A 57,671-nucleotide genomic window follows, 5' to 3' on the forward strand; every position below is an offset into this window, starting at 1 on the left:
TAGGGCAACAGTTCCTCAAGAACTATATTACGCAGATAATTAGGATTCTTCTTAATTTTTAGCTGCTCGTTCTTCAGGCGTGTGAAGGTTTTTAATGCTGCTTCATTCATCAATTGATAAGGATTGCTTTGATCTACTTCTTTTGCCGTAACCAGCGGCATTATCATTAACATAACAACTATCAGTAAGTATTTAAACATCTTTTTTTACCTCTCGGGGTGAGGCAGGAACTATAGAGATATTGTCGACTATCTAAGTATCTTTTTTTGATGTGTTTAATTATCGCCACTACCGTTCTTATATAGAAATTGGCTAACTAGATCCTCAAGAACAATGGCTGATTTTGTATCATGGAGCGTGTCACCGTCTTTTAACATTGTCGAGTCGAACTCTGGATCTTCAAACCCTAAATTCAATGCTAAAAACTGCTCGCCGAGTAAACCTTGTGTACGGATCGCTAGCGAGCTAGTATTAGAAATTTTTTCAGCATATTCATCACTGATTGCTATAGTGACATGTGGCAGGAGCATTTTCGGATCCAGAGAGATATTGGTTACACGGCCGACCACTACACCTCCGATTTTAACTGGCGAGTTAACTTTAAGACCACCGATGTTATCAAAGGTCGCATAGAGTTGCCATGTCCGCTGGGTACTGAGTGATTTAAGATCCGCTATGCGCAGGCATAGAAAAAGCATCGACGCCAGCGCTAGAAGCATAAAAAATCCCACCCAAATTTCGCTTTTTCTACTTTGCATTATATTAATTCCCAAACATCAGTGCTGTCAGCACAAAATCTAGAGCAAGCACTGCCAGTGAGGTATGTACTACGGTGCGCGTCGTTGCGCGGCTAATTCCTTCAGAGGTCGGGATTGCGTCATAACCATTAAATAACGCAATCCAAGTGACTGTCACCGCAAAAACGGCACTTTTGATCATGCAGTTGATCACATCTCTACGAAAATCTACCATGTTATGCATTACTGACCAAAAAAAGCCCGGATCAATCCCTTTCCAGCTGACTCCAACCAGAGCGCTTCCTACCATCCCTACCACAGTAAAAATTAACGCGAGCAGAGGCATACTAATGAAGCCTGCCCAGAAACGCGGCGACACTACGTAGCGCAACGGATCCACAGCCATCATTTCCATACTAGAGAGTTGATCTGTAGCCTTCATCAGACTAATTTCGGCTGTTAACGCCGATCCGGCACGTCCTGCAAACAACAGTGCAGTCACCACCGGTCCTAGCTCGCGTAAAAGAGATAATGCAACCAACATACCAAGACTAGTTTCTGCTCTATACATTGTTAGCACTAAATATCCCTGCAGGCCCAACACGATACCGATAAATAGCCCAGAGACCACGATGATCATCAATGATAGAACACCAACGTTGTAAAGCTGCTTTACCAGCAGTGGTGCATGTTTACGAAAAGCAGGTTTACCTACCAGCGCGTGAAACAACATAAGACCTGCTCGACCAAAGGTAGAACAAATATTGATCCCGCGGTGTCCCAATGACGCCAGCACTTTTAACAACATTGAATTACATTCTCCCTACGCTAGTTAAATCAGTAAGATAATCTCTAGCGGCAAATCTAAAGGGGACAGGTCCGTCCGCAATTCCGTCCAGAAACTGACGAACACTCGGATCGGGGTTTTCTCGTAGTTCCTGCGTACTACCTTGAGCAATAATCTTCTGTCCGACTACAACATATGCGCGATCCGCAATGCTGAACACCTCAGGCACGTCGTGCGACACTACAATACAGGTGACGCCGAGCGAATGGTTTAGCTCGTCGATTAGTTTTACCAATACGCCCATGGCGATAGGATCCTGACCAACGAAAGGCTCATCTAACATAATGAGATCAGGTTCTAAAGCAATAGCTCGAGCTAGAGCCGCTCGACGTGCCATGCCACCAGAAAGCTCGCCTGGTTTTAATTGCGCTACACCGCGTAATCCCACTGCTTCCAGCTTCATCATCACTATACTGTGTAGTAGAGGTGCTGGAAGCTGAGTATGTTCGCGTAGTGGCCAGGCTACGTTTTCATAAACGGTCAGTTCGGTGAATAGTGCACCTGACTGAAATAACATGCTCATCTTTTTACGCATCTCATAAAGTTTTGTGCGAGACAACTTAGGTATGTTTTCACCATGGAACCAGATTTCCCCGCACTTAGGCCGAAGCTGGCCGCCAATCAGATGTAGCAGCGTAGTTTTTCCAATACCCGACGGGCCTACAATAGCAGTTACTGTACCTTTCTGTACCGTCAGCGAAATTTTGTCAAAAATTGGACGATCACCGTAAGAAAAACTGACTCCATGAACCTCAACCAAGTTCATTTCCTGTTGATCCATTATTACCTCTACTGTTGTGGTTCTGGCATTATAAATGCCTACTCATGGTAGCCTGTAACACGCTATTGCACGACAACTTTACAGAAAGTTACCACCTTGATTTTGTGAAATCCGGAATTTAATTTACTTTTAACACTTAGCTTAGACATTCAAAATCAACGTATATTTGTGATTATAAATCCTAGCTCTATTGTACGAGAGTATTCAGAAGAATTTTTAATGTTCTCAGCTTGTTCTATATTAATAATTTATTTGATTTTAATTTTTTAATGTTCCATCAGTACCGTGTTTTACGAATGATGGTTATCCCACTTTAAGCAGTGCAATATTCCAATATCATTAATATTTTGCTTATCCTTAGCACTTAGCTTAAATATAGTTTTCACTGAAAATGCAATCCCTGTAAGCTGTGAATTAACACTGATACTGCTCTATAAATACTTAATAGTCTGCTGTTATTTAATAACTATCTGATCATAAAAGACAATCTCAGCTAAATCCCCATTATGGTAAATCTATTTACTGGGGGAAACCGTATTGCATATCGCGCTGAATAGGATAATAGCAATACTTTAAAACATGAGCATCTCACTGAAAATATTACGCGAAGAAAATAGCGGCCGCGCTTATTGTTCTGCAATCTCGAACGCATGGTGATCGACAACGCTACCTCTCTCTAATTATTGATCGTAGTATGTACGAACCCGCTCGAGTTGGTGGCAGGTATCGTAGGCACATTAACAAAACAAGAAAATATCGCTAACTTTAAACTAATTGGTATTAAATATTTCCTGCCTTCTGCAATCTGTCGTCTGATGAGTTATGGCGGTATTATGGATGAATGACATTTCTTTACGTACGCTCGATAACTGGGGAGGTATGTAAATATCAGTGTTTTTTACATTGCGCTCTTCCTATAACCTATAACGGATCTACCAGATCGCCGTTTAGTGCAGATGCTACTACCGTGGTGTTCTCGTCTGGGCAATAATTTTGTGGATTCAGCACATTTTATATCTATTGATAAAAAAGGACCGATTTGTCATGTCAACTCAACTTTCAATAGCAAATTTCAATTTTCAGACGGCGGGAAAAGAAGTACTACGTATTGAACGTGAAAGTCTAGAACAGCTAGACCAGTATATTAACGACGATTTCGCACGTGCCTGTGAGATGATTTATCTCTGTCAAGGAAAAGTGGTAGTGATGGGCATGGGCAAATCGGGCTATATAGGGAAAAAAATAGCTGCTACTTTCGCTAGTACCGGTACCCCTGCTTTTTTCGTGCATGCAAGCGAAGCTAACCACGGAGATATTGGGATGGTTGACAACAGCGACATAGTGCTTGCTATCTCAAACAGTGGCGAATCAAATGATATTTTAGCACTGATCCCAGTATTAAAACGGCAGCATATCAAACTCATCTGTATCACGAGTCGTGTTAATAGCGCCATGGGTCGCCTCGCTGATGTGAATCTATGTATAAAAGTACTGCAGGAAGCCTGTCCTCTCGGTCTCACACCGACTAGCAGTACTACTGCAACGTTGGTGATGGGTGATGCGCTTGCGGTAGCGCTGCTTGAGGCACGTGGCTTTACTACTGAAGATTTCGCGTTATCACATCCGGGAGGTGCGCTAGGGCGTAAATTACTGTTGCATGTTAGTGACATTATGCACAGCGGAAACGAGATCCCACACGTCACGCGTGATGCCTCACTACGCGACGCGCTGTTGGAGGTTACGCGTAAAAATTTAGGCATGACTGTAATCGTCGATGATCTCATGAAAATTGAAGGCATTTTTACCGACGGAGACCTACGCCGTGTCTTTGATATGGGGATTGATTTCCGAAATGCCACTATTTCAGAAGTAATGACTCATGGAGGTATTCGGATACGCCCTAATGTGCTAGCGGTAGATGCATTAAATCTGATGCAAAAGAAAAATATTACTACACTACTAGTAGCCGATGATTATCGGCTACTAGGTGTGGTACATATGCATGACCTGTTGCGTGCAGGGGTAATATGAACATGAAAGATAATTTCTTTAAATATTCTTCTAATTCTAATTTAGAAACCTGATGCTAATCTAGCAATCTAATAATGTTAGACGCATGCTAGCTGATTCATCTAATCTCACATGAATGGCTCTTCATAATCGGACATGAGTAATTTATGATGGTCAATAATGACTAAGCGCTAAAGATCTGTAGAGTGTCCCCTAGTGACAACATTTTTCATTTGCCAATTTCTAGCAAAATTGGGGGGGGCTATATGTTACCAAACTTAATTTGCGCCTAATGGATGTGTTTGGTCTATTGAGAACTCTTGGATGCTATCGCTTGCCGATGAGCAAACCCCTGTCACCTGTATCGGCGGCGATCTAGCTTAATCAAATGATGGTCTAAATTGACTCTGAGCATAACAGTCGCCGACAAACATCCGATATTGTTCTGCTTTCCATGAATTATGTAACTTTGCTTTAATGATTTATAAAAAGTTTTGATAATATCGAAAGGCAGTGAGCATGAGTAAAAGCAGACGTTGGATAACGCTCATTCTAGCCTTGATTGCACTGTTACTACTCGGCCGGAACCTAACTAGCAAAGATGAAAGCAGTGCGCTGAGCGCTACTAAAAACCAGACATCTACCTATATTAGCATGAATTCGAACACCATCATTTATAACACTGAAGGTGCGCTGATATACAGGATAACATCAGATAAAATAACCTATTTTACAGTGAATAAAGTCAGCTGGTTTCACAATCCAGCCATCACTACTTATGACGAACATCAAGTACCGAACTGGTCCGCACGTGCTGATACAGCTAGACTGAGTAATGATCATATGTTGTATCTATATGGACATGTTGAAGTGAATACCTTAATGCATAATTCTCAGCTTCAATTTATTAAAACGGATAGTGCGCGGGTTAGCCTAATCTCACAAAATGTGACTTCTAACGATAAGGTTATATTTTTTGGGCGAGGCTTTAGATCTGCTGGTATGAAGATGTGTGGAAATTTAAAGAAAAAAACCGCTCAGTTGATTGGGAAGGTTAAAACTTATTATGAAATTAAAAATATACACCAACAGCATTAAGTTTTTCCTAATCATGGTGATACTAGTAATAACCAGCTTACCCGTGCTAGCAGTGACTAGCGATTTGGATAAACCCATTAATGTTGAATCCGAGAAGCAAGCGTTAGATCTGCAAGGTAATGTAGCAACTTTTACTGGAAACGTTATCGTAACCCAGGGCACCATCAAAATCACTGCTGATAAAGTCTTGGTGACACGTCCCAACGGCAATAGTAATAAAACTATAGTTGATGCTTATGGTAATCCTGCAACCTTTTATCAAATGCAGGATAATGGCAAACCTCTACATAGTCACGCCGCTAAGTTGCACTATGAACTCGCAAAAGATTTTATTGAGTTAATTGGTAATGCTTATATCGAGCAGCTAGATAGTAATATCACAGGAGACCACATAACCTATTTAGTGAAGGAGCAAAGAATGCAGGCATATGGCCAGGGACGGAATAAGCGTGTAACAACCGTGCTTATGCCGTCACAGATACATGAAAAAAACACTAACATCCAGAAAAAAAACTGATAGGCGGCTATGGCTATACTCATCGCAAAAAACCTAGCAAAGTCCTATAAAGGACGTCCCGTAGTAAAAAATGTCAGCCTACAGGTAAAATCTGGTGAGATCGTAGGTCTGCTCGGCCCCAACGGGGCAGGTAAAACTACTACTTTTTATATGGTTGTTGGCATTATTCCATGCGACAGCGGTCGAATTTTTATCGACAAGGATGATATCAGCATTCTCCCACTCCATGCGCGAGCGCGTCGTGGCATCGGCTACTTACCGCAGGAAGCATCTATTTTTCGTCGTCTGAGTGTCTATGATAACTTGATGGCGGTACTACAGATCCGTAACGACCTTACTGAAGGACAACGTCGAGATCGTGCCAATGAGCTAATGGAAGAATTCCATATCTATCATCTGCACAGAAACATGGGTCAGGCACTCTCAGGCGGTGAACGTCGCCGCGTGGAGATCGCTCGTGCTCTGGCGGCGAATCCCAAATTTATACTCCTGGATGAGCCATTTGCCGGAGTGGATCCTATATCAATTATCGATATCAAAAATATCATCAAGCACTTACGTACTAGAGGTCTCGGCGTATTAATTACCGATCACAATGTACGAGAAACCCTAGCAGTGTGCGAACGCTCCTATATAGTTAGCCAAGGCCATTTAATCGCCCATGGCACACCTAATGAAATTCTTTTAGATGAGCAAGTTAAACAAGTTTATTTGGGCAAAGATTTCAGACTTTGATAAGGTGTCGTTAATACGACATTAGCTTAGGAAATGCTGTCCTGAATATGAAGCAAGGTTTACAACTTAGGCTTAGCCAACAGCTAGCGATGACTCCTCAGTTGCAGCAGGCAATTCGTTTACTACAGCTCTCTACACTTGAGCTTCGACAGGAGCTACAACTAGCGCTAGAAAGTAATCCGCTCCTGGAACAAGCCGAAGTACACGAAGAAGTCGACAACCTCGAGTATCTTGAGTATAAGGAAAATGAAGTACAAGACACTCTCGATGCTCTTGAACAGAAAGAAATACCAGACGATCTACCGCTTGATGCTACTTGGGATGCGCTCTATACCGCGGGCACACCTTCAGGTACTGATACTGACTACCAGTATGACGATTTACCAGTCTATCAAGGCGAAACAACCCAATCACTACAAGATTATTTGATGTGGCAAGTTGATTTGACACCTTTCACTGAAACCGATCGAGCTATTGCCACTTCGATTATAGATGCTATTGACGATACAGGGTATCTTACTATTTCGCTTGATGAGATCCTTGATAGTCTAGGCAATGAAGAGCTAATGCTGGCCGAAATCGAGACAGTACTAAAACGTATTCAACTCTTTGATCCTGTCGGCGTCGGCGCTCGCGATCTGCGCGACTGCCTGCTGGTACAACTCTCACAGTTCTCCAATGCTCATCAGGCTACGCCGATTCTATCCTCAGCCCTTCTGATCGTCAGAGAGCATCTTAATATGCTAGCTAACCATGATTTTCGTAGCTTGATGCGCGTTACTCGTTTTAAAGAAGATGTTCTGAAAGAGGCAATGTTACTTATCCAGTCACTAGATCCACTTCCGGGACAAGCAGTGTGTACCAGCATACCAGAATATGTGATTCCCGATGTGTTAGTACGCAAAATTGGCAATTGCTGGATGGTTGACCTTAATAATGATAGCCTGCCGCGCCTGAGGATTAATGAGCACTACGCGGCTATGGACGGTTCCGCGCGTAACAATAGTGATAATCAGTTTATACGTAGCAATTTGCAGGAAGCTCGATGGCTAATCAAAAGCCTGGAAAGCCGTAATGAGACACTGCTGAAAGTGACACACTGCATTGTCGACCAGCAGCGAGCTTTTTTTGAACAGGGCGATGAGTTTATGCGTCCGATGGTGTTGGCAGATATTGCCCAAGCCGTAAATATGCATGAATCCACTATTTCTCGTGTGACGGCGCAGAAGTACCTGCACAGCCCGCGTGGTATCTTTGAACTCAAATATTTTTTTTCCAGCCACGTAAATACCGAAGGTGGAGGTGTAGCCTCATCAACGGCCATTCGAGCAATAATAAAAAAATTAATCTTAGTAGAAAATTCTGCTAAACCATTGAGTGATAGCAAGCTTACCTCCATATTATCCGAGTACGGTATTATAGTAGCACGTCGAACCGTTGCTAAATATCGCGAATCTTTATCTATCCCTCCATCGAACCAGCGCAAGCAGCTAGTTTGACAGAAAAAAGCAGGAAACCCCTATGCGTCTGAACATTACTAGACAACATATTGAAATAAATGAACTATTATGTGCATTTATCAACAATAAATTTTCTAAAATGGAATACTATTTTTATAAAAACAATCCAATCAATATTGGCATTTTGATCTAAAAGTAGAGACGATCTGTCTTATTGGAGAATGAACGTTACACATCAAGAGTATTGATGTTGTACGTTACATAAGAAGCGGAAGATATGTACACAGCGATTGGCGGACTGCTTGATACTCCTGATTGTCAATTCATCCGACATAAATACACATTGAAAAATATTAATCTACACGCTTTCAGAGTGTGTGCGGCTTGCTGTTTACGGCGGTCTAAGTGGAGGAACCCCCCCCTAATTATGCCATCTTTTGCAAGCGCTACAAGATATCACGCAGTCTTTAAATTCGTCAGGCATGTGATGATGCTATGAACTTGCAAGTGAAACAATGATGAACAAAGAACTGACATTAGAAATGAGCACCGTGTTAAAACCTAACTGTACGCGTAGAGGCATACATTGCAAGAGTAAAAAGCGTGCAATAGAAATTATTAGCGAAATAGCGGCTCAACAGCTCAATATGTCACCTCAAAAGCTTTTTGAAGCAATTCAAACACGTGAACGTATGGGTAGCACTGGTATAGGCAATGGTATTGCAATCCCGCATGGTAAGCTGGAAGAAGATGCACTGCATGCTATAGGAGTCTTTATCAGTCTTTATCAACCTATCGCTTTTAATGCGGTAGATAATCAGCCGGTTGATCTATTATTCGCGCTGCTAGTTCCAGCGGATCAGTGCAAAACTCATCTGCACACCCTGTCTCTAGTCGCGAAACGCCTAGCGGATAAAACTATTTGCCGCCGCTTGCGGGCGGCAAAAAGTGATGAAGATCTGTATGCCATCATTACAGCAGTTCCAAAGGAGTAGTAACGCGTGTTGCAATTTTATCGGTGCGCATTCCGTGTTTAAAATAGGGGGGGAGCATAAAGTCATGGTGCTGATGATCGTTAGCGGTCGTTCAGGTTCAGGAAAATCGGGGGCGCTACGTGCTCTGGAAGATATGGGATTTTACTGCGTAGATAACTTGCCCGTGGCTCTGTTACCAGAGCTAGCGCACTCCCTTGTAGCGCGTAATATTTCGGCGGCCATCAGTATCGATGTACGTAATATGCCAGAATCACCAGAAATTTTTGATACCGCATTTAATAATCTGCCAGACGCTTTTTCACCACAGTGGCTGTTTTTAGATGCCGACCGTCACACACTCATTCGTCGTTACAGCGATACACGTCGTCTACATCCACTCTCTAGTAAAAACTTGTCACTAGAAAATGCGATTGATGAAGAAAATACTTTACTGGAACCTCTGCGCTCGCGCGCTGATTTAATAATCGATACATCAGAGATGTCAGTTCACGAGCTCGCAGAAATATTACGTACAAAGTTGCTGAACAAGCGTGAGCTGACGATGGTCTTCGAATCCTTTGGTTTCAAACATGGAATTCCCATTGATGCTGATTACGTCTTTGATGTGCGTTTTCTTCCCAACCCACATTGGGATCCTAAACTTCAAACAATGACTGGTCTCGATCGGCCTGTCATAACATTCCTTGAACAGCACATAGAAGTAAATCAATTTATTTACCAAACGCGCAACTATCTAGAATTATGGCTACCTATGTTAGAAACTAACAACCGTAGCTATCTTACCATCGCTATCGGCTGTACCGGAGGTAAACACCGTTCAGTCTATATTGCGGAACAGCTGGCTGACTATTTTCGTTCATGTGGCAAAAATGTACAGTCTCGGCATCGCACTTTGGAAAAACACAAACCATGACTGTTAAAAAAACCGTTAAAATCAAAAATAAGTATGGCATACATGCGCGTCCTGCTATGAAATTATTTGAATTGGTTAAAAGTTTTGATGCCGAAGTTTTACTGAGAAATGAATCAGGCACCGAGGCAGAAGCGCGAAGTGTAATCGCATTACTGATGCTTGATTCAGAAAAAGGGGGGTACATTGAGATTGAATCCAGTGGCGCAGAAGAAAACCAAGCACTAGCGGTCGTAATAGAGTTTTTTGAGGCAGGCTTCGACGAAGAATAATCCTAGTGCAAGTAATCTCCCTGTAGAAATTCCTTCTTAACCCATCTTACGCAGAATCAACAGCTAACATTACTTTAATAACTACTCTTTGGCATGAAAAAGCTGCGCATAATTCATTGAGTTAGTTTTAAAAAAATGCTGAGAGCCTGATCAGATTAAATTACCTTTCTTACGGAAAGATTAATTACGCCAATATAACGAAGAAAAATATCTCAAAAAAGTATCAGCATACAATTAGAAAATAATTTTTTTAATTTGCTAAATTACCCATTTAATTTTTTTATGTTCAAATACTTCTCAATGTCATATCTTATGGCGAATTTTCACGCAAGAGCTAACTAACTTGCTAAGTAAGTGCTAGAATCTACAAAGCATCGCCCAATACTACTTGTAATACCTCCCTTAATTATAGCAATAGCATCTTCCCCCCCTAGTGTTAACACCACAGCATCTTAACACCATAATTGAACATATTGACCATTACCGCCTACAGCTCTTTAAAATTGTTCCAAACAGTCAGTTTACACACTGCTGTGCTAGTTTATGGTTCTGTAGCGGAGTAAGCTGAATTAGAGGAGAGCACTTCGTAGATTTTTAACAGGATCGAGTAAATTAAATGTAAGGCGCTTAGTTACAGCGTAACCCGCTAGATCAGTTTCGCATCTTAAAATATATGCACCGTGGAAGAATACCATTCTCACGAACTCAGAGATAGTATGCACTTTATAACACTCTCTTCAGAACGGGGAATACAGTACTTGTCAAGAATATTTAAAGGTGGATACTGTCCTAAAAACAGTCCACGGTTTTATTAAAACAGCGTTCCTTAGTTCCGAAAGTTCGGCTTCAGCCCTAGTTCTAAGATCCTCTAGTCTACAAATACTTGCAAATCTAGTACATTAACAACTTTATGACCGGAGACTATAATGACTATTTTGGTAAGGGTATGTCAAGTAGCACACTGTCGATTCGTCCATTAAGCGGTTCCACTTCTTTTAGCTACAAGCCACCATTACATGTAATACCTATCTTTACGGCAAGGCAAGCTATTTACCTACGGAAGAGATTACAAGTAATTCGAGGGACGTCACTTAACTTGGGCATAATTATTGTAATGAAAGGGACTGAAAATAACTATTATGAATACATGGTTGGTGGTATCTCATCTGAACACTAGGTCATAACATCGTAAGATTCGGTGCAGAAATGAGAGACGGCTTCTCCTAGTACTGAATCAAGGCAGTGCATTCCATAAAGGAGATCCTTGCTAACTAGCTACACTAGTTATCGTATTTCTTACAGGTAAAACTTAAGTATAGTGATCTAAAGGGGGGGTGTTGTTAGGTCACCGTGTTCATTCCATAGCCGAGCTAAAAACAATTAAAAATAGAGAAAATGACTTTTGTATAAATTTACGAAATCTTTTCTGAAATCTATGCAAAATTAAGCTCATTGTTATTTTTCCTGTAAAAATAGACTCCTACTGCAAGTAAAGGTACCCAGTTCATAAATATATTGCTAACTGATTAACATTAGTAAACGAAGCTCGAATAATTGAAACGGCATATCTGTTGCACCAGGAATGGATGTGTTTGTGCGCAAAATTGCTTCCGTGTAGGCTGTTATACGTTGAACAATGAGTTTGGCGCAGTGACCATATCTAATATGAAGCATTATATTAATAATAAAGTAAGAGAGATTAGCTGTAACTCAGATATGTTGGTATAAAAGTGATTGGTAAGCACATAGCGATGATCTAACAGATCTAGCTGGTCTCACGCCGATATACTAATACGAAACCTCGTAAAAATAGTATTTACGATTGCTATCTAGAAATAGGAAGCTTGCTGCACTTCGGGATTTTGTTGTTCAACATTGAAAAAAAGATAATAATCAAACAATGAAAGATCTTCACTGTGATCTGTATTGAATATCACTTTAATACGGAAGTAGAACATGATGTATAGATAAGAGCTCTGATAAACGCCTATAACGCAATTTTCCCTGGAGTAGAGACCCTTATATTGAGTTCGATGTACAGCAGGATAGAGAAGAGAATTAGCTGGCGTGTATGAAGCCTTAGCTGTTCCTAATCGCCCACAACAAACACACTATGGGATTTGCTAAGTAAAACTGAGCAGTTTCATATCCACATGGAAAGTAATCTTGTCTTAGTTCTAGGTTCTAGCGGGCAGATGGCTTTCGTCCGTACAGAATGGAGTGGCTTGCTAACTTTAAAGTTGAAGTGGCCATCTAAGAATACATTATCTCTCCAGAACATATAGAGAGTGTTCTATCAAGCTAGAACCCTAAATTTTTGCTAATGACGACGAGGTGCATGGCTTGGATTTAGTATTAACGGCAATTACCGCATGCAGTTTAATGAGTCAGATTTTTACTCTACCTTACTACCTATTTTACTATTCGTAGATATGGGCGGGTGCCGCGCGGTGGTGGATCGTCATCTGGTGCATTATTTTCCTCATCGCTAGCTTTATCTAGACGATCACCGTCAATTACTGATTTTATTATTCGCAGATATGGGCGAGTGCCACGCGGTGGCGGATCATCATCTGGTGAATTATTCTGCTCACCGGTAGCGTTATCTAGACGATCACCGTCAATTACTGACATTATAGTACGTGGCCTATCTTTTGTATCCTGTACACCTAATCCATAGATTGGCTCTGATTCAAATATTGTACCTGCACCATTTTCGCGTGCGTAAATTGCTAAGATAGCAGCCATTGGCACAGAAACCTGAAGCGGTATGCCACCGAAACGCGCACTAAAACGTACTTTTTCATTGCCAAGCTCAAGATTACCAACCGCGCGTGGTGCGATATTCAGTACAATCTGGCCGTCACGCACATATTCCAGAGGAACCTGGACGTCGGGTACGTTAACATCGACCACCAGATGTGGCGTTAGCTGGTTATCAATTAGCCAATCGTAAAAAGCACGTAACATATAAGGACGACGAGCCGATATTTTTGATATTTTCATAGCTCTTAGCTCCAGGGTTGTAAGCGCATTTCACGTTCCTCATCCGTTAATGAAGTAAGGAAAGAGTCGCGTTCAAATACGCGAGTCATATAGCTTTTCAGTTCTTTTGAACCAGTACTTGTAATATCTATACCTATAGATGGTAGACGCCATAGCATCGATGAAAGATAGCAATCTACCATGCTGAACTCCTCTCCCATAAAGAAAGGGGTGCGAGAAAAAAGCGGCGAAATTGACAGCAACTCTTCATGCAACTGTTTGCGCATTGTTTCTGCTTCTTGACCGTTGCTCTTTTCAATGGTGTACATCAGACTATACCAGTCCTGTTCAATACGGTACATCATCAAACGGTTTTCGCCGCGTGCAACCGGATAGACCGGCATTAATGGCGGGTGCGGAAAACGCTCGTCCAAATATTCCATTATGATGCGTGATTCATAGAGCGTCAATTCACGATCTACCAATGTCGGTAAGGTTCGATAAGGATTGAGTTCAATAAGATCCCGCGGCAAGTTATCCATTGTAACCTGCTCAATCTCCACGCTGACGCCTTTTTCAGCTAGCACGATACGGACGTGATGGCTGAAAATATCAGTAGGACTAGAAAATAGCGTCATTACCGAACGTTTGTTGGCAGCGACAGCCATGAAAACCTCCAAGTTTGTTCACAAAATACGGCTAATAGCGCAGTTCTTACAGCGCCTCACCTACTCAATCGTTCGCTCATAGACACCTTGTTAGCCTGATCCTCTTTAGACTGTTGAATAGACGTCAGGCACCGCCTATGTGTTTCTATATAGGCGCAAAGTATCGTAGAGTTTACCAGATTTTAAGCAAATTGTAGGTGAGGATTTAAAATTTACGGGAGCATTTGTAATGTCATACAGATATTGTAAGCATAGCTCTAGATAAAGGCACTCCAAAGAAAATAAAAAAACCCGCCGAAGAGGGTTTTTTGTACGTGTTGCTATTACCTAAGCTGTAATACTTAACGCTTGGAAAACTGCGGACTACGGCGTGCTTTACGTAAACCGACTTTCTTACGTTCAACCCGACGTGCATCACGAGTAACGAAACCTGCTTTACGCAATTCAGAAAGCAGAGATCCATCGTATTCTACTAGAGCGCGGGTGATACCGTGACGTATAGCGCCTGCTTGACCAGAGATGCCACCACCTTTTACGGTGATATACAAGTTAAGTTTACCAACCAGATTCACGAGTTCCAGTGGTTGACGCACCACCATACGTGCAGTCTCACGACCGAAATACTGATCTAAAGAGCGCTGATTAACTATAATGTCACCTCTACCCTTCTTGAGAAAGACACGTGCGGAAGAGCTTTTACGGCGACCAGTTCCGTAACATTGAGTTTCAGACATTGCCTATAATCCTGTTAAATGTCAAGATACTGTGGTTGCTGTGCTGCATGGTTATGCTTATTGCTCGAGTAAACTTTTAGCTTACGGAACATTGTGCGACCTAAAGGTCCCTTTGGTAGCATGCCCTTTACCGCTATTTCAATCACACGCTCAGGGCTGTGAGCAATCATCTCTTCAAAGGTCGCCTGTTTGATACCACCGATATAACCAGTATGACGATAGTAAATTTTATCACGACGCTTGTTGCCGGTGACGATAACTTTTTTAGCGTTAAGAACAATGATGTAATCACCATTATCAACGTGCGGAGTGTATTCTGCTTTATGCTTACCACGCAAACGACGTGCCAGTTCAGTCGCCAAGCGACCTAATTTTTTACCAGTTGCGTCAACAATATACCAGCCATGCTGTACGGTCTCTAGTTTAGCTATGAAAGTTTTCATCGAAAAGCTTACCCAAATTAAGTTTCATGTTAGTGAAAACCTAAACGCTTGAGGCTCACACGAACATTTTGACTAGCAAGCCTACTACCCCTTTGTTTAGGATATAGTTACCGGAGCACAACAAATTAGGGAAATAAATCCAGTTGCTGTTGTAAAGTAGGATTGCGGTATTATAAAGAAGTCAATTCTAAAAATCGAACTCTATTTGACTTTTCCTTACGAGATTTTAAGGTAGATGCGGCAGGTAAAAATACTCCTTGCTTTGCATTTCTTGCAAGCGAGATAAGCAACGCTGGTACTCCAATTTCAGCTGTCTACCCTGATAAATGTCTAGCAATTCCATTTCCGCTGCTACAACTAGTTTGACATTATGTTCGTATAACTCATCCACCAGCATAAGAAAGCGTCGTGCCTGTTCTTCTGTTTCAGAGATCATTACCGGTACATTATAAAGTAACACGCTGTGAAAACAGCGCGATATCTCAATATAGTCATGCTGGCTACGACCTTCACCACACAGCGTCATAAAGTCAATTGACATTACCCCTTTGCTAACACCTAGTGTCGTAATTTGACGATGATTGATCTCCAGAACTAGAACCTTATCAGGTGACCTGCCCGCCAACGTCTTAAACATACGTTCCATTTTGGCATTCGTGGCTTCGTTAAGAGGGAAATTCCACAAATTTGCTACAGTCGGCATGTGCAATCGATAATCAATCCCAGCGTCCACATTCATTACATCGCAATACTGTTTAATTTTTTCAATTACCGGCAGAAAGCGATCACGTTGCAGACCGTCACGATAGAAATCTTCTGGTGGAACATTTGAAGTCGCTACCAAAGTAATACCGCGCTCAAATAGCGCTTCCATTAGCGTACCGAGCAACATAGCATCGGCAATATCTGAGGCAAAAAATTCATCAAAGCAAAGAATATCCGTTTCAGCTTTAAAGTTATCGGCGATAGTAAGCAGCGGATCGATCTGTCCCTGTAGTTGGGTCAGTTCTTTATGTACACGCAGCATAAAACGGTGGAAATGGAGACGCAGTTTGCGATTGCCGGGAATAGAATGAAAAAAAAGATCCATGATCCAAGTTTTGCCACGTCCTACACCACCCCACATATAGAAGCCACGCACAGTTTGTTGCGTCTTATTTTTCTTTTTGCCTATCAGCCAGGATAGGCAGCTGAATAATCTTTTTTTTCCATGGGCTAGTAAATCAGGTTCACGCGCAACCAGCACCTTCTGAATAGCATTCAGTTTGGTAACTGCTTCGCGTTGTACATTATCAGGTTTATAGTCTCCCTGTAACAATGCTCTTTCATAATACGCAAGCAGAGATGAGGTTTGCATGGCTCTTTTTGAATCTCTGAAATAGTTTTATTAACAACTTAATTATCGAAAAAAGACCACTCTATATTAAAGCATGCTCTCTCAGAGTTCCACATCCATAAAATTAACAGGTATAGTGGCTATTATTGAAATGTTAGATGCCTTAAATATTAGATGCCTTATAAGCAACAGAAATTATATGGGAGTTATTATGACCTGGGAATACGGGCTAATTGGTTTAGTTATAGGTACTCTTGTCGGTGCAGTTGCTATGCGTTTCGGGAATAAAAAAATACGCAAGCAACGCAGCTTACTGTATGAATTGGAGAAAACTAAAGCAGAGTTAGCTGATTACCGCAAAGAGTTAAATAACTATTTTTTACGCAGCACTGAATTATTAGACAATATGGTGCACGATCATCACCAATTCTATCAGCATATTGTAAAAGGATCGAACGATCTATTGTCGAACCCTACGCTCGAAAAAAACACTTTCGCCTACCAGCTGACCCAAGCAGAGGCGGATAATGACCAAGTACTGGTACAAATACCACGTGATTATTCAGAGAGTGCTTCCGGTATGTCAAGCGACAAACGTACCGGACGTGACTAATTATTTTAGGAAGCAACTATATTGCAATTGCACCCTGTATTTTTACGAACCCAGACCCTATATCAGCTGTCAAATATGTTTAATTCCCCCCCACTTTTACGCAGCGAGAGCGTTGTAGCAATGAAAAAACAAGCACAACTGTTAAGTGCATTAGCCTTGAGTATCGGGATGAGTCTTGCAGTGGCCCCAGCCACGATGGCGACTCTACCCGCCCAAGTTCAGGGCCAGCCTTTACCCAGCTTGGCGCCAATGCTAGAGAAAGTATTGCCCGCAGTGGTCAGCGTCCACGTTGAAGGTACTGAAATGACCACTCAAGTACAAGATATACCTGAACCATTGAAGCGTTTCTTCGGCCAAACGCCGGGAGGCGAGCAAGTACAGCCGTTTGAAGGCTTAGGCTCTGGTGTAATTATTGATGCCGCTAAAGGCTATGTGCTTACAAATAATCACGTAGTAAACGGTGCGGATAAAATCAGCGTACAGCTTGGCGATGGCAGAGAGTATGACGCAAAGCTCATTGGTCATGACGAACAGAGCGATATTGCCCTTATTCATGTTAAAGGAGCAAAAAATCTGACTCAGGTGAAAATAGCTGATTCCGATCAGCTAAAAGTAGGAGATTTTGCCGTAGCGATTGGAAACCCATTCGGCCTAGGCCAGACAGCGACCTCTGGAATTATTTCCGCGCTGGGACGCAGTGGGCTTAACCTGGAAGGACTAGAGAATTTTATACAGACCGACGCTGCTATTAACCGCGGCAACTCCGGCGGAGCCTTAGTGAACCTTAACGGCGAGCTGATCGGAATTAATACCGCGATTCTAGCATCGAGTGGAGGAAATATTGGCATCGGCTTCGCAATCCCCAGCGATATGGCAATTAATCTTGCACAGCAGCTGTTGAAATATGGGGAAGTAAAACGTGGCCAGCTCGGCGTTAAAGGTACTGAGATGACGGCAGATATCGCTAAGGCATTTAACGTTGACGCACAGCGTGGCGCTTTTGTCTCTGAAGTAATGCCGCAGTCTGCCGCGCAGAAAGCGGGTATTAAATCTGGAGATATTATCACCTCAATTAACGATAAGCCTGTTAATAGTTTTGCTGAATTGCGTGTGAAAATTGGCACCACAGCACCAGGACAGAAAGTGAAACTCGGCCTCTTGCGTGATGGAAAACCACTTTTAATAGATGTCATTCTGGACCAAAGTGCACAGAGCAGTGCTAATGCACAGCTGATGTCACCTGCACTGCAAGGCGCTATGCTAAGCGATGGCGCAACGAAAACCGGTGATAAGGGTATTAAAATTGACAGCATTGATAAGGGCACGCCGGCTGAACAGGTTGGTCTACAAAAAAATGATGTCATTATTGGAGTTAACCGTACACGTGTCACTACCCTTGCCGAAATGCGTAAAGTGCTGGCAGCTAAGCCCCCGGTACTAGCTCTCAATGTGATACGAGGAGACGAATCTATCTACCTATTACTACATTAATAACTCACTGTCTGGCGAACAACTTAAGAACGGGTTTGTTCGCCTTTCTTTCTCTGTTATTTGCCTATGATCTCCTATAGAGTGGTGCATGAATTAACATTTTTTTTAAAATTTTGAATTTTTGTTGTAAACACGATGATGGCGGGTATCTTACTCATGGTCCCACGCTAGTCTTGACGCACAGTTCTTAAATTATATTACCAGCTGACCCTTCCTATGAGCCTACTTAACTAGTATAAGAGAAAGCATGGCTGCCTAGTTTGAGCAATTCCTAAAAATTAATAAACTTCTTCAGTTTTAGCTGCGATCTATTGGAAATGCAATCACTTCGCTTAGAGAATTTGCCTTCAGCGCTAGCATAATTAGACGATCTACGCCAAGCGCGACACCGGAACAATCAGGCATGCCATGTGCCAGAGCATCTAGTAAATAGTTATCTATTGGATATTGTGGTAACCCGCGTACTGCGCGTTGGTAGTTATCTTTTTTGAAACGCTGCAGTTGTTCGTAGCTATCTGTTAATTCGTAGAAACCGTTTGCTAGCTCAACACCTTTGTAATAGACTTCAAATCGTTCCGCAACACGTTGATCTTCAGTACTAATTTTAGCTAACCCTGCTTGGTTCGCAGGGAAATTATAGATGAATGTTGGCTTATCAATACCAATATTTGGTTCTACACCCATCATAAAGAGAAGCATGAGTAGAGTATCAATATCCTCTTCGCGACTAGCCAATTGATCTTCACACAATGGTGTAGCCGCACTGCGCAACTGTGTTTTATTGGCTGAAAGTGGGTCTAGATTTAGATGAACAATAAACGCTTGTTGGTAGGAGATAAATTCAGCTTTATTACACCCTAGAACCTGTATAAGAAGTTCGTCAACCTCATTCATGAGGCGGTACATATCATAGTGTGGACGATACCACTCCAGCATGGTGAATTCAGGATTATGGTAACGTCCAACCTCTTCGTTACGGAAGGAGCGCCCCATTTGATAGATGGGGCCGCTGCCTGCGGCTAAGAGTCGTTTCATATGATATTCTGGACTGGTCGTTAGCCAGAGGTCACGACCCTGCGGCGAACCGTAACCCACAAACCGTGTCTGAAATGGCACTAAATGAACATCAGTAACACTTGCCTGACTCAGCGCCGGAGTATCCACTTCTAGTATACCGTGATTTGCAAAAAAAAGTCTAATGTCTGACAGAATAGCAGCACGGTTCAACAAATTACCCATAGGGGCGCTCGGTTGCCAACTTACTATTTCGCTCATAACAAAAACGCTCTATATAAGTAATAAGTAAAAAGAGGTAATCATGAAATCGCGGCCTCACAAGGTTACTAAACGCAGCTATAAATGGCAGAAGAAAAATGGCAAAAAACCGGCTAGGAATGATTATTACAGCCGGTACGAAAGATACGTACCGGTTTTTCTAAGAGATTACTGAGTGGTACGCTGAATAGCCTGGCCACCCGCTTCTACGTCTTCTCCTAACCCTCGTGTAGTGTTACAGGCAGAAAGTAAAGAAGAGAATAGCAGTATTGAAAAAATAGCAACAATATTTTTTTTAAACATGGCGATGTCCTTTTTGTCGTTACAGTCCAATGCTAAGCATAGACTGCTTATGGCTGAATGTACTACTAAAAAGCACATAAAAAGGACTCTTGGTAGAGAATCTTTCTGATAACTTTTCCAAAGTGAGAAAGATATGTATAAATAATAGTCTTAACAGAATTAAATTCTTTGAGCTTAGGCGTAAAGAATTAGCATAGAATTTTTTATTCTTCTATTGTACTCACATAAATGTACTATCTCCTAATATGGAAATGCACTATCTACTTATTTTACTCGTGACACGTACTCGCCAGAGCGGGTATCTACTTTAATCACTTCACCAATCTGAACGAACAGCGGGACTTTAACTACTGCGCCAGTTTCTAGCTTAGCTATCTTACCGCCAGTCCCTACAGTATCGCCTTTCAGGCTAGGGGCAGTTTCAGTTACTTTTGCTTCAATGAAGTTCGGTGGTTGAACAGCGATAGCTTTATTATTCCATAGAGTAACGATGCACTCTGCATTATCCTGCAACCATCTTTGCATATATTCCAGAATTTTCATTTCAATATGATATTGCTCGAAGGTTTCTGGGTGCATAAAATAGAAGAATTCACCATCCTTGTAAGAGTATTGTAGCGTTACATCAATAACGTCTGCTCCTTCTACTGAGTCAGTAGACTTGAAAGTTTTCTCAATACGAGTGCCTGTCAGCAAGCGACGCATTTTTACACGCACAAATGCTTGGCCTTTACCTGGCTTAACGAACTCACTGGATTCGATGGCATACGGCTCGCCTTCGAACATGATCTTAAGACCTGAACGAAAATCGTTACTAAGATATGTCGCCATAAAATCCTCTAGGAATAATTGAACTAAGTGATAGCAAAAAAATGACGTATATTGTAAATCGAAAACTGCATTCTAGGGAAGAATGGTTGCAGCAACTTGCTGATGTTGTTAAAGAACCTAATGAATTATTACAACTTTTAGGCCTTGATCAGTATACTCAACTAGCCGATGGCATCAATGCAAGTAGCCTTTTTGCCCTACGCGTTCCCAGAACCTTTATTGCACGTATGAAACCGGGAGACGCACAAGATCCTTTGTTGTTACAAGTAGTGACGCAAAGTCAAGAATTTATTCAAGTACCAGGTTACAGCACCAATCCTCTTAACGAGCAGTGTAGCGTGGTTCCTGGATTATTACATAAGTACAGGAATCGTGCGCTGCTGTTGGTTAAGGGAAGCTGTGCAGTTAATTGTCGTTACTGTTTTCGCCGTTATTTTCCTTATCAGGAGAATCAGGGAAATAAACGCAACTGGCAGAGAGCTATTAATTATATTCTTACTCATCCCGAAATAGATGAAATTATCTTTTCTGGTGGGGATCCGCTGATGGCGAAAGATCATGAACTGGCATGGTTAATCAGTGCAATGGAGCAAATTCCGCATCTGAAAACTTTACGTATTCATAGCCGGTTGCCTGTAGTTATCCCTTCACGAATTACGGACAGACTATGTGATATCCTAGCTGAAACTCGTCTGCAGGTATTAGTAGTTACACATATCAACCATGCACAGGAGTTTGATGACTCATTAATTATGGCGATGCGTCAGCTCAAAAGTACCGGCGTCATTCTTCTGAACCAGAGTGTTCTGCTACGAGGTGTTAACAATAGTACTTTGGTACTGTCCGAACTTAGCAAGGCGTTGTTTAATACAGGCATTTTACCTTACTATCTACATGTTCTAGATAAAGTACAAGGTGCAGGACACTTTTTTGTTCCTGATGAAGAAGCTCGCGCGTTAGTGCGCGAGCTTCTTCATCAGGTTGCTGGATATATGGTGCCGAAACTAGTGAGGGACAGCGCTGGCGAACTAGGGAAAACTCCACTTGATTTACAGTTGCCTTTTAACTCTTTGTGCTCAGACAGAAGTTTTAACAAACTGTATAAATCTGTTTATTGATACTACTTCACTGGTAAAGAACTAATGAAAAGTATAATCTTCTTGTGCTTACTTCAATCAATATCTAACTACTATTTACGAGCATATAGCACCACGGATGCCCATTGCTGACTGCTTGTAATCTCAGTCTCCTGTTGAGTTACTATAATTTTAAGTGTCAATCCTAACCTTGATACAGTCTAAAGAGCTGATCGATCATACATCTGTGAATGATGTATCACTTGATTGTGAAATAACTGACACTAATGGTAAAAGACAGACCTCTAAAGCTAGAATATCAAAAATATGTCTCGAGCTCGGTAAATCAGTGAATAGAGTAACTATAATATAACAAAGCATGAGATATAAATAAGCCGATGCTTACAAGACTGACTGTGACGTTCTTACTTATAAAAAAACTCCACTTAAGGGAAGTTAAATTAGTTGAGAAATTGTATAGTGCAGTTTTTTTATAAGTGAGTATATAACTTTATTTGTTGCAGCTGACAATACTTTGAGTGATGTCAATTGACAGCTAACTACTTGGCAGAGGTCAAAAATCTCCGACTTCCTATCTTATAGAATTACATATACATATTTTGATATTTTACACTGTTTAGATGTGCTAAATTCAGTACTCAAAATAATAGTATACTCGAATCTCTAGTATATTAGGGTTAGGTGATGATGTCAGACGTCGCAGTAGTGTAAGTAGCTTTACGTAGAAAAAAGTCTGATTAACGAATAATTTAATCAATGTAGGCGCGCTAAAAAAACTTGGTTACGAAACTGGTTTTTTCAATTGACTGTGCCCGAACCCGGAATCGAACCAGGGACACGGGGATTTTCAGTCCCCTGCTCTACCGACTGAGCTATTCGGGCAACGGAGCGCATTAGACCGTAAAGTCTGTTACGCGTCAACGTATTTACATAAAAAACTAAAAAAACGACTAGCTACTAGATTGGAGTGTCAAATCTACACTCTCCCACTATACTAGTTCACTATCCGTATAACATACTATCCGTATAACATAAAGTGATAAACTGGACATATCTTTATATATTATACATGGAATTTATAGAAAATAGAAAATAGCAGCATAGTTATGCAGAATGAGGAAATGCTCGTTTCATAGTAAACATAGTAAACAATCATTATCGGTATTTTTCGTCCTGCATTACGGGGAAAGTTCCATTTAAAGGGGAAAGGTTCAATCTCTTGTCCCTTTAGTACTCAAGCTTTCTACCTATCTCTTTCATAAAGTAGATGGCTTCATCACATTGAAGCTCTTTATTACGATCCTGTCTGACTCGGAGCAACTTAATTGAAATGATAATTTAATGATTTAGTGACTTTGAATGTTTATTAAATATTTACTTGAATTGTAATTTCAATTTTTATTTAGTACTTGTTATACAAGTAAAATGCCATTTAGTATCTTACTTATGTTCATCTATCTCAGTGATTGACCTATAGCTACTTACAAATAGTGCATAAAAAATTTTACTGTTGCAGAAAAAGTTGTTGCATGCAATATGAGCCACCAACAGGATACTAACAATTGTATTGTTACGCATTGTTAATTTCCTTTTATCTATACTTATTTTTATTGTTTTCTTACCCCGCTGATGTTACTCCCGTTGAAAAAATATGACGTTGATGCTTTTACTTTGCAAGTCTAATGCAGACTGAGCGTGAGGATAGCAAATACTCCGACCATGATGAGGAGTTATGGCAAAACTATATCTAGAGATAGTTATGGTTTACATGTTATGCTTTTCTATCTATTTATATTTAGTGTACATTTATGGCTTACGAGAGGTAAGCATAAGCTCTCTTCTTGAGTAATAAAAGAGCTGTTATCATAATCAAGTAAAAAATTTGTCGTGGAAGCCCTTGAAAGCCATTTTGGACGACCCTATCTCCTGTATCAAGAGGCTGGAGGCTATGCAATCCGGCATTCAACCCAAAGGTGACTAATTGGAATTCTCAAAGGAGAACTATTTAATGAAAATTCGTCCGTTGCACGATCGTGTTATCGTCAAGCGTAAAGAGGCAGCAGCTAAATCTTCTGGAGGTATCGTTCTAACCGGCTCTGCAGCAGGTAAATCCACCCGTGGTGAGGTACTCGCCGTGGGTAATGGTCGTATATTAGATAATGGTGAGGTGAAACCGCTAGGCGTAAAGGTTGGTGACACAGTAATCTTTAATGAAGGTTATAGTGCAAAAACTGAAAAGCTAGATAATGAAGAGGTGTTGATCATCTCTGAAAGTGATATTTTAGCTATTGTTGAAGCATAATTGTGCGAAATTCACTGAACGAAACGAATTTAAGGAATAATTGAAATGGCAGCTAAAGACGTAAAATTCGGTAATGACGCTCGCGTAAAAATGCTACGTGGCGTAAACGTATTAGCAGATGCAGTAAAAGTTACCTTAGGTCCGAAAGGCCGAAATGTAGTTCTGGATAAATCATTTGGTGCCCCAGCTATCACTAAAGATGGTGTATCTGTAGCGCGTGAAATTGAGCTAGAAGATAAGTTTGAAAACATGGGTGCACAGATGGTAAAAGAGGTTGCCTCTAAAGCAAATGACGCTGCAGGAGACGGCACAACCACCGCTACCGTACTCGCACAATCTATCGTCAGCGAAGGACTAAAATCTGTAGCTGCAGGCATGAATCCAATGGATCTGAAACGCGGAATTGACAAAGCCGTTGTGGCTGCTGTTGAGCAACTAAAAGCTCTTTCAGTGCCTTGTTCTGATTCTAAAGCAATTGCACAGGTAGGCACCATCTCTGCCAATTCCGATGAAACCGTCGGTACCCTGATTGCTCAGGCAATGGAAAAAGTAGGTAAAGAAGGTGTTATTACTGTTGAAGAAGGTACTGGTCTGCAGGATGAGCTGGATGTGGTTGAGGGTATGCAGTTCGATCGTGGTTATCTTTCTCCATATTTTATAAATAGATCAGAAACCGGTGTGGTCGAGCTAGAGTCACCATACATCCTACTAGCTGACAAGAAAATCTCTAATATTCGTGAAATGCTACCAGTTCTGGAAGCTGTTGCTAAAGCAAGTAAGCCTTTGCTGATAATTGCTGAAGACGTTGAAGGAGAAGCTTTGGCAACATTAGTTGTTAACAACATGCGCGGTATCGTGAAAGTAGCTGCAGTGAAAGCACCAGGTTTCGGTGACCGTCGTAAAGCGATGCTGCAAGATATAGCTATATTGACCGGCGGTACAGTAATTTCTGAAGAAGTTGGTATGGAGCTAGAAAAAGCAGTCTTGGAAGACCTAGGACAGGCGAAGCGTGTTGTCATTAACAAAGACACAACCACTGTTATCGACGGTGTGGGTAAAGAGTCTGCCATATCTGGCCGCATAACCCAGATTCGTCAGCAGATCGAAGAAGCGTCCTCTGACTACGATAAAGAAAAACTACAGGAGCGTGTAGCAAAACTAGCAGGTGGCGTCGCAGTTCTAAAGGTGGGTGCAGCCACTGAAGTTGAGATGAAAGAGAAGAAAGCGCGCGTTGAAGATGCTCTACACTCCACCCGTGCTGCGGTGGAAGAGGGTGTAGTAGCCGGTGGCGGTGTGGCGCTGGTACGTGTAGCGGCAAAAATAGCTGACTTGAAAGGCGATAACGAAGACCAAAATGTTGGCATTAAAGTGGCGCTACGTGCCATGGAAGCTCCGTTGCGTCAGATCGTATCCAATACTGGTGAAGAACCTTCTGTTGTTGCGAACAATGTGAAAAACGGCGATGGTAACTACGGTTACAACGCCCAGACAGAAGAATACGGTAATATGATTGACTTTGGTATCTTGGACCCTACTAAAGTAACCCGTTCTGCGCTTCAGTACGCAGCCTCGGTTGCAGGTCTCATGATCACCACTGAGTGCATGGTAACTGACCTGCCGAAAAAAAGTGAGGCTCCTGATTTAGGAGGTGCTGGAGCTGGTGGTGGCATGGGCGGTATGGGCGGCATGATGTAATTAACCCTAACGCTTGTGTCATCAAAAACCCCGACTTATTCTAGTCGGGGTTTTCTTTTACACGAATGAAAGAAAAGGGAGGAAGTGGAATAATGATATAAATATCTTGCGTAGACTGATATCCAATAAACATCAACGTAATGTAAATTACCCCGCTCAGACCATAGGAGTGGAACGTTTTGCTTGTCTGCATCTGTTTTACTACGGCTTTAAGTCATCGATGATGCTACATCTACTTCACGTGCGATAGAGATATTTTCTAACACATGTATTATTCCACACGTATATAATAGCAAGAAGTAACGCAGCGTCGTCTTTGTATAAAGACAATGCGATGCAATCTGTGCAGCGCAGAAATATGATTATTGTCAGCAAATACCGCACTAAAGAAGTATTACAAGCTCGATAGCCAATTATTGCGAGTTTTTAAGTAAGATAACTCTGTTATGAATCACCTGTACCACCGGCAGCATGATTCTAGTTCTCAATAAATCCTCTTATTGCCTTCAGTGTACTCATTTTCAATGTGCCAAAAAGATTGATAGTAATTACTAGGATACGTGACAGCAAACACTTTATTTAGGTCCAATATTTCTATGTACAAGACAACCTTCTCTGCGTAGTATCTAGAGATAAATACTAGACCATTTACTAAAGAAAGAGTTAACTAACTTTTATTAAGATATCAATATGATATAAGGTTAGTTTTTTAGAGTTAGTTTATTAAAGACTAGCAAATTTGTAACTCTTGCTCTCTACAGGCATTGTTTCTGATTTTATGCTCAATAGATGTAGTAAAATACCAAGTTGGTATGGCATTCAACGAAGAACGCTATCTTTGAGATTGGAGTATTAAAATGAAAATCGCTTTTGATGTAGATGTAATTAGAAATATGGGCATCCCACGCATGATTAATCAAGTGGCAGACTGGGGATATAAATATATAGAACAGTCCCCTCATCCGCAAATTAACCCATTCTATAAACATCCTAAAGCTAGCCGTGAAATCATGCGAGAATATAAAAATACGCTAACCGCTACTGGTGTGGAAATATCTTCTTTTATCGCAGTCTATCGCTGGTCCGGTCCTGATGAACTACGTCGTCAGGCAGCGGTAAAAAATTGGAAATGCATGATTAAAATCGCAGTAGAGATGGGTGTACAGGTAATTAATACCGAGCTTTCCGGTAACCCTAATGAACCAGAAATATGTGAAGAAATGTTCTACCGATCAATAGAAGAGCTCCTGCCTATTTTTGAACGCGAGAATATTCGCGTAGAAATTCAGTCCCATCCGTGGGATTTTTGTGAGAATAGCAATGAAACTGCAGACTTAGTAAAATCATTCCGTAGCGATAATATAAAATATGTGTACAGTGTGCCGCATACTTTTTTTTACGATAATGGCAAAGGGGATATCAGACCAATGCTCGAGTATATCGGCGAAGATCTGTCGCATATTTTGGTCGCCGATACCATGAACCATACTAAGCAATGCCGTTATATCGTCAATCCACCTGGTGTGGACGCTACTATCCACCAGCATGTTAGCATCGGCGAAGGCGAAGTCGATTTCGACACACTGTTCCAGACTTTACGTGAAATGGATTTTGCTAATCGTACCTATAAAATTGGTGGCGAATCGATTATTGCTGCTGCTCTCTTTGGCTATCCAGAAAAAATGCAGGTGCAGGCAGTAGAAACGCGCGAACTAATTGAGCGTGAACTACTGAACAGATAATCAGATCACGCATGTTAACAGAAACTCTTTTTTGTCAATTATCGCGTCACTGCACCAATGTAGAGAAGTGACGTAGCATGCATGTTAAATCATGCACTTTCACAACATTGATGATATGAAGGATGCAGTAATAATTACGTAGGATAGAAAGCGCTGAACTTAAAAAATCTCTCTGAGATAATCAGACTAATAAAATAACCTATCACACTGCAGCTCATCATAGTACAAAAAATCACTACCCCGTGACATCACCAGATGAGACGGTTCCTCACCAGCTATATTTAGAACAGTTCTCAAACGACTGATTACTTTCTCTGCATAGTAGGAATGATTGATGTCTTCGTGCCGCATTTTCCACTCATATTAAACTGAATACATAACCCGCATCACCATAAAAATTATTTGTTTATCGTATGTGACCGTACGTCATCAGCTATTTATCGAGCCTATAACTGTGCGGATATTATCATCAATATCTTAGCCGGTCTTTTGGTAACCCAATGTGGTGGTCAATTGTCGAATAAACTAGGTAGAATGCTGCAGTGCAGCAGCAGTAACTTACTTAGTTTCATGGCATGTTTATCCATCTAATACAATTCTATGACCTGAGGTAATGCATATCCTACAAAGCACCTCGCAAGCGATATAAAAAACCTGAATATATAGTAAGTAATAGAATAGACTCACCCCCCCTTTCTTAACAATGTCGTGTTGAACAGCTTCTATACATACTAGTTAATCTCAATAACATAGTATGTAAGGGTCATATGACATCCTGCGCTCTAGCACTTCGACTCTAATACTCCTGAATTGTAATCCTCATCGAGCAATAGAAGTACCCGCCGTAGTTTTAATAAAAAAACTTTTTTAGCAATGCAACTACTGGACTAAGAGTCGTGCACAGAACCACACAGAGGCAGATTCAGCAGTCTAAACAGTGAGCCCTATACTGGCGCTAGCACACTTATCTTTAACAAAAAATCTTCATGTCTACCCATGTTTTCATTCTGGCATGATGTTACTTCAGTACTCCATATAATACGGCATAAAATTTAATTAGTTGTATTAAAATGATTTTTTATACTGATTTAATCATATGGTAAGTCATAGTTTACCGGTAAGAGAGACCGCTAGTACGCACTGTTATGGATAACATCGTATAACAGACAGATAACGATGAAAAACGTTATAAACGGGGTACATGCACTCAACTTACAATCAATAAGCGGGAGAACTTATGTTTAAGTGCTACTTTCCTCGTCCAGTACTGTTTTTCAGTTCGACATTAATCTGGAGTCTGGTCGCAATTTTTGCCTGGTTTGGTTTTGTCGATGACTTACCGTCCCAATTGCCTATGTTGCATGCTACGATGAATCGGCCGTTGCCAACTACAGTAGCACGCTTTATTGCGCCTAGTCAGCTCTGGTTTTATAGTTATTATTGGATCGTTGTAGCAATTTTTGCCCTAGCGTGGCGTGTGTTCGATAACCATTATTGGCAACGCTGGTCCGTCTGGGGATCGGCACTGATTATCTTCGGCACTTGGTTCGGCGTGCAAGTTGGTGTCGGTGTTAATGCCTGGTATGGTCCATTTTACGATTTAATTCAGCAGGCTCTGACTAAAACTGGTTCAGTACCGATTGGTCGCTTTTACGCTGAATTAGAGGCATTTCTTGGCATCGCGCTAATTGCCGTGGTAATCGGTGTGCTGAACTCTTTCTTTATTAGCCACTGGGTATTCCGCTGGCGTACAGCGATGAATAACTACTATATGCATAACTGGCAGCTTCTACGTCATATAGAAGGTGCCGCACAGCGCGTGCAAGAAGATACCATGCGTTTTGCCAGTACTTTAGAGGACTGGGGCGTTAGTTTTATTCAGGCAATTATGACGTTAGTGGCTTTTTTACCAGTTCTAATTGCCTTGTCAAAGCACGTCAAAGACGTGCCTTTTCTAGGTAATGTCCCTTATGCTCTTGTGATCGCCGCACTAATCTGGTCGCTATTCGGCACTACCCTACTAGCGCTAGTAGGGATTAAGCTGCCGGGGCTGGAGTTCCGTAATCAGCGCGTTGAAGCTACCTATCGTAAAGAATTAGTCTATGGCGAAGACGATCCAGATCGCGCTGCTCCTCCAACGGTAAAAGAACTCTTCAGCTACGTACGTTTTAACTACTTCAGGCTCTATTTTCACTATCTCTATTTTAACATCACCCGGATACTTTATCTTCAAGTAGATAACGTATTTGGTTTATTTGTGTTATTTCCTTCAATTGTGACGGGCACTATCACCCTCGGGTTGCTAAATCAAATTACCAACGTTTTTGACCAGGTACGCTCTTCGTTCCAGTATCTAATTAACTCATGGTCCACCCTGGTGGAACTAATGTCGATCAACAAACGGCTACGCAGCTTTGAGATGATTCTGCAGCAGGATATTCAAAATCAAGAAAGTATGCCTCAGCTTTCTGCTAGAAGTGTGCACGCCATTCACGAGTTGCTGGTACGCAAAGGTAAACAAGGTTAACATCAGTAACACTTGTTATCGTCCATCATCAACCACTAATATGCTTTTCACTTTCTTACACGCAACGTTAATAAAGTTAAAACTTCCTTTCTGTAGTATCTAACATGCTTTTAAAGCACCTTTTCAATCGAGTAAATATCTTTTTTCTGTACTGAATGTCACGCATATCCTTACACTCCCTTCTTGCGATTTTTCTCCGTATTTTCACTCCTAAAATAATCAGATGTTAGCTGTTATCTCCATGATCTTTAATCACATTTATAATTCTAATACTACAAGAGATCAGGTTGTGTAAAAAAAGATATATCTAATTTTAAGTAAGTCAAGAAGACAATTAGCCAACTTCTTGAGTACGTAATTTCAGTTCATAGGCCTTTGCCTTCTCAGTATTAAACTGATTTTCCCAACGTGAGATAACTAATACTGCCAACGCGTTACCTATAACATTTAGCGCAGTACGCGCCATATCCATAATACGGTCAACGCCAGCGATGAATGCCAGACCCTCTAAAGGAATACCGACACTTCCTAGGGTCGCCAGCAACACCACGAAGGAAACGCCAGGCACGCCAGCGATGCCTTTTGAAGTAACCATTAACGTCAACACCAAGACAATTTCATCGGTCAGCGATAGGTCGATACCGTAGAGCTGGGCGATGAAGATTGCAGCGATGCTTTGATAGAGCGTAGAACCATCAAGGTTGAAAGAGTAGCCGGTTGGTACGACAAAACTAGTAATTGCTTTTGGCGCACCGTAAGCCTCCATCTTCTGGATAATACGTGGTAATACGGTCTCAGAACTAGAAGTAGAGTAAGAAAGGATTAGCTCATCTTTCAGAACACGCATCAGGGTGGTTATGCGTAATTTGCACAAGCGAGCCACACTACCGAGGATAACGAAGGCGAAGAAAATGATTGCGGCATAAACTAGAAGTACTAATTTAGCTAATGGCCATAACGAGGCAAATCCGAAATTGGCAATAGTAACAGCAATCAACGCAAATATGCCTATCGGCGCATAACACATGATTATATGAGTCACTTTAAACATGGTGTCCGAGACGCATCGAAAGAATTTTACTAGCGGCTCACGACGCTCCGATGGTAGCACCGATAACCCCATTCCAAATATGACTGAAAAGAAAATAATAGGCAGCATATCGCCTTTCACTAGTGAAGTGAAAATGTTTTGTGGGATTAACGAAAGGAGGGTATTCACTAAACTATGTGGTCCTTTTTGCACTGCTTCAGTTGTCGCTTCGTATTTAGAAATGTCCACCGTTACCAACGTTGACATATCAATGCCAGTACCGGGTTGAAACACGTTAGCCAACGTAATCCCGACCACAATAGCAAGGGTAGTAATCACTTCAAAATATATAATAGTTTTTACACCAATACGTCCCAACTTTTTTGCATCACCTACACTGGCGATACCGACAATTAGGGATGAAACAACAATAGGCACGACAATCATTTTGATCAAATGAATAAAAATATCACCTGCAGGACTGAGAAGGTTGTTAATTAACCATTCACGATCTTCTGGCCGATTATGCAACAAAGAACCGAAAACAATACCGAGCATCAATGCTATTACGATTTGCCAAGCCAAGCTTATTTGGAAGCCTTTTTTAAAAATTTTCATAACACGTTATTTCCTCAGTCAAAACTCCTATCTATACGCTTCAAAGGTGCATAGAGGATACACGGAGAAGTGAGCAAAATCCCGATAAATTAGATGGTTATTGCAGGCAGTATCCCGCACGAAAAGTGCAAGACTCCCTACTATTTTCAGACACCGTCTAGTTGAGTTCTGATAAGCAAGAGCGAGATAATTACTATTTTCACTATGGCAAATGCAACCCTTGGCGTGTTCGATTAAAGATAATCCATTCTTATATTATAATATAAGATGTTTTTTAATTAACAACACATAACTTGCCGTTATAAAAATTAATTTATATGAAAATTTCACAATTTAGTTGTAAGTCATTTTATTTCTTTTTATTTACTAAATACACATAGAGATTGCAGTACGTTGCAAAAGATTACCTACTAGCTATACACCCGTGATCTGAGACACAAAAAAGAAACAAAAAACGGCACAAGCTCCCCTGACCATTTGATTGACATATCATTAATTTCTTCAAGGAGGTCTGCCATGAGCCAACAAAAAAAATATAAAATACCTAATAGTATTATCGCAAATGCTCTGCTTACCGCCAAACAATATCAGAGCATGTATCAGCAATCTATAAGCGATCCAGATGCTTTCTGGGGTGAACAAGGAAAAATTCTCGACTGGATAAAACCCTATAGAAAAGTTAAAAATAGCTCTTTCGCTCCTGGCAATATCTCGATCAGATGGTATGAAGACGGGACACTTAACCTAGCTACTAACTGTCTTGATCGTCATTTAAAAAATCGTGGCGATCATCTTGCTATTATCTGGGAAGGCGACAATACTTGCGAAAGTAAAACGCTCACTTTCCGCCAGCTACATAACGAAGTATGTCAATTTGCTAACGTGCTACTTTCTTTGGGGATAAGAAAAGGCGATGTAGTGGCAATTTATATGACGATGGTGCTGGAAGCAGCAGTGGCAATGCTCGCTTGTGCGAGGATTGGTGCAGTACACTCGGTAATTTTCGGTGGCTTTTCACCAGAGGCGTTGGCAGGACGCATGGCAGACTCTAGCGCAAAGTTGATAATTACCGCTGATGAAGGTGTGCGCGCCGGACACACTATCCCGCTGAAGAAAAATGTCGATGTAGCGCTGAGAAGCCCTTGTATTAATAGTGTAAAGAGCGTGGTGGTACTGAAACGTACTGGCCAGCCAATCAACTGGCAAGATGGCCGTGATTTCTGGTGGAATGATTTAATGGATCAAGCTAAAGAGAAGCACACTCCTGCTGAAATGCAGGCGGAAGATCCGCTCTTTATACTTTATACTTCTGGTTCGACCGGAAAGCCTAAAGGCGTTCTGCATACCACTGGCGGATATCTGGTATATGTGGCTACTACGTTTAAATATGTCTTTGATTACCACCCGGAAGATATCTACTGGTGCACAGCAGACGTTGGCTGGGTAACGGGACATAGCTATCTTCTCTACGGGCCGCTGGCATGCGGTGCGACTACCCTAATGTTCGAGGGTGCACCAAACTGGCCAAAACCGAGTCGTATGGCGGAAATAGTGGACAAATATAAAGTTACTCTACTCTATACAGTACCAACAGCAATACGCGCACTGATGTCGGAAGGCGATAAGGCGATTGAAGGCACTAGCCGCCAAAGCTTACGCATTATGGGGTCGGTCGGTGAACCAATAAATCCGGAAGTCTGGGAGTGGTATTACAATAAGATGGGCAGCGGTCGCTGTCCAATTGTCGACACCTGGTGGCAAACCGAAACAGGCGGCTTTATGATCACACCATTGCCAAGTGTTACCGATCTAAAAGCTGGTTCTGTAACGAAGCCTTTCTTTGGTGTGCAGCCTGAGCTAGTAGATGATGAAGGTAATATACAGGAAGGTGTGGCCGAAGGCAACTTAGTTATTACCGACTCTTGGCCAGGACAAGCACGTACTATATTGGGAGATCATGCTCGCTTCGAACAAACCTACTTCTCTACTTTTAAAAATCGATATTTCAGCGGTGATGGCGCACGCCGTGATGAAGATGGTTACTATTGGATCACTGGGCGCGTTGATGACGTTCTAAAAGTCTCCGGGCACCGTCTCGGCACCGCCGAGCTTGAATCTGTGCTAGTTTCCCATCCGAAAATCGCCGAGGCTGCAGTAGTTGGTATTCCGCACAATATTAAGGGACAAGCAATCTACGCCTATTTTACCTTGAACCGCGGTGAAAAATTATCGCATAGTCTTTGCAGTGAGGTGCGAAGTTGGGTGCGCAAAGAAATCGGTCCGATCGCTACTCCTGATATTTTGCATTGCACTGATTCACTACCGAAAACCCGCTCTGGTAAGATTATGCGTCGCATTTTACGAAAAATTGCTATAAGCGATACAAGTAATCTAGGAGATATTTCTACCTTAGCTAATCCAGACGTAGTCGACAAGCTACTGCAGGAGAAGAGCCATATAGATCGCATGCCTTAATATAAAAACTACTGGAAGAAAATCTTTCTTTTTTTATTGTCCTTTCTTTATACAGATTCAATATATTTTGAAGTCATAGATTAATGTATCATTAGGACTTGATCGCATAGGCACATTAATTGGCTACTTTAACCTATAATAAACAAATGCGCAGTTTCTAATAAGAAAAAATAAGAAAAAACATAACTACAATTATTTTGCTCTGCTACTTGTTTATTATACAGATTTCTTTGTCCTATTGATCGCCTTTATGCTTTGCTAACTCGATACAATACAATGGTAGGTTTGCTCTGCTTATTAAGCAGGTCCTCCTAAAGATACTACAATAAAATTGCATTTTCTCTGTCTGTGAGTTCTCATCTGCAATTTTTCATACTGGCAAATACTATATAATCCACATATTAATAATAAGGTGTAAACATGTGAGTGGGAGTACCACACTGCTAGTTAGCATCGCTCAATCGGAAAAGGTCATTCTATATGAAAGGGATATGATTTTCAAAGAACCGATTAATAATTAGCATAGGAAATCTCATAATCAACGATATAATCAAAATGAAAATTAGCTATCATCAACGTATATTGATAGAATATATACTATTAATTTTCAAAGATTATTTGAAGATTACATCAGGTAGGAATTTCACGAAATCTGAAAGATCCGTACAGGCGGTATTTTAATGATGTATATCATTTGCTAATCGTGCCCGCAGAAAGCATTGAAAATCTCCAACACTATAATTTTTTATATATTAAAAATCATAAAGGCTAACCATTTCAGAAATAGAATCAACTTGTTATCGTGCAACGATAACAAAACGCCATTCTTATTATATCATTGTAAAAGAATTCAAATGTTCTCGGGGACAGCGACAAGAATTAACTCCCCCCAATATAAATTGTTAACCCCAGTCCCAGTCCCATGTAGATGATTATTATGCTCAAGTAAAATTATTTTTGCAGTGTATACCAACGCAGTATATCACCTTTAGTAAAGAGGATATAATAATAATATCCTGCTCCTGCGTCTTCAGGAAAGCCTATTTACTAGCTGCTGAATCAGTAAGTCATATTTTAACGTCTTTTGGATTTACCGAGACTGCAATGGATATTAGAAGTGATAAAATAAAAGGAAGCTATCTATCACGTAATAAACAAGCTTAGATAGTATGCTATTGTGAATACTAGAATGATGCAATGCCGCGTCTATCAGTTTTAACGCGGCTTAGAGCTTATTGTTCTTTTTCTATCAATAATGCTTCTAGTAGATCAAGATCACGTAATAGAAGATGCATGTTGTCATCAGAAATTTGCTGCGTCGCGCGTAGGTGATAGACTTCAGCACGCTCGGCACGTAGCGCAGTCAAACGAAACCGACGTTCCAAGTTTTCTGCAAACAGAGCTTGCTCTAGATCACTCTTGCCATCAGCGCGTCGGCGCAAATTGCCAATCACTCGCAAACTTACCTCTTTAAGTAATTCAGGATCAATATTCTCCTTGGTATCAATTTCCAACCTCTCTTCCATTTTATGGAGACTCTTAATCGCTACACTTGCCATCACCGCACGAGCATTTTGCAGCTCGTGATGATGATTTCCAGCTTTATCGATACCATCCACGTTGCGTAACAGCAGCGGGAGTATTACAACACCCACTAGTAGTGAAAAAAGGATAACACCGGTGGCAATAAACACTAGTTCATAGCGCGCTGGAAAAGGCTTACTGTTAGCAAGAAATAACGGGATAGAGAGAACACCAGCTAAGGTAATTGCGCCACGCACCCCTGCGAAAGAGGCAATGAGCAACTCACGTAGCGAATAATTGGCGAACTCCATTGGTTTTTTTTTCAATATGCGTTTGCTAAGACGCTGCATAATCCATAACCAGCTGAAACGTACGACTATAAGGGCCACATAAACTATAATGATATCAGTAAAGAGCATCCAGAGCTCAACATTTGGATCAGCATTAGCAGCGTTAATAGAGGTGCTTATAATATCTGGCAGTTGCAAACCAAGCATCAGAAACACCATACCGTTAAAGACAAACTCCAACATCTGCCAGACACTATTGGCGCGTAGACGCATCGCTAGTGGCGCCTGCCTAATGATGCCTGATCGGGTAATGGTCATTCCCGCCGCAACTGCCGCCAAGATACCGGAGACACCTAGGTGTTCAGCAATTAGATACGATGCGAACGGCAGTAGTAGAAGAAACACTGTTTGCGTTGCCGGATCGTCCCCGCTCCAGCGACTCAGCAATCGCAGTGATTTACCATAGAGCCAGCACACTGTGACGCCGGCTACCAAACCACCAATCGTTACTTTAAAAAATTCAATGCTAGCGCCGCCCCAAGTGAATACTATAGTGCCCATTGCTACTGCAACAGTGAATTTCAACGAAACTAAACCGGATGCATCGTTCATTAGGGCTTCACCCTGTACCACAGACATGATTTTTTTTGGAATGCGTCCTTCACCAACAATACCGGAGAGGGCTACTGCATCCGTCGGCGATAACACTGCTGCTAGTGCAAAGGCAGGAATGAGTGGAATACTAGGCACTGTCCAGTAAATCAGATATCCGATGCCTACCACAGTAATGAGCACTAGCACTAAGGCTAGACCAATAATTTCCCGGCCATGATGTAAGAATTCTCTGATAGGAGTTTTCCAACCATCAGCAAAAAGAAGCGGAGGAACAAATAGCACAAGAAAAAGTTCAGGGTCAAAATCAACATGCAGCCCGAATGTCGGCCAGGCAAGCAATGCCCCGGCAAGGATTTGTACCAGAGGCAGAGGGATCTGAAATGGTAAAATACGCGCAGCAACCCCGGATAGCGATACCACTAGTGTCATAATGAGAATAGTGAAAAAAATTTCCATGCTTTCCTTAGGACAATTGTAAAGTCAAAATAGTGTTATGAAAATTCAAGTCTAAAGCAAAGTATGCAAAGAATGGTAAGGGACACGTACACAGTGGTAAAAAAGAAAAAATTACGGACGGAGCTATGTTTACTCGATCAAAAAATAATATCATCCAATCACTGGTGTAAAAGATCATCAGCATCACGATGATAATCACAGATGGATACTATATCGCTACTAGAAAGATTCTGATGCTAGTCATAGCGTTATCGGTAGAATGATAAAATAAAATGACCAAGCACCATCTATATGCTAGATGCTGAATTTTCATCAGCAGCGATGAACAGGACCGTCATATTCTAACGTTAGTATTGTCAGTCAAGTTTTTATTATCAACAGGTTGTATAAAATACAAGTATGGATACTGCTTGTGGGAAAGATAACTAATAACTGGCCTCTCTAAATTTTTTTCTATAATAGCGCATCTAGTGGCACAGTTGACTTTAAGTCTTAAAGCTTCTGAAGGAGATAGAGAAGATTAATGTAGAGTATGGCATGAAATTTCAAACGTTTTCCTTCCTTAATTTAGGAAGGACAGAGCTCGCTACGTGTTTTCTAAAGAATTGTGTATGCGGTGGTATATAAACCCTGTCGCCATTTAGCGACTAAATTTCCAAATGACAAGAATTTTCTTGATAACAAAGATATCCAAAAGCTTGCTGAGAGAGCAACAATTAGACGTAGATAATTTTGTTATCTTAGATGTCGTGCAATGAGCATCAACAAATTTATCAAATAATTTTCGTAGTACTGTAAGTGACTTTGATATTTAAAGTTATTTTTATTTATTAAGGAATATTACTATGATGCAATCTACATTCATAATTTTTGATAATGATCAAATTTATTTTGATATATTTTTTTTAAAAAAAGTTTTTTTGTGTAAAACACTCTTTTATGTACCACTATTACAGATAAAGTAAAAAACAATTGCATTCACTAGCAGTGATTAAGCTCCCTTCTTATAGAAGGGATGAATATGTTATCAAATTAGTGCACTTTTAAATAAAGTTTCAATAAATAAAAAATCCGAATCGAATATTCAAGCATATTCTAAATAGATTTGAGAATAAATTCTCATATTTAACAAATCCTAAAAAATATTAAAACGGAATGTCGTCATCAAAATCCATTGGTGGTTCGTTATTAATTTCTTGTGCGCTTTTCTGCATCTGCATCCGCGATTGTACGCTTTTGCTAAACTGTTTACTTTCTTGTGGTTGCTGCAGCTGGCACCAGCTACTGTTGCTACTCTGACCTCCACCCATTATTAATGTACCACCAGAACTAGCAATCTGGTGTCGACCACCTAGCATCTGCATAGTGCCGTTAACGTTTACCACTACCTCTGTGGTGTAACGATCTTGGCCGCTCTGATCCTGCCATTTACGGGTACGCAGCTGCCCTTCAATATAAACTTGAGAACCTTTGCGCAAATACTCACCAGCAATTTCCGCCATTTTCCCGAATAGCACAACACGATGCCATTCTGTACTCTCTTTTTTTTCACCGGTCTGTTTGTCACGCCAGCCTTCTGACGTAGCCAGCATCATGTTAGCAACTGCACCACCATTAGGCATATAGCGCACTTCCGGATCTTGACCCAGATTCCCGATAAGAATCACTTTATTTATGCCACGACTAGTCATGTTGCTCTCTCCCAATGAATAAATGCTTAATGAATCTGAAATAATAATAATTATATCATACCCAGCTAACCATCCCAATTACTAGTCAGTTCATTTAAAAGCTTATTTTAAATTCACAAAACAAAAAATACTGGATATTTAATGAGTATGTTTTTTTATCATAAAATATTATTACGTTAATCGTGTTAGTGACGTATAGAATGCGTGTTACTTAATTGGGAAATATGAATGGCTAAAATCGAAGTTCGTGGTGCCCGCACCCATAATTTGAAAAACATCAACCTGATCATCCCTCGCGATAAACTCATAGTAGTCACCGGCCTATCAGGTTCTGGAAAATCCTCTCTAGCGTTTGATACACTCTATGCAGAAGGTCAGCGTAGATACGTAGAATCACTTTCTACATATGCACGCCAGTTTCTCTCCTTAATGGAGAAACCAGATGTCGACCATATAGACGGTCTATCGCCTGCTATTTCTATCGAGCAAAAGTCTACTTCACATAATCCTCGCTCTACGGTCGGTACAATCACAGAGGTGTATGACTATCTACGTCTACTTTTCTCACGTGTTGGAGAAGCACGTTGTCCAGATCATCACACATTGCTGGCAGCGCAAAGTGTCAGCCAGATGGTGGATCAAGTGCTAGCACAGGATGAGGGACGTCGTCTGATGCTAATAGCGCCTTTAGTGAAAGACCGTAAAGGAGAACATATTAAAATATTAGAAAACTTAGCCATTCAGGGATACACACGCGCACGTATTGATGGCAAAGTATGTGATTTCTCTAATATACCGAAGCTAGAACTTCAGAAGAAACATACTATTGAAGTTATTATTGATCGTTTTAAGCTCCGCAAGGATATGGCAACGCGCCTTACTGAATCTTTTGAAACCGCTCTGAATCTTTCTAGTGGAATAGCAATTGTTGCTGATATGGAAGACGCCGCGTTTGGAGAATTATTCTTCTCAGCCAACTTTGCATGCCCGATATGCAGCTATAGTATAAATGAATTAGAGCCGTGTTTCTTTTCTTTTAATAACCCAGCAGGCGCCTGCCCGACGTGTGATGGTCTGGGCGTGCAGCAATATTTTGATCCCGAGCGCTTGGTACAACATAGCGAACTTTCACTAGCTAACGGCGCACTGCAAGGCTGGGACCGCCGTAATTTCTACTATTTTCAGATGCTACGTTCGCTTGCTAAATACTTAAATTTTGACGTTGAAGCACCGTTCAATACTCTCAGTGAAAAAGTACAGAAAGTGATCCTATATGGTTCTGGAAAAAAGAATATTGAATTTAAGTATATTAACGATCGCGGGGATACGACAGTGCGGTGCCATCCCTTTGAGGGAGTGCTCCATAATATGGAACGTCGTTATAAGGACACGGAATCCACCGCAGTACGTGAAAATTTGGGGAAGTTTATTAGCAATCGAGAGTGTGTCAGCTGTGCAGGTACACGCTTACGGCGTGAAGCACGCCACGTGTTTCTAGAGAATATTAACTTACCGACCATATCAGATATGAGTATCGGTCATGCAATAGGTTTTTTCCAGAACCTTAAGCTAAGTGGCCAGCGCGCTAAAATCGTTGAAAAAGTGCTGCAGGAAATTAAAAACCGACTTAGTTTTCTATTGAACGTTGGACTAAACTACTTGTCAATGTCACGCTCAGCTGAAACACTGTCCGGTGGCGAAGCTCAGCGTATTCGTCTAGCAAGCCAGATTGGTGCCGGTCTAGTGGGAGTCATGTATGTACTGGATGAACCATCTATAGGGCTGCATCAACGTGATAACGAACGCCTACTGAGCAGCCTTATATACCTGCGCGATATCGGTAACACTGTTATTGTAGTCGAACATGATGAAGACGCAATTCGTGCGGCTGATCACGTAATTGATATCGGTCCTGGTGCGGGTGTGCACGGAGGGCAGATCGTGGCAGAAGGGACAGTCACAGATATCATGGCGGTCGAAAAGTCACTTACCGGCCAGTTCCTGAGCGGCAAGCGCAAGATTTCTGTGCCGCAAGAGCGTGCAAAAGGCAATCCAGCGAAAACACTGAAGCTAAGTGGTGCATGCGGCAATAACCTGAAAAATGTGACTCTGACTCTACCGGTTGGTCTTCTAACCTGTATTACCGGAGTATCAGGTTCAGGTAAATCGACGTTGATTAACGATACCTTATTCCCGGTTGTACAGAATTACTTAAGTGGATCGATTCTCAGCAAAGCCGTATCTTATAGTGAGACCAGCGGTCTTGAACACTTCGATAAAGTGATTGATATTGACCAAAGCCCAATCGGGCGCACACCGCGTTCTAATCCAGCTACCTATACTGGTATCTTCACTCCGGTGCGCACGCTGTTTTCTAGCGTGCCGGAAGCGCGGTCACGCGGCTACAGTGTGGGGCGATTCAGCTTTAACGTGCGAGGCGGCCGTTGTGAAGCCTGTCATGGAGACGGTGTATTGAAGGTAGAAATGCATTTCTTGCCGGATATTCATGTGCCCTGCGACCAATGCAAAGGGAAACGCTATAGTCGTGAAACACTTGAGATCAAATATAAATCTAAAAACATACACGAAGTGCTTGAGATGACTATCGAAGAAGCACTTAAATTTTTTAATGCGTTACCCACACTGACGCGTAAGCTACAGACGTTAATCGACGTAGGACTTTCCTATCTTCTTCTCGGACAGTCGGCAACAACACTATCAGGTGGCGAAGCGCAGCGAGTAAAACTAGCTCGTGAATTGTCAAAATGCAGCTCCGGCCGAACACTCTATATTCTCGATGAACCAACTACTGGGTTGCATTTCGCTGATATTGCAAAGCTTCTGGAGGTTCTGCATAAGTTACGTGACCAAGGCAATACTATTGTGGTCATTGAACATAACCTTGACGTAATAAAGACTGCTGACTGGATTATTGATCTTGGACCAGAAGGGGGTAATAAAGGAGGTGAAATCCTCGTTTCGGGCACGCCGGAAACTGTAGCAAAGTGCGCAAAATCGCATACTGCACGCTTTTTGAAACCATTGTTAAAATGATATATAAAATCAGACTGAACGTAGAAGCGATTAATTACATTATTGATATATATTTTTTTATGAATAAAAACCTGTATATAAAAAATTTTTAGTATGAATTCAAGGGCTTCTCACAGAAAAAGCCCTTGAACTACTGGATACTTCTGCGACACGATACTCGGTATTTATTACTAATACAATTACCAACGCTGATATATATACTTAAAGTTTCCCATTAACGGGAAAATCATATTTTTAAATTATGTACCGGCCAGGACGATGATACATCGTAATAATTAAGTTTAGGAGCACCGCGCCCACGACCGATACTATTAACATCGGTACACTGACAACAAACAACGAAGCTAATACAACACAAGTATCAACAACCATTTGCAACTTCCCGGCACGTAACCCCATATGATCCTGCAGCCACAGAGCCAGAATATTAATTCCTCCTAAGCTGGCTTTATGCCGGAACAATAATATAAACCCCATCCCCATAATCACGTTACCAAACAGTGTTGCATAAATAGGATTAAGCGTAGAAAAGTGTATAAATAAAGAATGGGCATGTGTAAAAAGAGAGACAAGCCCTACTGAACAGAAAGTTTTCAGGGTAAACTCCCATCCTATACGATAGACTGAAAGCCAATAAAATGGCAGATTAACTAGAAAAAAAATACTACCGAAAGAAAGCGGCGACACATAGCTAATTAAAAAAGCTATGCCAGCAGTGCTACCAGTTAGTGCACCCGCTTGTTTCAGCATAATAATGCCAAAGGAGACCATAAGTGTGCCAAGCAGGATCGCGAGCATATCTTCAATATACGAATGTGTTATACGATCAAGCTCTACAAAGTTATCCATAGAGAGACCTTATTTTATTCAATGCTAAGTAATTATTGCCGGGCTGATGTAAGAAACTCACCAAACTTCACTTCTTATAAATTTCTGAAGAAAGAAAATCCATAAGATGAATATATCAGTAAATTTTATTTAATCTTTTATAGAGGCCCTACTGGAAAAATCTGTAAAACATACGTAAATATGATTTTTAGTTAATATGTTAACATTAAATACATCTATTTTGCACTCAATATGCACATAACGCATGTTTTTGACATATTTCGTTCTCTAGGAGCATCCTTAATTTCCTTCTTCTTAACAAATGTCTCCACACCAAGATTTTTACATGTAATATGCCAAGAGATAGTTTATTAGCATACTCATACAAGAGAAATCAGAACAGGGAGCATAATAAATCTAGTCAATATATTCAGATAATTTATCAACTAAATGTTCATTAACTCTACCATACCTAAGCCTAATTTAATTAAGTAAGATTTATAAATACAAGATGCCCGTAACATTAAATGTACCTACTTAAGGTCAGAAGGGGACTATTTATCATATGCTGGACCGGCATAGTTGTCAAAGCGAGACCATTGACCGTTAAAGGTCAGACGCACTGTACCAATAGGACCATTACGCTGTTTACCTAAAATAATTTCGGCGATGCCTTTTAGATCGCTATTTTCATGGTAAACTTCATCGCGGTAGATAAACATAATCAGGTCGGCATCTTGCTCTATAGAACCTGATTCACGTAGATCTGCATTAACGGGTCGTTTGTCGGCACGCTGTTCTAAAGAGCGGTTAAGCTGCGACAACGCCAGTACAGGCACGTTAAGCTCCTTAGCTAGTGCCTTAAGCGAGCGGGAGATCTCAGCGATCTCCTGAGTACGGTTGTCGGAAAGCGCTGGCACGCGCATTAACTGCAGATAATCTATCATAATCATACTCAATCCGCCATTCTCACGGAACACACGCCGTGTACGTGAACGCACTTCTGTAGGCGTCAAGCTAGAAGAGTCATCTATATACATATTCTTTTTTTCTAGCAAAATACCCATGGTACCGGATATGCGCGCCCAATCCTCATCGTCAAGTTGTCCGGTACGAATGCGCGTTTGATCTACACGTGACAGCGATGCTAGCATACGCATCATGATCTGCTCACGAGGCATCTCCATACTAAAAATGAGTACTGGCTTATCGTGTAACATCGCAGCATTTTCGCATAGGTTCATGGCAAAAGTAGTTTTGCCCATTGATGGACGTGCTGCGATAATGATTAGGTCCGATGGTTGCAGGCCCGTCGTTTTTTTATTTAAGTCTTGATAGCCAGTATTAACCCCGGTGACACCATCGTGAGGCCTAGAGAACAAGGATTCAATGCGCGAAATCGTTGCTTCCAGCACCTCATGAATGTTCTTTGGTCCCTCATCTTTGTTGGCACGCGCCTCAGTAATTTTAAAGACCTTGGATTCGGCAAAATCGAGCAACTGGTCGCTATTACGACCTTGAGGATTGTAACCTGCCTCAGCTATCCGATTTGCCACTGATATCATTTCGCGTACAACTGCCCGTTCGCGTACGATATCAGCATAGGCATTAATGTTTGCAGCGCTGGGCGTATTTTTCGTTAATTCCGCCAAATAAGCAAACCCACCAACTATCTTTATCTCGCCACGCGTTTCCAATGATTCAGCAAGCGTAATTAGGTCAATAGGCTGACCTGCCTCCAGCAACCGCTTCATTTCAGAAAAAATTAGGCGGTGAGAACGGTTGAAGAAATCATCTGCTACTACACGCTCAGAAACGTTATCCCAGCGCTCGTTATCCAGCATCAATCCACCCAAGACTGACTGCTCAGCTTCAATTGAATGCGGCGGTATTTTAATGCCTTCTAGGCGCTCGCTACTCTGTCTATCGTGATTTTTTTTGGTGGATTTATTGCCTGCCATATTAAATATAATACCGATCTTTTAAGGGAACGAACCAGTATACATTATGGAGACACGACCCTTATATTTCATATTTAACAATCACAGTTAGCAAAAATGATAAAATATACGCAGAATCTACCACATAGTCCGGACCTTTATGAGTTATTGCGCGAATAGATCATTATTTCTACCGATCTTTTTGTCTTTCTTAACATGCAGTGCAGTTAAAAACTATGCCATTGTTACTCAGTACATTGATACTTAATGTTCGCTACAGGTTATATTCGATTACTAGAGTATACGGAGTAAGATGAGCGTAGATAAATTTACTAGACTATGCTGGTCTAGCCTATGGAGCAAATAGCATAACTTTCAAACAGAAGCCGCTATTTGTTTTCTTCTGATAGTTTACTACTTGACTGTACCAGAATTACAAAGCACGCTAAATGTCTATTACTTCATGAGTTAACAAACAGACGGCATGACAACTAATTACCTATTATTGCAATTAATTATTTATTAAGCAAAGCGATGCTAATAAAAATCATGAGAACCCTAAGGAGCCATCAACTTCATCGTGCGTTAAGTGATTTCTATTTACTCGACAGCAACTATCTTAACAAAAAAGATATTCAGTAGAATATATATTTAATTTTAAATCAGGCATAAGTATTCAGATCAATTTGATATTTCTCATTTAATTAATATTTGTAATATCTTTATAACTTAATGATCTTTCTAAGTAATTTTAGGTATTTTTTTTCATGGTCATCACTAAAAAAAGTATGACAAATCCAAGCAGAAATAAACGCCAGAAGTAACCAAGGCAATAATTTAATTATAAGGCTCAACAAGCATCCTATAAACATTAATAATGTTGCGATTATTATCGCCGCTAATACGCCTAATAGTGATACACCTGTGACCAGCAGCACCAGGAAAAATCCCAAAACAAATATAATTTCCATTATTTTCTCCTTTTGTGATTTCTCGCAACATACCGCAAGAAGCATGTATTAAACTGATACACTGATTTTTTATATTATATGTAGAAAATGTAACGAATTTTTATAATGAAATTTCCCATTTTCTAGCGCAAATGACACCAGTCATAAGGTTTATTATTTTACTATAATGATAGATTATTTAATGTTTTCCGGCATCTTATCCACCAGCGCCAGCGCAGCTTCCACTACACGTACGTCTGCGCCAGGTTTGTAAGCGTTCTCACTTAAGTAACGACGCCATTGGTGTGCGCCGGGGAGGCCCTGAAAAAGACCAATCATATGACGTGTAATATGGCTTAGATGAATTCCTTTCGATAGCTGTGCTTCAATGTAAGGGTACATGCTGCGTACTACGGCGACTAGATTGGGAATCAACTTATTTTGACTAAAAAGCTCATGATCAACATGTGTCAGCAAGCCTGGATTTCCATAGGCCGCTCTCCCCATCATCACACCATCGAGGTGTTGAAGATGTATTTTTGCCTCCTCCAGAGATTTTACGCCGCCGTTAATAGCGATTGTCAGATGCGGAAAATCACGTTTTAATTTATATACACGCGAATAATCAAGCGGGGGGATGACACGGTTATCTTTTGGACTCAGGTTAGAGAGCCAAGCTTTACGCGCATGAATAATGAAAGTATTGCAGCCGCCACGATGTGCTACAGTGGAGACGAAATTACTTAAAAATTCGTAACTATCCTGATCGTCAATACCGATGCGAGTTTTTACAGTGACAGGAATAGACACAACCTGGCGCATTGCGTCAATGCAATTTGCTACTAGTGCCGCTTCAGCCATTAGACAGGCACCAAAAGAGCCATTCTGGACGCGACCAGAAGGGCATCCGACATTGAGATTTACCTCATCGTAACCTCGTGCCTCAGCCAGTTTTGCACATTGTGCCAAAGCGGTCGGATTGCAGCCACCGAGCTGTAATGCCACCGGATGCTCTGCTTCATTATAAGTTAGGTAGTCATCGCCATTCTTCCCGTAAATAATGGCGCTAGTAGTCACCATTTCAGTATAGAGTAGGGCATTATCTGTTAACTGACGATGAAAATATCGACAATGGAGATCGGTCCAATTCAGCATCGGCGCAACAGAAAAACGTTGGGAGGAGAAGGCAAAAGAGCTGCTCATATGAAGCGTAGAAAATCCTAACAGTGGTGATAATCAGCACAAGTATAGCATACTTTTTATAGAGATGCAGGAAGATTACTACTTTACATTTCTCCTATTTTATGCACCATTGAAAACAATTAAAGGAATGCAGCAGGAGATTTATCAGCTTATCCTAAAATGTTCTTATTACCTAACAAAAAAGCTAAATCTAAATTTACTATTTTGCTAAAAGACAATAAACTGCAATCTGTAGTAAAGACATTTCCATATCAACTTTAGCTTGATATGCTATGATATATAAGCTGAAAACCGGTGGCAGAGAAGTATAGTAAAATTATCGCTAAGCTGTTCACAGATGATTCACACAAGAAAAACGGAAGCAACATACGAGAAGAATCGTACCCCTTCTGTATTTTTTTTTAAAAAGTTAATATATTTTTATATCATCTACTCGTAGTTATTTCTCACAAAGAATGAAATTCATCCTAGTCATATATAAAATATGAAACAAAAGGTATATTTGTCTGGTTGAATTTTGACCAAACATAACAAATGTTTACTACACCCTAAATTCCTTGGGGCGGCGAGGTGATATATTCAATAGTTAGAATCTAAGAATAGTCATGCAAATATGCCTTATGTACAGATATACAGCACATACAGCTTTATCAAAGTGCATTGCGCTAAACTACCAGAACTTAAGTATGCACGCCCAAAGATGAGAAAATCTAATGGCACGTCCTTGTGCCGGCAGTTCAGGATTCCGTTTTTGGCAACATTATCTATCACCAGCGGCAATCTTTGTTCTGAGATTCCCAATCTGAAACTTCTTTTTCAGCTTTCTCCTTGGCGTAACCATAACGTTCCTGAATTTTCCCGACGAGCTGATCGCGTTTACCCTTAATAATTTGCATATCATCGTCAGTAAGCTTACCCCATTTCTCTTTAAATTTTCCTTTAAATTGCTTCCAGTTACCGCTTGCTTCATCTTTATTCATTTTAGACCTCCGCCTTACCCTCAGTTTTTCATTGTTCGAAAAATACCACGACAAAGCAAGGTACTACTATGTCGTACTCTTACAAATCAAATTGTAGTTCATAAATTACCATCTGCCAGATTATTGAATGTCAAAGACGTAAATGATGCGATCGCTTTGCTACTGATCTAATAAAAAGGCGATTTCCCAACGTACCGGCAATATGCTTTTTTGATTAAGATGATCACAAATTAATATATAAACCTGTTAGTGCATACTAATTAATGCTTTTACACTGTAACTGTCTAGTTATTATATGGTTGCAGCAACTATATACAGATTTTAATTAAATAAAATTAATAGGAAACACAACTAGTTATAGTAATTTGAGAAAGATATCACAAATTTGAATTAATAATTCTTAAAATACAGTCTTTTAAGAAGAAAAGCGTCAGTACGTAACTACGTAAACTCTATCATCTCTTTGCAACTTGTCTGATAGCTTTCACAATTCCTAACAAACTCTTGAGTATTTACTAGCTATTGCTTAGGTCAATTTTGGACTATTTAAAATTAATGTTTGAATGAAATACATGTGGCACCACCAAAGATATTCTTCAAACTTTCTGGTATGCTTTTAGCGCGTTGCTAACAAGAGGCTTAATGTTTGTCTATGTCAAGTTGGCGTAAAATCTATTATAGACTATTATATTTAGTACTTTCCTTTCCAGTAAAAAGTAAGTCAATCCCAGCTGATCTCGTTTCCGAATATGGAATCGATCCAATGCGACCAATTATTTACGTACTACCTTATAATTCTAAGGTAGACTTGCTAACTTTGCGCCAACAGTGCTTACACCATAATTTACCCGATTGCATGTCTCCATTAGAAGTCAATGGCAAATTATTGCCGAGTCATATATTTGTTCATGATGGTCCATGTGTGTTTCCTTATTTCGTACCGCATACGGGATCGGTAAGGATTTTCCATGAATATCTCGATTTGAATTACAATAATTCAGCTCTTGATATTCAAATATTGCTAGTATCAGTGATGTTTGGACGGTCACCCGGCAGAGAAGGTCATCAGGGTGATAAAAAACCGCAGCAACGCGCACTTAATATGATGGAAAAGTTTTTCGCTGTCATTTGGCATGGTCGTGACAGTTTTGTCCGTTTTTCACCTACCATTTCTCTGCGCCGAATGACGACACAACATCTCCCCGATAAGGCAATGGCTCAAAAATTGGCACGTGTGGCGCATATTCACTTCGCACGCCAGCGGTTAGCTGCTATAGGACCTAAGTTATCAGAGCGCAAAAATCTTTTTAATAAAATGCTACAGTCTAAAGCGATTGAAAAAGCAGTAGAAGATGAAGCACATAACAAAAATATTTCTCAAAATAAAGCACAGAGGAACGCCATAGAGATGATGGAAGAGATTGCAGCCAACTTTTCCTACGAGGCGATTCGCGTTGCTGACTGTGTTATGGGCTGGCTCTGGAGTCGCCTCTATCAGGGTATCAATGTCAATGGTAGCGAACGGGTACGCCAGCTAGCGGAAGATGGTCATGAGATTGTCTACGTACCTTGCCATCGTAGTCATATGGACTATCTATTGCTCTCCTATGTACTTTACCATCAGGGCCTCGTGCCCCCCCATATCGTCGCAGGAATCAACCTTAACTTTTGGCCCGCTGGCCCAATTTTTCGTCGTTTAGGTGCCTTCTTTATTCGTCGCACCTTTAAAGGAAATAAGCTCTATTCTAATGTTTTCCGTGAATATCTCAGCGAGCTTTTTAGCCGCGGCTACCCCATCGAGTATTTTGTTGAAGGAGGACGCTCACGTACTGGATTACTGCTCGATCCCAAAACCGGAATACTCGCAATGACCCTGCAGGCTATGCTGCGCGGCGGTAACCGTCCCATTACTCTAGTGCCTACTTATATTGGCTACGAGCACATTATGGAATTAGGTTCTTATGCTAAGGAGGTTCAAGGCGCAGCTAAAAAGAAAGAAAATCTTGTACAGTTATTGAGCGGACTACTTAAACTGCATAACCTGGGCCAAGGCTATGTTAATTTTGGGGAACCTTTACCTCTACTAAATTACCTCAACAAACAGGTGCCAGAGTGGTGCAAAATCATCGATCCTATTGAGCCCCAGCGTCCTAGTTGGCTAACACCAACGGTCAATGATATAGCAGCACGTTTGATGATACGCATTAACGAAGCAGGAGCCGCCAATGCAATAAATCTCTGTGTCACCGCGCTGCTAGCTGCTCGCCAGAGGTCCTTGACACGGGAGCAGCTGATCGAACAACTTAAATGTTATATTGAACTATTACGCAATGTGCCATATTCGCCGGAATCAACAGTACCAATACTTTCAGCGGTAGAACTTTTAAATCACGCCATGAGCATGAATAAATTCGAAATAAAGCATGATAATAATGGTGACATCATCACCCTTCCGTATGAACAGGCTGTGTTAATGACCTATTACCGCAACAATATCCACCATATGCTAGTGATGCCATCACTGATCGCAGTTATTATTCAGCAACATCCAAATATTAGAGAAGATGAGCTGCTATGTCAGATCCGTGTGATATATCCAATGTTAAAAAAAGAACTTTTCCTGCGATGGACTATAGATGAATTGCCAGAGTTACAAGTAGCCCTCTGTCAGGAGCTGGCACGCCAAGGCATGATTACCATTCGGTGTGGATTGTTGCACCATACTGCTGCTCGTTACTGTACTTTACAGTTACTAGCTAACGGTATCCGTGATACCATGCAAAGGTTCGCCATTACTTTTTCTATTCTTAAAGCGAAGCCTACCATTAAGCGTAGGTCTTTAGAGAAAGAGAGTTATATGCTCGCACAGCGTCTTACCGTGTTGCAACAAGGGATTAATACACTAGAATTTTTCGACAAAGCAGTTTTTACTACGCTAGTGATGACCCTTCGTACTGAAGGCTATATCAGCGATACTAGTGACGCTGACTTCGAACGTACTCAAGCTACCTGGCATATTATTGCCGATTTGGTGACCAGCGATGTACGTTCGATAATTGAAACAGCTGTTATACACAGATAATATTTACCGTTTGAAAACCAAATTATGACATGACATAGCAAGTTGCTATTCACAAAAAAGAGGCTATATAAACGATATAATTTACTCATAAATAGGCAAATAGATGCCAGATTATTTAACAAAAATATTAATAGTTTCACTCAAAAGTATAAAGTAACTACATACTGCTTAACACGCTTATAGTAGCCAAAAGTGCTGATAATTACTGCAAAAGTCTATCAGATAATCGCTTTAATATATATTAAATAGAGCCCAACAGATAGGATGAACATGGCTTAATAAAATATAGTCAATTAATAATCAAAGTATAGTAACATCGTAAAAAAATCAGCCTAAGGAAGTGGATAACAATTTCACACTATCATAGCAATCAAGGATTAAATACTAGTATCATATACCATAGTTTAATGAATATTAGATATAAATAATTTACTCGCACTCAAATGGTCATTACTCAATAATAGCATGTCATACTATAAGAAATTCTAGTGGAAGTCGCAATTAGCACTTATGACATTTAGGTATAATACTTCATGAAAGGATGATAACAGCTTCAGTTAGTACCCTTAAATCAATATATGCACAAATCGGTGGTACCTTCAATCTACTATAACATTGCTAGCAGCTGCGGTTATTCCCGTTTTAGCCGGTCACTGTTAGCTAGCCATAACGTTGCCACCAATATCAGAACAGCACCGGAGTAACAGAGCGTGTCAAAGGGATTTGTATGGTCGACGATGATTAACCGAATAATCGCTGTAATGCTAATATAGATAAAATAACGCAAAGGAAAATGATATCCAGATTGGAAATATTTAATAATTAAAGCGATAAACTCGAAATAAAGAAAGTAGATAACAATTCCTTCAATCAGCAAATATGAGGAGCTTTGCTCGCTAGTATTTAGCAAAACATTAGCAAATTGTAGCGTTTCTTTCCCTAAAAATACTGCTAGAATAACCGCTAGTGCCAATAAGCCTATGTTCAGCACCCATTGCAGTGCGTTCGAAATATATCGTCCACCAATGGGTTGCAGGTTCATCCATCATCTACCTCATGTTATTTCCTAATAAGGAAATAACCGTTAACGTGTGTTAATACAATATAAATTATAAAATATGATAAACATGAGGATAATATAAGTTAATATCGAAACGTAATAATTTACTTGGTGACACAGTTTAATAGATAAGGTTATCAGAAAATATATAAATTTAAAAGCAGGAAAATTACTTCTAGCCTGGTAATGCTATTTATAGATTACCTTTTCCTTCAGGCTGACGGTTGTACAACCACATGATATTTTGATTCCGTTCACTCGTTTTTAAGCTGTCCTTTTACTAGTATGGGATACCTATATGATGCGTAACAATATTTATTGTGCGTATTTTTTGCATCAATTTATTGAATGTTCTCAGCCACAGCTTTGAAAAGAAATATAGGAGTGGTTTTAGCTAAAATTTGTATCACAGACTCTGGTATAGAGTAGAACAGAGCAATGCTCTAATACTGTTAGTTACTCCTTTAACAACGAATGTACTAATAATAGTAAGCGGCCAGTTAGAAACAAAGAATCTACTGCAGAATCTGCACAAATAATTTGTGTATATAGTCAGACGCCCATTATATGAATAGAGCATCCGCAGAAGATCAGCGGATCCTTTTTTTGAGGCAAAGCACTAAAATATCAGGCTTATGTTACGGTAAAAAAAGTCATAGAGCGCACCAGTCTGCTCCGATTCAGCGAAAGTATAATCTGTATTCTATTCAAACAAGTTTTCATGCAGCACACACACTACATTATCTGCCTCTTCCCCCGGTACTAAAAAGCAGAAATTATAGCTACTTGCGCCGTAACAGATAAGACGTAGATGAAAAGGTTCGAGCGTGTTAAATATCTCTTTACCAACACCACGTGCCCTAGAAAGGTTATTTCCAATTAGAGCCACCAGTGCCAGGTTTTCTTCTACCTCTACGTGGCAAAGCAATGCAAGCTCCGTTAACAGCATCTGAGTCAGTAGACTGTCACAGCCGGTCGATGTTGATCCTGTGATGTCAAGCGTCAGCGCTACGCTGACTTCAGATGTTGTAATCAAATCAATAGAAAGATGGTGTCGCGCCAAGATAGCAAATACTTGTGCAAGGAAGCCGCGTGAGTGTAACATACTTAGGCTGTGCAAAGTCAACAAAGTTTGGCGACGACGTAGCGCCAGCGCACGGAAGAGTGGTGGGTGCTCAATTTCGCGACGTACTCGAGTACCGCCAGAGGCCGGATCTTTACTCGATCCAACAAAGACTGGAATATCGCTACGTACTGCAGGCATTAGCGTGGCTGGGTGCAGAACTTTTGCGCCGAAGATAGCCATTTCGGTCGCTTCTTCAAAGGTGATCTCATCGATACGTTTGGCAGATGGTACTACACGCGGATCAGTCGTGTAGATACCTGCAACATCAGTCCAAATGTCCACACGCGCCGCTTTTAGTGCTTCACCTAGCAGTGCCGAGGTATAATCACTGCCGCCACGCCCTAGCGTAGTTGTGCGACCTTTGTGCTCACTTCCGATAAAACCCTGAGTAATTACCACTGCCTGTTCGAGCCGCGGTTTTAACAACGAGGCCGCCTGTTCTCCTAACGTTGCTACTTCGGGCTCGGCATGTCCAAAACAATCATTAGTACGCATCACCTTACGCACATCAAACCATTCTGCATCGACCTGACGTTCACGCAAGATCTCCACAAACAGCAGTGTAGACATTAGTTCACCATAGCTAACCAATTCATCAGTCAAGGCGGTAGAAGTTTTTAGCGAAGCATCGTCAGAGAGCATGGTAATATTTTTAAGCATGCAATCTATTTTGTCACGGATCATTGCTAAATTTTGCAGACGCTCGACAATCGCGTACTGGATACGACGAATTTCTTCGAGTAGAAAGGCGCGCTGCGTCTGCTCCTGCCCTTCAGACAACGTGACCAATAAATTTGTTACTCCAGCCGAGGCCGAAAGAACTACTAGACGCGTATTAGAATCTGCCAGCACCACATCGGCGCTTCGGTTCATAGCATCAAAATCGGCAACACTAGTACCGCCGAACTTCGCTATAATCAGATTGTGAGACATGTATGACCTCGTGTGATGTTATCTTCTCTCGCACAGAGGGACGGGAGACCTTATATCAGCCTTAGCACAAGGGAAGAGCAGAATTAGGTAAATAATATCAGGAGACGAGTCACCAAAAACTTCACCTTGCAAAGTGACCGACTATAGACGCCCCTAGTGACCACTCTCAGAAGGGTCATATCCCCCCTCTTCTATACCGATAAGCAACATTTCCCCCGTGTGTTGACCACCTCGGCGTTACTCTACATGATATACTATCCTCAGATACGGTTCCTTTAACACATTTTCGGGCGATGCGCCTCTTCTGGCTTGCGCGTAGGTGCGCAAGTAGACGCATAAAATACCGGGTCATAAGGTTGCTGTCTACGTCTATTCAGTGCTTTATCTTCTATGCTTGTTAAATGAAATCATCTAGGCCGGTACTTGATTCTAATTTGGCACAAAGCTTACGAGAGGATATTATGTTCTTCTAATTTGAAGTTCTTAGAAGAAAAAAATAAAAAAATACAGTACTGACGTGAATTTTCTAGAACGCACACTATAATAAGCGGTGCAGAAAATAACGACTATGCCAAAAAATTTCCTTTCGGTGTAAAACTGTTGTCATACTAAAGTAGTAAAGAGGTATGATTGCCCACATTGGATGACGGGTCTTCAATCGATAAGAGTATTATAATGAATAATATTAATCCGACGCACACTGCAGCCTGGAAAGAGCTCCAACAGCATTTTGAACAAATGAGATCAGTAACCATATGCGATTTGTTCGACCAAGACCCCGATCGTTTTACTAAATTTTCTAAGACCTTTGATAACCAGATACTGGTAGATTTCTCTAAAAACCGCATTACTCAGGAAACATTGGACAAGTTACAGGCATTGGCAATAGAAAGTAACCTAAGTAATGCAATTAAATCAATGTTTTCCGGGGATAAAATTAACCGTACCGAAGATCGCGCAGTACTTCATGTAGCGTTACGTAACCGCAGCAATACTCCTGTTGTAGTAGACGGAGAAGATGTAATGCCTAAAGTTAATCAAGTACTGAAGAAGATGAAACATTTCTCCGAGCGCGTTATTAGTGGTGATTGGAAAAGTTATACTGGTAAGGTAATTACTGACGTAGTCAATATCGGCATAGGAGGTTCAGATTTAGGTCCACTTATGGTGACAGAGACGCTACGACCTTATAAAAACCACCTTAATATGCACTTCGTCTCTAACATCGACGGTACCCATATTACTGAAACTCTAAAAAATCTCAGCCCGGAAACTACCCTCTTTTTGATAGCATCAAAAACCTTTACAACTCAGGAAACTATGACTAACGCACATAGCGCACGTGAATGGTTCCTAAAAACAGCAAACTATCATCAATATGTGGCGAAGCACTTCGTAGCGCTCTCCACTAATACAAAAGCGGTTAATGAATTCGGTATTGATACGACCAATATGTTTGAGTTCTGGGACTGGGTCGGCGGTCGCTATTCACTGTGGTCAGCGATAGGTTTGTCAATTATCCTCTCTATCGGCTTCAATCACTTCGAGAAGTTGCTGAGTGGGGCGCATGCAATGGATCAGCATTTCCTTACCATGCCTAGCAAACAGAATTTGCCAGTACTATTGGCGCTGATTAGCATCTGGTATAATAATTTTTATGGCTTCGAGACTGAGGCAATTTTGCCCTATGATCAGTATATGCACCGCTTTTCTGCCTACTGCCAACAAACCAATATGGAATCCAACGGTAAGTGTATAGATCGGAACGGTCACACAGTAAATTATCAAACAGGCCCTATTATATGGGGAGAACCAGGTACCAACGGTCAACATGCCTTTTATCAACTAGTCCATCAAGGCACCAAAATAGTGCCGTGCGATTTTATCGCGCCAGTCATTACCCATAACGCATTGGCAGATCACCATCAGAAGTTACTCTCTAACTTCTTTGCCCAGACCGAAGCGCTAGCGTTTGGCAAATCGCGTGAAGTGGTGGAAAAAGAATTTAATGATGCAGGTAAATCTACTGAGTCTATCGCACGCATCGTACCTTTCAAGATATTTGAAGGTAACCGCCCAACCAACTCGATTTTGCTACGCGAAATTACTCCTTATAGCCTAGGTGCTTTGATTGCACTTTATGAGCATAAGATTTTTACCCAAGGTGCCATTCTGAATATTTTTACTTTCGATCAGTGGGGTGTGGAATTAGGTAAGCAATTGGCAACTAGTATTTTACCAGAGATGGAAAACAATGCAAAAATTACCAGCCATGATAGTTCCACTAATGGTTTGATCAATACTTATAAATTATGGTCTTAATTTCATAAGAATCGCTTACTATAATTATGGTCTTAATTTCATAAGAATCGCTTACTATAATTTAGTAGTAATGAATACTGGTTAATGATTAGTGGTGTGATTAAAAAAAGCTTATTTACATAAAATTGCTTTTAGCATAATAGCTATCATTTTGCTTACTTTGAGTTAAACTCGATCTTAATTATTTATTACTTTTAATGCATTTTCTTTCAGGTCACCCTAGAATCCTTTTAAAGGAAAAGGAGTATTTTTATATAAGATGTTAAAATGAACAATAGTACAAAAAAGGTAATCCTATCTACCTGCCTTACATGGGAATTTTCTTTATTTGCCAGATTATTTTTTCATCTGAATTCTTGCTAATTTACCTTTTCCATTAAAATCATCCAACAATTTTGTTTTCACTATAGAAAAATGCAGTTAGTGCATGATAAGTGCATAAAAAGGAAACCCATCACCTGCTTTTATTTCAGGATGTCATACTTACGTTAACTACTATGGTCAGTAACATTTTATTTTAACTGAAAATATCTTATGCTACTTCAATCCTTCTATTATTAGTATTTCTTAGATTCACTTAATCAGACATGCCTGTTATGATCAGCGGATAGAAGATAACATAAGTTGCTTTACTAACATATATTAGGAGGTTCTTGTAGCATGTAAAAAGACGTTAGAGACGCCTCTAGAGATTAGAGAATACATTAGGGTTCACACTTATCATAATTACATGATATAAAATTCATCGCTTGGTCATGTATTTATTTTACTATTCAATACGTACCAAGATAATAAACCACCATCCTACGATAAGCGGGCTTACTGCTTATCAGTGATAAAAGGAAAGAACGCACAGCACAGTAATGTGCTAACAAAAGCATATGGGGTACTTTCTACACCTTCTTTACATCAAAATTAAATTAATGATGTTATGACATGCATTTTTATATTACCTGTTGATTTGAAAATTTCAAGATACTCAAATCGTCGATAATTCAATTGAGGAAAATAATCTTATCATTCTGAGCCAGCTTCTTCGTATGCTGTGACTTAGAAACGTACTTACCGCTGATGATTATGGGGAAACTAG

At 40.7% G+C, this 57,671-nt stretch carries 42 protein-coding genes, 1 tRNA gene and 1 pseudogene (1 of these 44 only partly in view); 21 read left to right on the forward strand and 23 right to left on the reverse strand.

What is annotated here, in order from left to right:
- From mlaC to mlaF, 4 genes are all read right to left on the reverse strand, one after another.
- A protein-coding gene (gene mlaC, locus FD729_RS01475; protein ID WP_159931516.1) for a phospholipid-binding protein MlaC crosses the window boundary here: on the reverse strand, positions 1 to 200 show its start. 433 nt of this gene lie to the left of the window's left edge; only the first 200 of its 633 coding nucleotides appear in the window; it begins with the start codon at positions 198 to 200; its stop codon lies beyond the left edge, outside the window.
- Between the two features lie 75 nt (positions 201 to 275).
- A complete protein-coding gene (gene mlaD / locus FD729_RS01480; protein ID WP_159931517.1) occupies positions 276 to 758 on the reverse strand; it encodes an outer membrane lipid asymmetry maintenance protein MlaD in 483 nt (160 codons plus the stop codon).
- 4 nt (positions 759 to 762) lie between these two features.
- Complete coding sequence (gene mlaE, locus FD729_RS01485) at positions 763 to 1,545, reverse strand: lipid asymmetry maintenance ABC transporter permease subunit MlaE (RefSeq protein WP_159931518.1); 783 nt, start codon at positions 1,543 to 1,545, stop codon at positions 763 to 765.
- Between the two features lie 4 nt (positions 1,546 to 1,549).
- Positions 1,550 to 2,365: a phospholipid ABC transporter ATP-binding protein MlaF gene (mlaF, locus tag FD729_RS01490; protein ID WP_159931519.1), complete on the reverse strand. Its 816-nt coding sequence runs from the start codon at positions 2,363 to 2,365 to the stop codon at positions 1,550 to 1,552.
- 716 nt (positions 2,366 to 3,081) lie between these two features.
- Here mlaF and FD729_RS05345 point away from each other — a divergent pair.
- The 10 genes from FD729_RS05345 (at position 3,082) to FD729_RS01535 (ending at position 11,539) form a co-directional block, all read left to right on the forward strand.
- Complete coding sequence (locus tag FD729_RS05345; protein ID WP_255456213.1) at positions 3,082 to 3,210, forward strand: hypothetical protein; 129 nt, start codon at positions 3,082 to 3,084, stop codon at positions 3,208 to 3,210.
- A gap of 199 nt (positions 3,211 to 3,409) precedes the next feature.
- On the forward strand, positions 3,410 to 4,396 hold the full coding sequence (kdsD, locus tag FD729_RS01495) for an arabinose-5-phosphate isomerase KdsD (protein ID WP_159931520.1): 987 nt from the start codon (positions 3,410 to 3,412) through the stop codon (positions 4,394 to 4,396).
- Between the two features lie 498 nt (positions 4,397 to 4,894).
- Positions 4,895 to 5,473, forward strand: a complete 579-nt coding sequence (gene lptC / locus FD729_RS01500; protein ID WP_159931521.1) for an LPS export ABC transporter periplasmic protein LptC — start codon at positions 4,895 to 4,897, stop codon at positions 5,471 to 5,473.
- Positions 5,442 to 5,990, forward strand: coding sequence for a lipopolysaccharide ABC transporter substrate-binding protein LptA (gene lptA, locus FD729_RS01505; RefSeq protein WP_159931522.1), 549 nt, complete (start codon positions 5,442 to 5,444; stop codon positions 5,988 to 5,990). The genes lptC and lptA overlap by 32 nt, the downstream gene beginning before the upstream one ends.
- Before the next feature lie 9 nt (positions 5,991 to 5,999).
- A complete protein-coding gene (lptB, locus tag FD729_RS01510) occupies positions 6,000 to 6,725 on the forward strand; it encodes an LPS export ABC transporter ATP-binding protein (protein WP_159931523.1) in 726 nt (241 codons plus the stop codon).
- Positions 6,726 to 6,772: 47 nt separating this feature from the next.
- A complete protein-coding gene (gene rpoN, locus FD729_RS01515) occupies positions 6,773 to 8,224 on the forward strand; it encodes an RNA polymerase factor sigma-54 (RefSeq protein WP_159931524.1) in 1,452 nt (483 codons plus the stop codon).
- Between the two features lie 479 nt (positions 8,225 to 8,703).
- Positions 8,704 to 9,180, forward strand: a complete 477-nt coding sequence (gene ptsN / locus FD729_RS01520; RefSeq protein ID WP_204162607.1) for a PTS IIA-like nitrogen regulatory protein PtsN — start codon at positions 8,704 to 8,706, stop codon at positions 9,178 to 9,180.
- Between the two features lie 64 nt (positions 9,181 to 9,244).
- Positions 9,245 to 10,093 carry an RNase adapter RapZ gene (gene rapZ, locus FD729_RS01525; protein ID WP_159931609.1) on the forward strand — a complete coding sequence of 283 codons (849 nt, stop codon included), beginning with the start codon at positions 9,245 to 9,247 and terminating at the stop codon, positions 10,091 to 10,093.
- Positions 10,090 to 10,362: a PTS phosphocarrier protein NPr gene (npr, locus tag FD729_RS01530; protein WP_159931526.1), complete on the forward strand. Its 273-nt coding sequence runs from the start codon at positions 10,090 to 10,092 to the stop codon at positions 10,360 to 10,362. Before rapZ ends, npr begins: the two co-directional genes overlap by 4 nt.
- 910 nt (positions 10,363 to 11,272) lie before the next feature.
- Complete coding sequence (locus tag FD729_RS01535; RefSeq protein WP_159931527.1) at positions 11,273 to 11,539, forward strand: hypothetical protein; 267 nt, start codon at positions 11,273 to 11,275, stop codon at positions 11,537 to 11,539.
- Between the two features lie 1,346 nt (positions 11,540 to 12,885).
- Here the strand turns inward: FD729_RS01535 and sspB are convergent.
- From sspB to zapE, 5 genes and pseudogenes are all read right to left on the reverse strand, one after another.
- Positions 12,886 to 13,368: pseudogene (gene sspB, locus FD729_RS01540) on the reverse strand (ClpXP protease specificity-enhancing factor); the annotation flags it as partial.
- A 5-nt stretch (positions 13,369 to 13,373) separates the two neighbouring features.
- On the reverse strand, positions 13,374 to 14,015 hold the full coding sequence (gene sspA / locus FD729_RS01545; protein WP_159931529.1) for a stringent starvation protein SspA: 642 nt from the start codon (positions 14,013 to 14,015) through the stop codon (positions 13,374 to 13,376).
- Between the two features lie 341 nt (positions 14,016 to 14,356).
- Complete coding sequence (gene rpsI, locus FD729_RS01550; RefSeq protein WP_159931530.1) at positions 14,357 to 14,749, reverse strand: 30S ribosomal protein S9; 393 nt, start codon at positions 14,747 to 14,749, stop codon at positions 14,357 to 14,359.
- Between the two features lie 14 nt (positions 14,750 to 14,763).
- Positions 14,764 to 15,192: a 50S ribosomal protein L13 gene (rplM, locus tag FD729_RS01555; RefSeq protein WP_159931531.1), complete on the reverse strand. Its 429-nt coding sequence runs from the start codon at positions 15,190 to 15,192 to the stop codon at positions 14,764 to 14,766.
- A gap of 226 nt (positions 15,193 to 15,418) precedes the next feature.
- Positions 15,419 to 16,549 (reverse strand): cell division protein ZapE, encoded by a 1,131-nt coding sequence (gene zapE / locus FD729_RS01560; RefSeq protein WP_159931532.1) that lies wholly within the window; start codon positions 16,547 to 16,549, stop codon positions 15,419 to 15,421.
- 190 nt (positions 16,550 to 16,739) lie between these two features.
- Here zapE and zapG point away from each other — a divergent pair, with 190 nt between their 5' ends.
- Positions 16,740 to 17,141, forward strand: coding sequence for a Z-ring associated protein ZapG (gene zapG, locus FD729_RS01565; RefSeq protein ID WP_159931533.1), 402 nt, complete (start codon positions 16,740 to 16,742; stop codon positions 17,139 to 17,141).
- A 120-nt stretch (positions 17,142 to 17,261) separates the two neighbouring features.
- Positions 17,262 to 18,632, forward strand: coding sequence for a serine endoprotease DegQ (gene degQ / locus FD729_RS01570; RefSeq protein WP_159931610.1), 1,371 nt, complete (start codon positions 17,262 to 17,264; stop codon positions 18,630 to 18,632).
- Between the two features lie 297 nt (positions 18,633 to 18,929).
- On the opposite strand, the gene epmA is transcribed toward degQ, so the two are convergent.
- The 3 genes from epmA to efp form a co-directional block, all read right to left on the reverse strand.
- Positions 18,930 to 19,907 (reverse strand): elongation factor P--(R)-beta-lysine ligase, encoded by a 978-nt coding sequence (epmA, locus tag FD729_RS01575; protein ID WP_159931534.1) that lies wholly within the window; start codon positions 19,905 to 19,907, stop codon positions 18,930 to 18,932.
- A 168-nt stretch (positions 19,908 to 20,075) separates the two neighbouring features.
- Positions 20,076 to 20,210 (reverse strand): entericidin A/B family lipoprotein, encoded by a 135-nt coding sequence (locus FD729_RS01580; RefSeq protein WP_159931535.1) that lies wholly within the window; start codon positions 20,208 to 20,210, stop codon positions 20,076 to 20,078.
- Positions 20,211 to 20,474: 264 nt separating this feature from the next.
- The gene (gene efp / locus FD729_RS01585) at positions 20,475 to 21,041 is read right to left on the reverse strand and encodes an elongation factor P (protein WP_159931536.1); all 567 of its coding nucleotides are present in this window, start codon (positions 21,039 to 21,041) and stop codon (positions 20,475 to 20,477) included.
- A 41-nt stretch (positions 21,042 to 21,082) separates the two neighbouring features.
- On the opposite strand from efp, the gene epmB reads away from it, so the two are divergent.
- The gene (gene epmB / locus FD729_RS01590) at positions 21,083 to 22,159 is read left to right on the forward strand and encodes an EF-P beta-lysylation protein EpmB (protein ID WP_159931537.1); all 1,077 of its coding nucleotides are present in this window, start codon (positions 21,083 to 21,085) and stop codon (positions 22,157 to 22,159) included.
- 788 nt (positions 22,160 to 22,947) lie between these two features.
- Here the strand turns inward: epmB and FD729_RS01595 are convergent.
- A tRNA-Phe gene (locus tag FD729_RS01595) sits at positions 22,948 to 23,020 on the reverse strand.
- Between the two features lie 1,126 nt (positions 23,021 to 24,146).
- Between FD729_RS01595 and FD729_RS01600 the strand changes: the two genes are divergently transcribed.
- The 4 genes from FD729_RS01600 to sbmA all read left to right on the forward strand — a co-directional run bounded on the left by FD729_RS01600 (position 24,147) and on the right by sbmA (position 30,404).
- The gene (locus tag FD729_RS01600) at positions 24,147 to 24,440 is read left to right on the forward strand and encodes a co-chaperone GroES (RefSeq protein ID WP_159931538.1); all 294 of its coding nucleotides are present in this window, start codon (positions 24,147 to 24,149) and stop codon (positions 24,438 to 24,440) included.
- Positions 24,441 to 24,485: 45 nt separating this feature from the next.
- Positions 24,486 to 26,135 carry a chaperonin GroEL gene (gene groL, locus FD729_RS01605; protein ID WP_159931539.1) on the forward strand — a complete coding sequence of 550 codons (1,650 nt, stop codon included), beginning with the start codon at positions 24,486 to 24,488 and terminating at the stop codon, positions 26,133 to 26,135.
- Positions 26,136 to 26,992: 857 nt separating this feature from the next.
- Positions 26,993 to 27,877 carry a sugar phosphate isomerase/epimerase family protein gene (locus FD729_RS01610; protein ID WP_159931540.1) on the forward strand — a complete coding sequence of 295 codons (885 nt, stop codon included), beginning with the start codon at positions 26,993 to 26,995 and terminating at the stop codon, positions 27,875 to 27,877.
- Positions 27,878 to 29,114: 1,237 nt separating this feature from the next.
- Complete coding sequence (gene sbmA / locus FD729_RS01615) at positions 29,115 to 30,404, forward strand: peptide antibiotic transporter SbmA (RefSeq protein ID WP_159931541.1); 1,290 nt, start codon at positions 29,115 to 29,117, stop codon at positions 30,402 to 30,404.
- A gap of 334 nt (positions 30,405 to 30,738) precedes the next feature.
- Here sbmA and gltP read toward each other — a convergent pair whose 3' ends face one another.
- On the reverse strand, positions 30,739 to 32,052 hold the full coding sequence (gene gltP, locus FD729_RS01620) for a glutamate/aspartate:proton symporter GltP (RefSeq protein WP_159931542.1): 1,314 nt from the start codon (positions 32,050 to 32,052) through the stop codon (positions 30,739 to 30,741).
- Between the two features lie 516 nt (positions 32,053 to 32,568).
- Between gltP and acs the strand changes: the two genes are divergently transcribed.
- A complete protein-coding gene (acs, locus tag FD729_RS01625) occupies positions 32,569 to 34,527 on the forward strand; it encodes an acetate--CoA ligase (protein WP_159931543.1) in 1,959 nt (652 codons plus the stop codon).
- A 1,232-nt stretch (positions 34,528 to 35,759) separates the two neighbouring features.
- Here acs and FD729_RS01630 read toward each other — a convergent pair.
- Together FD729_RS01630 and FD729_RS01635 are read right to left on the reverse strand one after the other, a co-directional pair.
- A complete protein-coding gene (locus FD729_RS01630; protein ID WP_159931544.1) occupies positions 35,760 to 37,412 on the reverse strand; it encodes a Na+/H+ antiporter in 1,653 nt (550 codons plus the stop codon).
- A gap of 1,145 nt (positions 37,413 to 38,557) precedes the next feature.
- The gene (locus FD729_RS01635; protein ID WP_159931545.1) at positions 38,558 to 39,103 is read right to left on the reverse strand and encodes a single-stranded DNA-binding protein; all 546 of its coding nucleotides are present in this window, start codon (positions 39,101 to 39,103) and stop codon (positions 38,558 to 38,560) included.
- 228 nt (positions 39,104 to 39,331) lie between these two features.
- Here FD729_RS01635 and uvrA point away from each other — a divergent pair, with 228 nt between their 5' ends.
- Entirely contained in the window at positions 39,332 to 42,157 is a 2,826-nt protein-coding gene (gene uvrA / locus FD729_RS01640; RefSeq protein ID WP_159931546.1) for an excinuclease ABC subunit UvrA, read from the forward strand.
- Positions 42,158 to 42,391: 234 nt separating this feature from the next.
- Here uvrA and FD729_RS01645 read toward each other — a convergent pair whose 3' ends face one another.
- From FD729_RS01645 to FD729_RS01665, 5 genes are all read right to left on the reverse strand, one after another.
- Positions 42,392 to 43,006, reverse strand: coding sequence for a YitT family protein (locus FD729_RS01645; RefSeq protein ID WP_159931547.1), 615 nt, complete (start codon positions 43,004 to 43,006; stop codon positions 42,392 to 42,394).
- Positions 43,007 to 43,539: 533 nt separating this feature from the next.
- The gene (gene dnaB, locus FD729_RS01650; protein ID WP_159931548.1) at positions 43,540 to 44,946 is read right to left on the reverse strand and encodes a replicative DNA helicase; all 1,407 of its coding nucleotides are present in this window, start codon (positions 44,944 to 44,946) and stop codon (positions 43,540 to 43,542) included.
- A gap of 701 nt (positions 44,947 to 45,647) precedes the next feature.
- Positions 45,648 to 45,899 carry an envelope stress response protein PspG gene (gene pspG, locus FD729_RS01655; protein ID WP_159931611.1) on the reverse strand — a complete coding sequence of 84 codons (252 nt, stop codon included), beginning with the start codon at positions 45,897 to 45,899 and terminating at the stop codon, positions 45,648 to 45,650.
- Between the two features lie 171 nt (positions 45,900 to 46,070).
- Positions 46,071 to 47,078: a tRNA dihydrouridine(20/20a) synthase DusA gene (gene dusA, locus FD729_RS01660; RefSeq protein WP_159931549.1), complete on the reverse strand. Its 1,008-nt coding sequence runs from the start codon at positions 47,076 to 47,078 to the stop codon at positions 46,071 to 46,073.
- Between the two features lie 767 nt (positions 47,079 to 47,845).
- Positions 47,846 to 48,058: a CsbD family protein gene (locus FD729_RS01665; protein WP_159931550.1), complete on the reverse strand. Its 213-nt coding sequence runs from the start codon at positions 48,056 to 48,058 to the stop codon at positions 47,846 to 47,848.
- Between the two features lie 652 nt (positions 48,059 to 48,710).
- On the opposite strand from FD729_RS01665, the gene plsB reads away from it, so the two are divergent.
- Positions 48,711 to 51,140: a glycerol-3-phosphate 1-O-acyltransferase PlsB gene (plsB, locus tag FD729_RS01670; protein ID WP_159931551.1), complete on the forward strand. Its 2,430-nt coding sequence runs from the start codon at positions 48,711 to 48,713 to the stop codon at positions 51,138 to 51,140.
- 631 nt (positions 51,141 to 51,771) lie between these two features.
- On the opposite strand, the gene psiE is transcribed toward plsB, so the two are convergent.
- Both psiE and lysC read right to left on the reverse strand, forming a co-directional pair.
- The gene (psiE, locus tag FD729_RS01675) at positions 51,772 to 52,182 is read right to left on the reverse strand and encodes a phosphate-starvation-inducible protein PsiE (protein WP_159931552.1); all 411 of its coding nucleotides are present in this window, start codon (positions 52,180 to 52,182) and stop codon (positions 51,772 to 51,774) included.
- 721 nt (positions 52,183 to 52,903) lie between these two features.
- On the reverse strand, positions 52,904 to 54,259 hold the full coding sequence (gene lysC / locus FD729_RS01680) for a lysine-sensitive aspartokinase 3 (RefSeq protein WP_159931553.1): 1,356 nt from the start codon (positions 54,257 to 54,259) through the stop codon (positions 52,904 to 52,906).
- 675 nt (positions 54,260 to 54,934) lie between these two features.
- On the opposite strand from lysC, the gene pgi reads away from it, so the two are divergent.
- On the forward strand, positions 54,935 to 56,581 hold the full coding sequence (gene pgi / locus FD729_RS01685) for a glucose-6-phosphate isomerase (RefSeq protein WP_159931554.1): 1,647 nt from the start codon (positions 54,935 to 54,937) through the stop codon (positions 56,579 to 56,581).
- The last annotated feature ends 1,090 nt before the right edge of the window (positions 56,582 to 57,671 follow it).

Source organism: Pantoea sp. Nvir (assembly GCF_009829915.1).
In the GTDB taxonomy this organism is placed as follows: Bacteria; Pseudomonadota; Gammaproteobacteria; order Enterobacterales; family Enterobacteriaceae; genus Pantoea.

Coding starts and splice junctions, on each gene's coding strand:
- mlaD (WP_159931517.1), bottom strand. CDS start 758: ATGCAAAGTAGAAAAAGCGAAATTTGGGTGGGATTTTTTATGCTTCTA.
- mlaE (WP_159931518.1), bottom strand. CDS start 1,545: ATGTTGTTAAAAGTGCTGGCGTCATTGGGACACCGCGGGATCAATATT.
- mlaF (WP_159931519.1), bottom strand. CDS start 2,365: ATGGATCAACAGGAAATGAACTTGGTTGAGGTTCATGGAGTCAGTTTT.
- kdsD (WP_159931520.1), top strand. CDS start 3,410: ATGTCAACTCAACTTTCAATAGCAAATTTCAATTTTCAGACGGCGGGA.
- lptC (WP_159931521.1), top strand. CDS start 4,895: ATGAGTAAAAGCAGACGTTGGATAACGCTCATTCTAGCCTTGATTGCA.
- lptA (WP_159931522.1), top strand. CDS start 5,442: ATGAAATTAAAAATATACACCAACAGCATTAAGTTTTTCCTAATCATG.
- lptB (WP_159931523.1), top strand. CDS start 6,000: ATGGCTATACTCATCGCAAAAAACCTAGCAAAGTCCTATAAAGGACGT.
- rpoN (WP_159931524.1), top strand. CDS start 6,773: ATGAAGCAAGGTTTACAACTTAGGCTTAGCCAACAGCTAGCGATGACT.
- ptsN (WP_204162607.1), top strand. CDS start 8,704: ATGAACAAAGAACTGACATTAGAAATGAGCACCGTGTTAAAACCTAAC.
- rapZ (WP_159931609.1), top strand. CDS start 9,245: ATGGTGCTGATGATCGTTAGCGGTCGTTCAGGTTCAGGAAAATCGGGG.
- npr (WP_159931526.1), top strand. CDS start 10,090: ATGACTGTTAAAAAAACCGTTAAAATCAAAAATAAGTATGGCATACAT.
- FD729_RS01535 (WP_159931527.1), top strand. CDS start 11,273: ATGACCGGAGACTATAATGACTATTTTGGTAAGGGTATGTCAAGTAGC.
- sspA (WP_159931529.1), bottom strand. CDS start 14,015: ATGGCTGTCGCTGCCAACAAACGTTCGGTAATGACGCTATTTTCTAGT.
- rpsI (WP_159931530.1), bottom strand. CDS start 14,749: ATGTCTGAAACTCAATGTTACGGAACTGGTCGCCGTAAAAGCTCTTCC.
- rplM (WP_159931531.1), bottom strand. CDS start 15,192: ATGAAAACTTTCATAGCTAAACTAGAGACCGTACAGCATGGCTGGTAT.
- zapE (WP_159931532.1), bottom strand. CDS start 16,549: ATGCAAACCTCATCTCTGCTTGCGTATTATGAAAGAGCATTGTTACAG.
- zapG (WP_159931533.1), top strand. CDS start 16,740: ATGACCTGGGAATACGGGCTAATTGGTTTAGTTATAGGTACTCTTGTC.
- degQ (WP_159931610.1), top strand. CDS start 17,262: ATGAAAAAACAAGCACAACTGTTAAGTGCATTAGCCTTGAGTATCGGG.
- epmA (WP_159931534.1), bottom strand. CDS start 19,907: ATGAGCGAAATAGTAAGTTGGCAACCGAGCGCCCCTATGGGTAATTTG.
- FD729_RS01580 (WP_159931535.1), bottom strand. CDS start 20,210: ATGTTTAAAAAAAATATTGTTGCTATTTTTTCAATACTGCTATTCTCT.
- efp (WP_159931536.1), bottom strand. CDS start 21,041: ATGGCGACATATCTTAGTAACGATTTTCGTTCAGGTCTTAAGATCATG.
- epmB (WP_159931537.1), top strand. CDS start 21,083: ATGACGTATATTGTAAATCGAAAACTGCATTCTAGGGAAGAATGGTTG.
- FD729_RS01600 (WP_159931538.1), top strand. CDS start 24,147: ATGAAAATTCGTCCGTTGCACGATCGTGTTATCGTCAAGCGTAAAGAG.
- groL (WP_159931539.1), top strand. CDS start 24,486: ATGGCAGCTAAAGACGTAAAATTCGGTAATGACGCTCGCGTAAAAATG.
- FD729_RS01610 (WP_159931540.1), top strand. CDS start 26,993: ATGAAAATCGCTTTTGATGTAGATGTAATTAGAAATATGGGCATCCCA.
- sbmA (WP_159931541.1), top strand. CDS start 29,115: ATGTTTAAGTGCTACTTTCCTCGTCCAGTACTGTTTTTCAGTTCGACA.
- gltP (WP_159931542.1), bottom strand. CDS start 32,052: ATGAAAATTTTTAAAAAAGGCTTCCAAATAAGCTTGGCTTGGCAAATC.
- acs (WP_159931543.1), top strand. CDS start 32,569: ATGAGCCAACAAAAAAAATATAAAATACCTAATAGTATTATCGCAAAT.
- FD729_RS01630 (WP_159931544.1), bottom strand. CDS start 37,412: ATGGAAATTTTTTTCACTATTCTCATTATGACACTAGTGGTATCGCTA.
- FD729_RS01635 (WP_159931545.1), bottom strand. CDS start 39,103: ATGACTAGTCGTGGCATAAATAAAGTGATTCTTATCGGGAATCTGGGT.
- uvrA (WP_159931546.1), top strand. CDS start 39,332: ATGGCTAAAATCGAAGTTCGTGGTGCCCGCACCCATAATTTGAAAAAC.
- FD729_RS01645 (WP_159931547.1), bottom strand. CDS start 43,006: ATGGATAACTTTGTAGAGCTTGATCGTATAACACATTCGTATATTGAA.
- dnaB (WP_159931548.1), bottom strand. CDS start 44,946: ATGGCAGGCAATAAATCCACCAAAAAAAATCACGATAGACAGAGTAGC.
- dusA (WP_159931549.1), bottom strand. CDS start 47,078: ATGAGCAGCTCTTTTGCCTTCTCCTCCCAACGTTTTTCTGTTGCGCCG.
- FD729_RS01665 (WP_159931550.1), bottom strand. CDS start 48,058: ATGAATAAAGATGAAGCAAGCGGTAACTGGAAGCAATTTAAAGGAAAA.
- plsB (WP_159931551.1), top strand. CDS start 48,711: ATGTCAAGTTGGCGTAAAATCTATTATAGACTATTATATTTAGTACTT.
- psiE (WP_159931552.1), bottom strand. CDS start 52,182: ATGAACCTGCAACCCATTGGTGGACGATATATTTCGAACGCACTGCAA.
- lysC (WP_159931553.1), bottom strand. CDS start 54,259: ATGTCTCACAATCTGATTATAGCGAAGTTCGGCGGTACTAGTGTTGCC.
- pgi (WP_159931554.1), top strand. CDS start 54,935: ATGAATAATATTAATCCGACGCACACTGCAGCCTGGAAAGAGCTCCAA.